We start from the raw sequence: 47159 nt of genomic DNA on the forward strand, positions 1-47159 counted from the left end.
GGACAGTACTGGGGCCAGCAAAGAAAAGTGACCCGGTCGCTTCGCGACCGGAAGCGCCGCAGGCAATACCACAACAAACGAGACGCCCAGCTGAGGCGAGACGCCAATCAGGAAAGGTGCTGTGTCCTTCGGACGCATATTTAGATTGAATTCCTCGCCCCTCAAAGCCGAGCACATCCATGTGCTCTTCCCGCGTGCCGTCCTTCGCCGGAACGACAAAGAGGCAAGATTTGCTTTTTCCGCAAGCGGTCACTTAAGCATGAGGCACAGGAATGCGCACCATCCACACGTCATGCGAATGCAGCGCGATCGGCTGACGGTCATGCAACGTCACCGCCTTCCCCGTCCATAAATCTTCGCCCTGCTGCGCCCCATGCAAACCGAGCTTGGCAAGATCAAGATGGAAGGGATGCGTACCCGCATACCGCGTACCGCCAACATTGAACACTGCCACCGCCAGTGCGCCACCTTGCAAGGGACGTGTCCATACCTCCACTTCGCCTTCTGCGTAAGCGCGGGTAGCCTGTTTGCCGAGAGCATCCTGATCGATCGCGATCACATCGCGATGCGTGAGGATATCCCGCACTTCCGGTGACATATGCGCAAGGTCGTTGCCAGCAAGCAGCGGCGCGGCGAGCATGGCCCACCAACTGAAGTGGGAGCGATTTTCCGCAGCGGTGAGCTGACCGTTGCCGACCTCCAACATATCCGGATCGTTCCAATGGCCAGGACGTGAATACGCAGCCAGCCCGGCCTGCTGCGAAGCAAGCGCGTAGATGCGATCCCAATCCGCAGAGATATCGCCCGTGGTACGCCAGAGGTTGCCGCCAACGTGTGGATCAGCCGCCCATTCCCATACCGCATCCATGCCGTACTGGCACAGTGAATAGACGATGGGACGATGCGTGGTGTTCAAGGCATCGCGCATGGTCTGATAGGAAGCTTCCATCATGCGCATTTGCGCTTCAAGATCGTTCGGTGCTTGCTCTTTCATCACATCCCGATAGCTGCACAGATCGTACTTGAGATAGTCCACGCCCCATTCGGCATAGGTCTGTGCATCCTGCTTCTCGTGACCGAGCGATCCGGCGTAGCCAGCGCAGGTCTTGGGACCCGGTGAACTGTAGATACCGAGCTTGAGGCCTTTGGCATGCACATAATCGGCCAATGCCTTCATATCGGGGAAACGCGCATTGGGATGAATCACGCCCTTGGCATCGCGTTCACCCTGCCAGCCATCGTCGATATTCACGTAAACATAGCCAGCATCGCGCATGCCGCTGGCGACCATCGCATCCGCAGCTGCGCGCACGTCGGCCTCGGTAACTTTCTCGGCAAAATAATTCCAGCTGTTCCACCCCATGGGTGGAGTTTTCGCTACAGGCGTTTCGGCGCGCACATTGGCGGCCAGTAAGGCGATCGCTGCTACAGCAATACACGAAAAGCGCATGAATGACCTCGTTGTTGAGTGTTGGCGAGCATTGCATCGTGACGTTGCGATACAAGCAAAGATATGGGACTTCGCTTCGTGATTAACCTCGAACTTCAGACGCACCGTAAGCTTGCTCGTCATCCCAGCGAAAGCTGGGATCCAGTGACTTCCCTGCACTTCAAAGACGATGGATCCCAGCTTTCGCTGGGATGACGACAACGCGAAACGATGATTCGACGCTAATCAAGCGCTGTTTTGCGCGCCAGATATTAAGTTCGCCATGCAGTAAAGCAAGCACTTTTCGCACTAATTATTGCATTGTGCAGACTTGCGCATCCCTCGTCGAAATTTTTGATCAAGACCCGTCTCGCTCGCTTGATCAATGATGTTTTGTCGCGGCGATGTACACGGACGTGCGTCGTCGCGCAGACCATCACTACACACACAACAACGCGTTATTGAAATGCGTTCGCAGATAAAAATGTAGGGGAGAACAATATGTCGAAACATCCGATCGCGGTGGCGGTCCTGGCCGCGCTTTCGCTCATGCTGGCAGCCAATCTGCAAGCACAGACGGCCGCACCACCTCAAGACAGCACTGCGTCGCAAGACAATGGGCAGTCGCCCAGTGACGCAAAAAAAGACAAGACCAAGAATCTGGACACGGTCATCGTCAGCGGATCGTTGATCAACAACGCACAGATCCAGACCGCTACGCCTACTTACACGATCACCGCACAGGACATGAAGGCGCGCGGTTTCAATAGCGTCGCTGAAGTTCTGCAGAACTCGGTCTTCGCCACCGGCACCGTTCCGGGTTCGCAGACGCCGGGATTCAACCAGGGCTCGCAGACATTCAGTTTCTACGGCCTGAATCCCGAGTACACGTTGACCTTGCTGGATGGCAAGCCAATCTCGCAATTCGGCCAGCTTTACGGCGGCGTCAGCGACTTCACCAACATCGGCAACATCCCGATGAGCATCGTCGATCACATCGACATCCTGCCCGGCGGTGGTTCATCGATCTACGGCTCGCAAGCGATCTCGGGCGTGGTCAATATCGTCACCAAGCAGCACATGGACGGCGCCGAGGCAAGCGTGCGCACCGGCAACTACAGCCTGGGCGGTGGTGCCAATCAGCGCTTGTCCGTTTCGTTCGGACATCAGTTTGGCAAACTGGATGTCGTCGGCACAGTTGAGTTCTTCAATCAATCGCCCGCGTGGTATTACCAGCGCGACCTGACCACCGCCGCACCGCGCCCGATCATCGTCGCGGCCATGTGGGATTACGGCACGGGCGGATCTTTGCAGGGCTTTGTGCCTCCACCCAACGGATGCGGCGGACTGAGCAATCTTTTCGCAGGCACCACTACGCAGGTATTTCGCGCTCCGCTCAGCGGCAGCTTCTGCGGCTCGCCCAAGACGTACAGCTACGGCACCTTCATCAATCAGGAACGCAGTTACAGCAGCATGCTGAAATTGCGCTACAACCTCAACGACTATGTGCGTCTGTATGGCGATGTACTGGCGAGCTGGCAGCAGCAGAAATTCACTGCGGGCATCGCCTATAACTGGTGGGGCCCCAATGACCTTCCCGGCGGCTTGATCGAGGACGCTACCACGCACCATGTGTTGTTCCCCGAACGCTTCTTTGCACCGGAAGAAGTGGGCAACAACAACTACAACGGTTTGTTGCGCCAGGACGATCTTATGTACCAGGCGGACTTGGGTGCCAACGGCAAGTTCGGCGATTCAGGCTGGGACTGGGATGTGTATTTCCTGCGCTCCGGCGAGCGCACCACCGATCTCAGCCCGCTGCATCCGGCGGCGGCCGTGGACGGCTTTTTCGAATCCATGCTGGGTCCGGTGGTCGGTGTCGATCCCAACACCGGCTACAACATGTACCACCCCAATTACGGCGCGTTCTTCTCCCCTATCACGCCGGCGCAATACGCAAGCTTCACGATCAACGTCAACGCGCTGTACAACACGTGGATCAACAATCTGCGCGGTACCGTCAGTAACGACAGCCTGTTCCATCTGCCGGGTGGTGATGCAGGCTTCGCCTGGCTGGTGGAAGGCGGCAATCAGGCCTGGTACAACCCGGTGAATCCGCTGGTAGCCAATGGACTGCTCTGGGGCAACACGGGCGTGTCCGGTGGTGGTCAGCGCGATCACTATGCCTCCGCGTTCCAGTTGAACCTGCCGGTGCTTTCCCAGCTCACGTTCGATCTTTCGGGACGTACCGACCGCTACACCGTAAAGGATGGATCGCCCAACACCAAGTTCACGTACAAGATCGGCATCGAATACCGCCCGTTCGATACGTTGCTGGTTCGCGGCAATTACGCCACGGGCTTCATCGCGCCCGATATGTCGTCGATCTTCCTTGGCCCTTCCGGGCAGTACAACAGCGTCACGGATTACTACCTGTGCGCGACGAAAGGCGGCAATCAGAACTGCACGGCCAATTACACCGATGGCGTGAAGATCAATGTGCTGCCCAACAAGAAGCTGCAACCGACCAATTCGACCAGTTGGACGCTGGGAACCGTGTGGGCACCGGTTCACAACCTGAGCTTCAGCGCCGATTTCCTGCACATCGCCATCAACAATGAAATCCAGTTGCAAAGCTCGGACATACTGATGCGGCAGGAAGCCCAATGCCGGTTGGGTCAGCTGCCGTCGGATTCGGCCATCTGCCAGAGCGCCTATGCGCAGATCACCCGCAGCCCGTATACCGGTCAAGCCACCAACCTCAACCTGTATTACATCAATATCGCCAACGAGGTCACCGATTCGGTGACGACAGAAGCCAAGTATGTCTTCGATCCGACCCGCTTGGGTACGTTCGCGGTGCAGTTGGATTACAACGACATGCTCAAGCATCAGTTCCAGGAATATCCAGGGACGACGCCGATCAACCAGCTCACCAATCCGCTGTGGAGCACGGAATTCAAGGATCTGGCGAGCGGCTCGTTGAGCTGGTCATGGCACGACATCTTGCGCAGCACGGTGTACTGGCACCGTTACAGCCCAACACCCAACTATGTTGCATTTACCTATGGCCCCACCTATCCGGGCGCGGGACATTTGCCGCCGTGGATTCTCTACAACTGGAGCATAGGCTACACGCCAGTGAAGAACCTGGATCTGTCGCTGATGATCAACAACGTGTTCAACAAGATGCCGCCGAGTGATCCTGGCTATCGCACGAGCCGCACGTTCCCGTACTTCAATAACTACAACTACAACATTTACGGGAGACAGATCATGCTGCAGGCGGATTACAAGTTCGGCGGGGGTTGATGACGCTTACGTGGGTTGGGGTGTAAACCCCAACATCGCGATCTTGATCAACATAGCAACGTTGGCGTTCGCACCCCAACCTACACCCTCATCGTCGTCCCGGCGAAAGCCGGGACCCAGTGACTTGTACACCACTAGAGTCGCTAGGCACCGGCCTTCGCCGGGGCGACGAGATTATTCACAGTGTCGTTAAGGCCATCACCGCGGCACCACATCCCTGCCAACTCGCTTAATGTGCTGCTCTGCATACATCGCGGCCGCATCAGCGTCGCCACAAACAATCGCCTCATAAATCAGGCGATGTTCGGACGCATAGAGCTGCACGCGCTTGGCTTCGTAAATACCGTCGTCCTTCAGGCGCTTCCATAACGGCTGATCCATGGTGCTAGCGACCACGTCGGCAACTTTCACCAGCAGCGGATCGCCGGTCATCACGGCAAGCTGGCGATGGAACAAGCGGTCGCTATCGTTCCAGCGCGTGCACTGCTCTGGATCGGCGATGTCGGTGATCGATTCCATCTGGGCCAGATAGTGCTCGGCCAGCGCATCCGGCTTGGCGCGCTGCGCTGCGCGTCTGGCGATGGACGGCTCCAGGATATGGCGCAAATCCAGCGTGGATGCAGGACTGACGTCAGCATCTGCCCCGGTTGCACCGGCCATCGTGGCCATGGATAAACATTGCACCGCGTCGCTGCTCACATAGGTGCCGGCATTGCGGCGCGTGATGACCAACCCCTGGTTTTGCAATGCGCCGATAGCCTCGCGTACCGCCGGACGCCCAACGCGAAAACGCGTGGATAGCTCGCGTTCCGACGGCAGGCGTTCGTCCGCAATAAGCCGACCATTGCGGATGTCGGCGCGGATGCGCTCGGCAACTTGCTCATAGATCTGCTTAGGGCGAAACGACTCTTCGAGGATTGCTTGTGCCCTGGCCATACCCTCTCCCCTGGTCATGATTTAGACCAAATTATCGTATTTCTCATATTATTGGTTGAATAGTGTTCCAATAGTGGCCTAGATTGCAACCAATCAAAAACAGGGGGAGCAGGATGAAACCGGACCGTTTCGTCAGCACGGTGGAGATGCACGCCGCCGGCGAGCCTTTCCGCATCGTTACGGGCGGCTGGCCCAGGCCACCAGGCCATACCATCGTGGAACGCCGTGCGTGGATGAAGGCGCATATCGACCACCTGCGCCGCGCGTTGATGCTGGAGCCGCGTGGCCATGCACAAATGTATGGCGGCTACCTCACCGAGCCGGTCAGCAAGCGCGCCGACTTCGGCGTGATCTTCATGCACAACGAAGGCTATAGCGATCATTGCGGTCACGGCGTCATCGCGTTGGCCACGGCGGCCGTCCAACTGGGTTGGGTGGAACGCACCGCGCCGGAAACGCGCATCGGCATCGATGCGCCGTGCGGATTCATCGAGGCCTTCGTCCAGTGGGATGGAGAGCACGCCGGCCAGGTGCGCTTCGTCAACGTGCCCTCTTTTATCTGGCTACGCGATGCGGTGGTGCATACGCCAAACTTCGGTGAAGTGCGCGGCGATATCGCCTTTGGCGGTGCGTTCTATTTTTATGCGTCGGGCCAACCATTCGGGCTGGCGATTCGCGAAGCCGAGGTCGAACGGCTGACCCAATTCGGCGATGAGGTGAAACAAGCTGCCAACGCGGCGTATAAAGTCGTTCACCCGCATATCCCGGAGATCAATCACATCTACGGAACGATCATCGACAACACACCGCGACATGCCGGCTCAAGCCAAGCCAATTGCTGCGTATTTGCCGACCGCGAGGTAGACCGCTCACCCACCGGCTCGGGCACGGCCGGCCGCGTAGCGCAATTGTTCTTGCGCGGTGACATGCAACGGCACGATACGCTGGTCAACGAATCCATCATCGGCACTGTCTTTCGTGGGCGCGTGCTGGAGGAAACCCGACTGGACCGATTCGATGCAGTGATTCCGGAAATCGAAGGCGATGCGCATGTCTGCGGCTTTGCTCAGTGGCTGATCGATGAGCGTGATCCGCTGACTTACGGGTTTCTTGTGCGTTGAAGGGTGAGTTGCCATGAAAGCGTGCGTTCCCTTACTGCCGTCATGCCCGCGAAAGCGGGCATCCATTTTTAAAGATGTATCAGAGCAAGATGGATGCCCGCTTTCGCGGGCATGACGGCCATAGGGTAATGGCGAATTTCATGGCAATCCGCGCATTTGTGCCGACATCGCGCTCTCTCCTGCGGAAATTTCCTCAAGACCCCAATCACAACGACTCCCACACTGGATGAGGCCAGCCTCTGGCTGGCAGTCATGCTGCATGACTCACTACAACATCCATAAATTGGGAGGGTAAACCATGATGCGAACAGCAGTTCTATCGAAAGGACTGGCAGTGGCTTTGTGGGGAATGGCAGGCGCCGGAGTGATGGGAACAGCGTTTGCCGCACAAGCTCAGCCTGTAAGTGATGCAACGCCAAGCAACACAGGCGTTACGCTCGCCAAAAGCGTCGCCATTCAAGCCGGTGATCAGGCGACGTTGATGGGTGCGAACGTCCCGGTTCGGGTGAACGTTGTGTTGAAAATGCACAACCAGACCGAGCTTCAGCAAGTTGCCGAGCAAGTGCGCGCGCACGCAAGAAACCCGCTGACAGACAACGATTTGGCCGCCCGTTATCTGCCAAGCCGTGCTGACGCCACGCGCGTCTACAACTTTCTGCATTCCAATGGCTTCAGCCAGATCTACGTGTCCAAAGACAATATGATCGTAACGGCGTGGGGCACGGCGGCTAATGTGCAGTCGGCGTTCAAAACACACCTGTACGGTTTTCGTCGCGGCAAGCAGGCCGGCATTGCGAATGCCGATCCAGTGAGCATTCCGCAGTCCTTGAGTGACGTGATCAGCGCTGTGCACGGATTGCGCTCGTTCCAGGAACGTGGCGTATCAGGAGCAAAGATTGCCGCCACGACCCAAGGCAACGTCACATGGAAGGGCAAAGGCGCTCCCGGCACCCAGTCGACCGCGGGAGTGGTGGCGTGCCGGGAATGCGTGCACGCCCCAACCGATTTTCCCGCGCTGTACGGCGCCAGCAATCTGGCACCGGCAAACAACCAGGTCGTTGCAGTGATCGGCGTGGGTGATCAGCGCAACACCAATTACCTCTACCAGACCTGGGCCAGTAATTACGGCTTCGGCTTTATTCCCCTCGACGTGATCTATCCAACGGGTTACACCCAAGGGGATTACGAGGCGCAAACGGAAGCCGTGCTCGATGTCGATGCCGTCGCCACCATGACGGGTGGGTTGCAAAAAATCGCGTTCTACTCGGCACCGTCAACGAATCTGGATGACGAACTCGCCGCGGTGACTGCCGCCGTCAACGACAATCGATCGACCATTTCCCTCTCGTTCGCGGCCACCTGTGACTCGGATATCGGCCAGGATCTACGCAACAGCTGGGATCAGGAACTCTGGGCTGCGGTTGCCAAGGGCATCACAGTGTTCTCCATCACTCAGGATTACGGCGGCTACCCGGGATGCTCCAACAATGAAAGCTCGACCGGTTTTCCAGGCAGTTCGCCCTATGTCGTATCGGTAGGGGCCTCCACGCTTTACAACACCGTGGACTCCTACTCCACCTACGATCACGAAACACTGTGGACAGGGAGCGAAAGCGGACCGGCAGCCACGGAGACGCGCCCTTACTACCAGAACGGGGTCGCCAGCATCGTCGGCAGCATGCGCAGCACGCCGGACTTCGTCATGGATGGCGATCCGAATTCGGGGCTGTGGATCGTCACCGGAGGCTATGACAGCAGCGGCACCTATCAAACGCAGTGGGCGGTTTACGGTGGCACCAGCCTGGCCGCACCGCTGCTGGCAGGCACTTATGCAAGGCTGTTGCAGAGTGGCATTCCGCCGTATTTCTGGCAGCAGACCTTCTATGACATCGGTGCAGGCCAGGTGAACCGCACCAGCGGCGACTGCCTCACTTGCTACAACTTCCTGACGGGAGGCAGCAACGGGGCGTATTCGGTCATCCCCGGTCAATTCAACCAAGCTTCCGGCTGGGGTTCGTGGAACGCCGGCGCGCTGGCCACGGGGATGCAGTTCCAACGCTGAAAATACAACGAACCTCTTCCCGTTGAGGGAAGAGGTTCGCCCGGCACGCACCTTAGCTACTTCACGGAATGATCGACCAGCGTTTTCAGATCAGTCACCGAGTACGACACCGACATGCGATAGCCATTGCCGCAGCGCACGGGCGCCAGGTCCGACACTTCCTCGTTCTCACACTCGGGCAACGCCAACTCACCCTTGCCCATCCACGCATCGGCCACTGTGAAGTTATCCATGACCGATTCCACCAACTCATGCACGGCGGGACGCTCCCACTGCCCGGCTGCGAGCCGCGGGAAGTGGCGCAGATTGATGGTAGGACGCGAAGCTAACGCTGACGGATCCGTCACGGCTTTTTCCAGTGCGACGGTACCGCGCGCAATCCGCTGCCCAGCTGCCGATGCGCTCGCACCAAAGCGGCTTCCCGGCACGAGCTTGGGTGATGCAGGACCATTGGCTGCAAATAAGCGAGTCTGGTAAATCGAACCATAACGCTTGGGAAATCCCTGCGCCAAGCCACGTGCAATCGCCGCGTCGTTGTCGACAAAGATGTAAGGACAGAATGCAACGGGCTTGCCGTTGAACTGAGCGTCGACAAGGATGAAAAACTCCCGATACTGGTATCGCGCAGGATCCAGCAACTCATCGTGCTGACCGGTAAATTGCCAATCGATGAAATACGCTTGGGCATGGCCTTCAGCCTTCACATCGACCTGCAGTTCCTCAGGCAAGACAGCCGCCACAGCCTCCGGGCGTGCCCAGAAATCGATAATCATGAAATCGCCGGCATAGTGCCAAGGCGGTGGTGGCGAAACAGTGGAAAGACCGCGCGGCGCAAGGGGAACGAAAAAGTTGCTTTTCATAGGGCCATTCCTGGGGACGGAGGTCAAACACGATTGGAGTGACTATGGCATTCGCTGCTCGATCGATCTTGGACGAATGTGACGGCAAGCGCCGGAAACGGGCTTCACTCCAGATATAGCGGTCAGAGTTCCGGCGCTCCGCACAGGCTTTCCACCACCTCCCAGAGCCGGTCTACTTCGCCATCGGCAATCACCTGATAGGCATTTCTTCCGTCCAGGTTGCGGTGACGCATGCACATCCACCACACGGCGCGTGTCCTGTCGCCCAGGCCCATGATCAGCATGTTGGAGAAGTCGCTCAACCGTTCTTCCAGCATGGAAAAGGCCGCGAAGGCGATTTGCTCGCGCATGGATTGAATCTCCTCCAGCTGAGCGCTCATGTTCTTGAACGCATCTGTGTTTCGCATATGCAAGCCCCCCCTTTTTTCAATCGCGGTCACCGCGCTGTATGGAGTGCAGAAAGGCGATCACCAAATCCGCGCTGCCCCGCATGACCAACTCCCTCGCGGTCATTTCCCCGAGTTCACGGATGCGGACGGACCGGTACCACTCCCCGACCCGGTAAGGATCGCTCTCTATGGCTGAAGCCAATTGCGATATATGGACGAAGGCGATATCGCCCGGCTGATTCAATGGCAAGGCGCCCGTCGTTCGCGCCAACCATGACGCTGCACCGTTTCTCATAGTCATGGCTGTACCCCATAGCGTAAGTAGAGGCTACGTTACGCCGGGCAGCACGCAGCTTTCTTGCATCTTTTTGCGCGCGGATGTGCATTTTCACATTACAAAAACGTCACCTATCCCGCCGAATCCATGGTTGTTCTTTAGAACGCTCACAAAGGCGAGGCCCAAATTACCCTTTCGAGCATTGAAGTCCCACCTTGCCCAGCGCATAGTCCAGGTCAATCGGGAATGCCGCTTTTGCCGCATGTTCCCTCTTGTTTTCGGACTGAATTTCCTCGGGTGAGTTGTTTGGACGCGAAGAAGGAAAAATTCGGGATTCTCATCGTGGATGACCATCCGGTCATGCGGGATGGTCTCCGGGCGGTCATTGAGCAAGAACCCGATATGGAAGTGTTGGGCGAGGCTGCCGATGGCAGAGAGGCGATCGAGCAATTCCAGAAGCTGTTGCCCGATGTCATGTTGATCGATCTGCAAATGCCGGATGTCGATGGCCTCCAGGCCATCACGACCATTCGCAATGCTTTTCCCGATGCAACGATCATCGTGCTCACCACATTCCCTGGCGATGCGCGTGTAGTGCGTGCTTTTACGCTGGGTGCAACCTCCTATCTGCTCAAGACGGCGCGTCGCGATGAAATTATCAAGGCGATTCGGGGCGCACTTGGCGGGCGCCACACCATGGCCCCCGAAGTCGCTCAGGAGATCGCGAGCCATACCGGGCACGAAGGTCTTACGGAACGTGAAATCGGTGTATTGAAGCTGGTGGCCGAAGGCCACAGCAACCGCACCATCGCCAACGCCTTGTGTATTTCGGAAGACACCGTCAAGGCGCGCATGAAAAGCATCATGGGCAAATTGAGTGCGGAGGATCGCACGCACGCAGTCATGATCGCGATCCGTCGCGGCTTCATGGAATCACAGCGTTAACCAAAAATATCCAGACCGGGACGAGTGACACCGCATTGCTCACTCAAAAACCGAAAGAAGACCGAACAAGAACCTTAATTTCACGACAAAATCTGCCATCTCGCCTAATGTCTTCATCGAAAAGACGAATCACACGTTGCATGGTTCAACGGTTTGCTGAGTGAATTGGGTGATGAGTACTTTGGGCGCTGGACGTGTATTGGTAACCATTCCGACAGCGTACGCGGCTGAAGCAATGCTGGATCGCTTCAGCGCCCTGCACGGCGGTCGGAGGGCGTACTGATGAATCTCTTTCCCGTTGCGCACAGCGCAACTGCTCCCGTCAGTTTGGGATGGCTGAAAGATTGGCACGACCTCGATGATCCGGACGGAGCGCTCAGAACGCTGCTGGATACCGCGTGGCATGCAGTAAGCACGATGAATGGGACCGAGGTGCTTTCGGTCACCACCACGCTGCGTCACGCCTTTCTGCAAAAGGATCGCTTCCGCCTCGACTTCCCTGGCGATGAAGTCGATACGCTGCTGGCGATGGGAAGCCTCTGCCAAGACGATATCGACGAAGCCATGTTCCGTGTGCAATCGGTCATGGAGCGAGGCACCGGAGCTCGGTACAAGTCGATCCTTGATGTTGTCAGGAAGTTTTGTCTTTGGCGCTCGCGCGACTTCATGCCCTTCTATGAATTGTCCCGGGGAAAAGCGCCGCGCGATCACGCCATGTCGTTATTGACGGCGATCGCCAACCTCTCTATCGAAGCCGCGGCCGAGGCCGAACAACTACGATTCAAGCTGGCCGAGCGCCTGGCCACAGACGCTTTGCTTCTGTGCAACAAGATAACCACAGCGAATGCGTACGCTTCGCTACTTCCCACGTCGGTGCTGGCTCAATTGCACTATGAGGCCGGCGCCATCGACGAAGCCGATACCCTGCTACGAGGCCGGCTCACCGCCATCGAAGAGAGCGGCGCGATAGAAAGCGCGCTCATTGCCTACATTCTCTCTGCCAAGATCGCTGCGGCAAGGGGAAGCCAGAACATCGCACTGTTGCTCCTGCATCGCGGCGAAGAAGTAGGCATACAGCGTCACTGGCCTCGCCTGGTACTCCGTTGCAAAACGGAAGAAGTCGCCCTTCGTATCCATGAAGAACGCGTCGATCTGGCCGAGGCGGCGTTGCAGCAAGTGAATGCCTTTTTCAACGCGCTCGATGCAAAGACTCGCCCCAGGGACGTCGACGCATGGCTTCTGCAAATAGCTCAGCTTCGACTGCAAATAGCGAACGGACCTGGCATCAGCACGGCCCGGGCACTTGATGATCTACGCAGTGCCGCACTGGATCACAATCACCCTACCCTGGTCGTCAAGCTGACGATTCTTCTGTCGAGTGCCCTTTACTCGATAGGCCAGATAGCTCGCGCCCATGAAGAGTTGCGCGCTGCGTTACACCAGGGCGCCAATGCGGGGTTGTTCCGCAGTTTTCTTGACGACATGCCGCTGATCGAAACACCTCTCAAGCAACTTTGGCGATCGTCCGAAGCCGGCAGGCTTGGCCATCTTGGGCCCTACGTCGGACGACTGCTCACGGCGCCGGAGGTGCATCTTCCGGCCCGGAAGAAATTCAGGACAAACCATCGTCTGGTGGAATCACTAAGCACGCGCGAGGCGATTATCCTACGCTTGATGAGCTTAGGCTTATCCAACAAATCCATCGCTCGCGAACTGCAGATCACACCGGAAACCGTGAAGTCGCATGCCAAGCATATCTTCATCAAACTGTCTTCCAAGAACCGCGCCGAGGCCGTCTCCCGGGCGACCGAGTTGGGGCTTATTTGAAAGCGCGACACGCTCACCCATAGTTGTGGTGGTCGCATGAAGGAGTTCAAACCTTTTCGGCTCGATCCGGCCAATCACCAGCTGTGGCGCGTTTCCGACGAGGGCGGGCTCACCCCCGTCACCATCACCGCGAAGGCGTTCGACGTGCTGCGTTATCTGGTCGAGCATCCGGGACGATTGGTCTCGCACGAGGAACTGCTTGAGGCGCTCTGGTCCGGCGTGGCCGTCCAGCCCGAGGTACTGAAAGGGCATGTATTGGCCATTCGCAACGCACTCGGCGACGAGGCACAACGCCCGCGTTACATAGAAACGCATCGAGGTCGCGGCTACCGCTTTATTGCCGACATAAAGACTCCACAAAAGACGGACAATCAGCTCACGCCGGCCGCTGCACCCGCCCTCATAGGCAGAGCTGCACAGTTGAGTGCGTTACGCGATGCGCTGGTGCAAACGAGCAACGGGCAGCCAAAAATCGTATTCGTGCACGGCGAAGCCGGCATTGGCAAAACGGCATTGGCCGAGGCATTTTGCAATGATATTTCCCATCAACATGTGTCGCTTTCATACGGTCGCTGCATCGAAGGCTTCGGTGGAACCGAACCTTTCTATCCCATCATCGAGGCGCTTTCCCGCCTGATAAAGGGAGCGAACGGCAGCAAGGTACAGGATGCCTTGATCGCCCTGGCACCTTCGTGGGCCAATCAGGTGGCCGGACTCCTGTCTCGCGAAAATCGCGCCCTGTTGCACAAAGTGGCGCACATATCCGCTCGCAGCCGCATGCTGGGCGAGTTCTGCGAATTGCTGGAAGCGCTCGCTGAAGATGAAACCTTCGTGCTGTTGCTGGAGGACCTGCATTGGGCCGACTTCTCCACGCTGGATCTCATTTCTGCATTCGCCAGGCGGAAGTCCTCCGTAAAGCTGCTGCTGCTTGCCACCTATCGATCGGATGAAGTGGCGACGCGTGGACCGGCACTCAAGCAGCTCGTCAACGAACTGCTATTGCACAAGCTGTGCGAATCCATCCATTTAACCGGACTCGACCAGCGGGATATCGCGGAATACGTACAGGCTGACAATTCCGAAGAAAGCCGCTCGTTCGTGCAACTCCTGTTGCATCGATCAAGCGGCAATCCGCTGTTCCTGAGTACGATCCTGGATCACTTGAAAAGCACGCAGTCGATATCCGCCGACCAGGGACGATGGAAGAACGACGTACCGCTTTCCAAGATCCGCTTCGAGATACCGCAGACGATCAGCCACGTCATCGAAGCCAAGATTGCCAGCCTCGATGACGAAACGCAGCGTATCCTGGAAGCCGCCAGTGCAGTCGGAGACGTCTTCAACCCTATCGCGCCTGCAACTGCCGCAGGCCTCAGCGCACGCCGATTCGAGGAAGTATGCGAGGCGCTGTGCCGAACCAGGACGTTTATTCACCGCCATGACATGGACAGGCTGGGAAGCGGCGAAGTAGTCCGGCTCTACCGGTTCAATCACGCCCTGCTGCGCGAAGTGCTGCTGAACCGCCAAGGGCCACTCCGGTTGGCGCAAAGCCACGCATTGATCGGCAAGGAGCTGGAAAAGTCATATCCCAGCGAGCTGCGCGCACACGCCGCGTTTGAACTGGCCGAACAATTTTCCAATGCGCACGAGTGGTCCAAGGGACTTACCTATCTAAAGATCGCCCTGCAGACCGCCAAACGACGCTATGCGCATCAGGATGCACTGGCCATTCTCGGCAAGGCCGATGAGATCGTGCGCCATCTTCCCGATGGGGAACGCGAACTTACCCAGACCGTGCTGCTGGAAGATCGCGCATCGATCTACGCTGCCAACCATGATCCTGAAGCCCTGCAGGCATTCACCGAACTTGCACAGCGGTCCGAACAACTGCGCTTCCCGGATATCCAGGCGCGTGCGGAGCTTGGCCTGGGCTTTACCCTGAGCTGGTGGAATGCGACTGCCTGCATTTCACACCTGGAAAACGCCGCGCGCTTGAGCGATGCACAACCCGAGCCGCAGCTCAAGGCGCGCATCCGGTTGAGCAGCGCCATATGGCGCATCTGGATCGGCGGATGGGATTCCGAACTGGCCAAGGTTTGCGACGAAAACCTGATTCCCTTGAGAAACGGTTCCGACCGTCAGATCACGGCCTGGGGATTGATCGAGTACAGCATGATTTGCTTGATCTCCAGCCGATATCGCGAATGCCTGGAAACCGTCGACGCGAATCTGGAGATCCTGGTACGGCACGCGGCAGACCGGCCGGAATTCAATATCTTTCGCGCCATCTGGATGGCTCACCTCGGCCGGCCATGGGCGTATACGCTGCTGGGTGAATGGGGTCGAGCCCTGAAGGAGTTCGACGCCAGCGAAGCACTCTTTGTCGGCAACGCCAATCGCTATAGCGTTTGCACCTTGGAAACACTGCGTGGATTTCTCTACCTGATGGCCGGCGACTACCAGGCCATCAAGGACATCTGCAGCAAGCTTGGCTCTTATAAAGACAAAGCTGCCCATCAGCCGGCAACGCTGTATACCCCGGTGCTGCCGAATGAAATCCGGCATTGCACGCTGCTCGCGGGGGCGACGGAAATCGGCCTCGGGAATCCCGATGCAGGCATTGAGATTCTGAAAAAGCTCGAATACGACATGCTCGAACAGCCAGTCATCACGGACTGGTATTGGCTATTTGTACTGGAGTGGACGCTTGCCGATGCCTTGTTGCGATCAGGCGACATCGAACAAGCACGCTTGCATGCCGATCGCATGCTCGACCGGTCAGACCGGACCATAGAAGTCACCTGGCGCGCAATGGCCCGTGAGGTGCGATGCCGTGTTGCTATCGAAGAAGGCGATCTCACCCACGCTTCACGCTTGATCAACGACGCCCTGAAGATGATCGACGTGATGGGCGCACCGATGGTTGATTGGCGAATTCATCGGACGGCGGCCAAGGTGCATCGTATGCAAGGCGATAGCACGCGTGCATCCCTTCACGAGCGATTGTTTAACGCGCGGGCGCAGCGCTTGCTCGATGGCCTTCCTTCGGGGCATCGGCTGCAAAAGGCCTTTGCGCGGCTTATGGCATAGGCGAAGCTTTCTATCTATTACTCGTTTCCCCAGTTTTGAGGCTGCCATGAAAGAGTGCGTTCCCTCACGGTCGTCATTCCCGCTTTCGCGGGAATGACGACCACTTGACACCTTTAATCATGGCTAGTGCAGTGGCGCCGCGTGGCTGTTGGTGATGCACCCCAACCTACATCGAAGAGCACCGTCCCCCACGCGGGGGATATTCACCTGCATTCGCACGATCCAACATCGAGCAACGGCTTGAGCCAACGACACGTTACTCAAGCCGCATAAACGTTTCAAAACCGGAATGAACGCGCACGCTCGGTGTGCTGCCCGCCGCCGAAGGCGAATGCCGTGCAACATCGCTGTCACAAGGAATTTATCTACACTTTCGGGTGATTCGATGTATCCCTTTGCGTCAGCAAGTGTACCCTGACGAAGGCTTCGGCCAAGGACGCATGCGCGTAACGTTCCATCCAGGACGACGTTCAATCAAGGACGCTCGACGACCATTGGTTCGGAAAGACGCGCATGTATCACGGTGCATTCGGCGATCGGCTTGGCCGCTCGTTTCGCCTAAACAATCCTCCCGTTCTCCATAGCCAGACAAGGCGCGGCATACGCCTTGCGGTGACGGAACTTCGGATCGACAAAATGGGTTACGGCATGACGTCCCCGATGGGGAACGACGATGCCTACCTTGTCTGTCTTAATCTGCGCAAGCAAAGCACCCATGAGCTTTGGTGCGACGGTCGTTCCGTGTGTTCGACCTCTTATGAAGGCGGCACGATCTACGTCCTGGATTTGCGGCGCGATCCCATCGCGTACATCGGCGATCCGCTGCATTCACTGTACTTCTACCTGCCGCGCCAAGCCGTTGTCGAGGCCAGCGAGGAGCTTGGGAAGAAGAGCATTGTAGATCTCGCCGTTCAGCCCGACGAATGCTTCCTGGATACCATCGTCGGCAGTATCGGACAAACGCTGTTGCCGATATTCAATACGGCTGCTCCCGCGAATCAGGCCTTGGTAGATCATCTGCTGCAAGGCCTGTGCGTGTATATGACATCCACCTACGGCGGTTCTCAAAAACGTCCCGACATTGTGCGGGGTGCGCTGGCACCATGGCAGCAACGCCTTGCCACACAGATTTTGCGCGAACGGCTCATCGACGGCGTTTCCATCAATGAACTGGCGGAAGCGTGCGGCTTGTCTGCAGGCGCACTGGCGCGGGGTTTCAAGAAGAGCATCGGCGTGTCGCCACATCAATGGCTGCTGTCCCGCCGCGTCGATCTGGCGCTTGATCTCATGGCGGATACCGATGTCTCGCTGGCGGAAATCGCCTTCAACGCAGGCTTCTCCGACCAAAGCCATTTCAGCCGTGTGTTTACGCAAAAGATGGGCGTGGCGCCGGGTGCATGGCGAAAGTCGCTGGCAAACAACAGGCGCGTGGAAGCTGCCTGACCGTATTCACGCAAAGGATCTTTCCAGAAAAGGTTATGCAGATGTCCTCATATAAACGAACACGCGAGCGACGTTATTTCCAAGAGGTCTTGGTGTCGTGCCTCTCGCTGGCGATAACGGCATGCAGCGCGTCGCCCTCGCGAAACATCCTCGGGTCCTATTTCCCGACGTGGATGGTGTGCGCGCTCCTCGGCATCGTCTTCGTCGCCGTGGTCCGTAGCGTACTGGTTAAAACCGGCGTCGATGCCTCGCTTCCCGTGCCGGTCATCGTCTACCTGTGCATGTGGACGGCGGCAACACTCGCCATCTGGCTTGTGTGGCTGGGCTGAATGGAGACATCGACCATGCACGACAAAACCGCGCTAGGCCGCATCATTGCCATCGTATCCATCGCTTCTGCATTGGCGCTCATCGTTGTGTCGATGATTGTCGTGGACAAACGTCCAAGGACACATGACGCCTACATCTTCGCTTACAGCGCAGGCATCACGCCGGAAGTCAGCGGGCGGATCGTAGCCATCCATGTTCGCAATGATCAGTTCGTCCACAAAGGGGACGTGTTGCTGCAAATCGATCCGGAACCGTTCGAGCTGAAGCTGAAGCAAGCCAATGCTCAAGTAGCAGCCTTGCAGGCGGAGATCGATCTCACAGGCCGACAAGTGAATGCACAAGGTTCCGGTGCCGAGGCTGCCGCCCGCGAAGTCGACCGCGCGCGTCAACAATTGGCATTAGCCCACAACACGCTCGCACGCATGGAGCCGCTGTTGGCAAAGGGTTTCGTCACCACGCAGCAAATCGACGAAGCGCGCACAAACGAACGCACGGCAGCAGCGCAGCTGGCGGCTGCCACACAGCAGGCGGCGCAAGCCAAGGAAGCGATCGGCGATGTGGAAAGCCTGAAAGCACAACTGCTGGGTGCGCAGGCAGCGCAGGCGCTGGCGGCCCGCGATCTTCGGGAAACCGTTATTCGCGCCTCGGTGGACGGCAAGGTGGTGGGCTTCGATCTCGCACTGGGATCGTTCGCGGTTTCTGGACATCCACTCTTTACGCTGATCGACGATAACAGCTGGTACGCCGTCGCCAATTTCCGCGAAACAGACCTGCGCGGACTGCACGTCGGGGACGCCGCGTCGATCTGGGTCATGGGACACGAAGGCCAACCGTTGCATGGCGTATTGGAAAGCCTGGGCGCGGGTGTGGCACCAGCGGGCCTGGCCGGCCCTGGCCTGCCGCAGGTGGATCGCAATCTGAACTGGGTGGTCGTGGCGCAACGTTTCCCGGTGTGGGTGCATCTGGATCAACCTTCGCAGCCGTTTCTTCGAATCGGTGCAACAGCTTCTGTGCGGGTGAGCCATGCCAACGCCGATTGAACTTCAAGCGCGGGACGGATTCACAGCGCTGCTGCGCCGTGAACTCGCACTCAATGACACCCGCATTCGCTTGATCATCCGCATCACCGGATGTACCGCCATCGTCCTCGCCATCGCGATGACGTTTCAGATTCCACTGCCCGCTTATATCGCCTATCTCGTCTTTCTGGTCAGCCAGGAAGATGCTGCATCGACTCTGATCTCGGCGGTAGGTGGACTGGTTGCGGTCACCTTGGCAGTCGCGGCGTCCATATTGCTTTATGTGTTCGACGCCGCTGCTCCTGCCTTGAGAATTCCGTTGCTGGCCGCCAGCACGCTGGCCGGGATCTTTCTCGCGCGAACCAGCCGACTGGGACCGATCGCCTTTCTGGCCGGTTTTATCTTGGTTCTGTCGCAAACGTTGCTGGATGATGTGCCGAGCACGGAGTACGTAACCCATACCGTGCTGTGGCTGTGGGTAGTCATTGCTGTGCCGGTGGGCGTTGCCGTGCTCGCGCATCTATTGACTGGCGAGAATCCCGTTGCGCTTGCGCGAAAGCGCGCCGCCCAGCTGATGGAACGGGTCGCGGCCTATATCGAAAACCCCTACTCCGCAAACCCATCGCACTTACGCGGCGAGCTGCTGTCGCTCGGCCAGCTCATGAACAAGGCGTTTCTGTGGAACAAGAAGGTCAAGGCGTTTGCGCAGGAAGACAGTCGCATGATCGCCACCCTGTTGGAAGTGCTGCAGATCGCTCGATACCACCCTTCGAGTGCTCCCCTTGCTTCAAGGCGTTCTTTGGCTATATCCCTCCGTCAAAGCCGACGCCTCTTTTTACAACGCCGCGGCATCACGGTCGATGTTGCAAACAGCGAATCCGAGTCGACATCTGCTGAGCTTGATCCTTCGCAGGCCGCCCTTCGTGGCGCACTCAACGAGTTGCGTGACGAAGCGTCTGGCAAGGCCCCAGCCGTATCGGCTACAGCTTCTCCCCAACAAGCTGTTACAAACACGCTGGAACAGCGTGCGCATATGCGCTTTGCATTCAAAGTGATGTGTGCGGTATTGGCCTCCTACGCAACGTACACACTGCTTGATTGGCCGGGCATTCGCACCGCGATTACCACGTGTTTCTTCGTCTCGCTGACCACGGTTGGCGAAAGCGTCCACAAGCTCACCCTGCGACTATCCGGCGCAATCATTGGCGGCGTTATCGCAGGACTCTGCATTGTTTTTGTACTGCCCTCGCTCACCGATATCGGCCAGCTGTGCCTGCTTATCGCTGCGGTATCGGCGTTCTGTGCATGGATTTCCACCAGCAGCGAGACGATCGCTTATGGCGGCATGCAAATAGCGTTCGCCTTCTTCCTGGGTGTACTGCAAGGCTACGGCCCAACGGAAGATCTCACGGTGCTGCGTGATCGCGTGGTCGGCATCGTGATCGGCAATATCTGGATCACCATTTTCTTCACGACGCTCTGGCCGATCAGTGCACTGGACCAGGCGCGCACCAAATGGACTTCCGCGATTGGCGCGCTAGGTGCGCTGCTCGTCACCAAAGACGCAACCGCTATCGGTTCGATGAAAGCAGATATCTGCAAGAAGATCGCGGAAGGATCCGTATTGAAAGCACGGGGTATGTTCGAATGGCGAACGACTGATCGCCTGGCATCCGAAGCCCGCTATGTTGAGCAACTTGCATCGGCGGTTTTTGTCGTGCTTCGGCTTAAGGAAAACGCCACGTCGCCTATTCATGACGAGGAAGCAGACCGGCTCGCATCGCAGCGGTTGATGGCGCTTTCAAAGGGCACTCGCTCCGATACATATGTAGGGGATGTTGGTCGTACACCGTCCACGCTGCTGGACCAGGCTCGGCAACAACTTAATGAGGAGATCGATCATGCATCGCGCACGATCTGAGTCGCCTCTTGCTGTGTGCTTTCCGCTAGTTCTCGCGACCACGCTGTTCGCGCCTTGGGGCATGGCGAATGCACAATCGGTCTCCTGGGTGGGCGCTTCCGCGCAGGATGCAACAACTGTCGCCACACGCGCTGATGCGCCCGTGCTCGAGAACCGCGTATATGCGCTACCGGAGCTTCTCACCCTTGCGCTGGACATCAATCCCAAGACGCGCGAAGTCGAGCAGGAAGCCGTACAAGCGAACTTGGCCATCAAACTTGCCAAGAGCCAGTATTCACCGCAGCTCGATGTCAAGGCATTGGGCGGCATACAGCGCACGCCGCTGGCTATCCCACCCAACGTTTCGGCCAAAGGCTACTTCGTTTCTTCCACGCGGGAAGTCTTCCCAAGCCTGGAACTGAAATGGTTGTTGTTCGATTTCGGCCGCCGCAAGGGGCAAGTCGAGGAAGCCAGGCACAATGCTTCTGCTGCCCAGTCAGGCTTGCTCGGCGCGCAGGAAAAACTGGTGTTCGACGTATCAGAAGCCTATTTCGAAGCGACGTCCGCGCAAGGACAAGTGCACGCAGCGCAAAAGGCGCTGGATGCCGCTATGTTGACCGAACAGGCCGTCGTCGATCAGAAAAAACATGGCCGCGCCACCGTGGTGCAGCTTGCCGAAGCGCAACGACAGACGGCAGCGATGCGCCTGGCGCTGACAAAAGCCACCGGCACGGCGGATACGGCATTCGCAACTTTGGTCGCCACGATCGGGCTACCGCCGGAAACGCATTTTGAGATCACGCCTCCCGCAGACGCGCCAGCAACGGAAACACTCGCACCGATTCGCGCGTTGATCGATGAAGCCTTGCAATCCCGCCCGGACGTGTTGGCCGCCACGGACAAAGTGGCGGCATCCGACGCCAAGATCGAGACGGCACGCGCGGCGTATCGACCGACGATCAGCATGTCAGCGCAGGTGTTCCAGAACATCGGGAAGATCAGCAGTGACGGAGGTCCGTACTCGTCCATCGATCGAACCGGCAACGCACTGTTCGTGTCGTTCGAGTGGCCGCTGTTCGATGGTGGTGCACGCGCCACCAATGTTTCGCTGGCTGTCTCACAAAAAACGGCTGCCGAAGATGCCTTGGCGGAAACCAAAGACAACGCTTCCCAGCAGATAGTGCAGGCCTACAACAATTTGAAGACCAGCCTGGACAATCGCAATCAGGCGCTGGCTTATGTGCACGCTTCCGAACTCGCCTATCAAGCCGCACTCGACTCGTATCGGCGGGGCCTTGCAAGCATCACCGAATTGACCAGCAACGAAGCTGTGCTCGCCCAAGCCGAAGCCAGTCAAGAAGACGCCGAGGCAAGCGTAGGCATCGCGCGCGCGGCGCTGGACCTTGCCATGGGACGACGGCCTTCCTCGCACTAGCTTCAACCGAACCGGCCTTCCCCACCACGCCACCATGCGGAGTACGCCATGAGTAAGAAAGTTGCGGAAATTCTCGTTGAAGTTCTCGAACAGGCCGGCGTAAAACGCTGCTACGGCATCGTGGGCGATACGCTCAATCTGTTTGCGGAACACCTGGAACGCAGCTCGATCGACTGGGTGCATGTTAGGCATGAGGAAGCCGGCGCTTTTGCCGCAGGCGCAGAAGCACTGCTCACCAACAATCTGACCGCGTGCGCGGGCAGCTGTGGACCGGGCAGTTTGCACTTCATCAACGGGCTGTACGAAGCCAATCGCAATCGTGCACCGCTCGTGCTCATCGCCAGCCAAGTGATGATGAACGACTTGGGATTCGAATTCATCCAGGAAGTCGACTTCAAAACTGTCTTCAAGGAATGCTCGGTATTCTGCGACATGATCCTGACGCCCGACCAGGCCAGGAAGAAAGCGGTGATGGCCTGCCAAGCCGCGTTGGCGAAGCAGGGCGTTGCGGTGTTGATCGTGCCGGTGGACATCTCTCATGGCGAAGTGCATGAGGATTTCCCGTATCAGGTTCACCACAGCAAGCCTACCATCACTCCGAATTTCGAAGAGATCGACGAGATCGCCAAGATCCTCAACGCCAGCAGAAAGATCACCATCTACGCCGGCTCCGGCTGCGAAAATGCGTTGGAAGAAATCCGTGCGGTAGCGGAAATACTGAAGGCGCCTGTCGCCCACACATCCCGCGCCAAATGCTTCCTGGAACCCGACAATCCCTTCAACGTGGGCATGACCGGCATTCTGGGTAGCGAGGCCGGTTACAACGCCATTCTCGATTGCGACACACTGCTGTTGCTGGGCGCCGATTTTGCGTGGCGCCAGTTCTATCCCGACAAGGCGAAGATCGTCCAGATCGACATCGATCCTACTCACCTCGGGCGACGCCATCACATTACGTTCGGCGCGGTCGGCGATATCAAACCCACGCTGCGCGCACTGCTTCCAAGCCTGGAAGAAAACGACGATGCGTCGTTCCAGGAGGAATACGTCGAACGATTCCACGAGGCCATGGCATCGTGGAAGAGCCACTTGGTTCCCGGCCACAACGACACCATTCCAGGTTCGTACCTGACTTCCCTGATCAACAAATACGCCGAAGAAGATGCACTTATCTCCGGCGACGACGGCACCCCCATCGTATGGGCGATTCGCCATATCACTGCAAACGGCAAACGCCGCATCTTCGGCAGCCTTTTGCATGGAACCATGGCGACGGCACTTCCCAACGCACTGGGCCTGAAGAAGGCAGCACCTGAGCGCCAAGTGATCGCCATGTGTGGCGATGGCGGCCTCTCCATGCTCTTCGGCGAATTGCTCACCGTCATCCAGGAAGACCTGCCGATCAAGATCGTCGTGTTCGACAACAACAAACTGGGATTCGTCGAAATCGAGCAAAAATCGGAAGGCATGCTCGAAACCTTCACGCACTTGAAGAACCCGGACTTCGGCAAGGTGGCCGAAGCCATCGGCATCTGGGGAAAGACCGTGCGCAAGGCTTCGGAGATCGAAGCGGCCGTGCAAGAGTGGCTGGCTCAGCCAGGACCGGCGCTGCTCAATGTTCCGGTGAGCCCGCTCGAACTGGTCAAGCCGCCTTTTGTCGAGCTCAAGCCGGTCGTCGGCATGGCGCTGTATTCGGCGCGGGCCATCCTGCATGGGCGCGGCGCGGATGTGCTGGAACTGGTGCGCGAAAACATTTGACGTGCCTACGCACGGTATCCATTACCGACCGTGGGCAAGAAAAGTCGGACAAAACCACGTAGCTTTGGACTTCCAAATCACATGAAGTCAGTTTCATAACACACTAAATATGAGCCAAAAATGTGCGCATCCTGCGCAAGGATGCGCATCATTTCAATCGTCACGAATGTGAACAGATTGCCATGCGAATGAATGTCACTTGACAGACCACCGGACATGGTGAATTTTCCGTCAAGAAAACGGCTTTTTCGCCGGTAACCCGTCATGACTCCAGCCCAGCATCCGCCTTCCCATCCTCGCGATCTGCTCGGCGCCTTGGCGACCACGGTTACCCACGCGCATACGCTGGAAGACCTCGTTCGTCCTCTCCTGCAGCTATTGCAGCGGTTCACGGGCCTGGAAAGTACCTACCTCACGACCGTGGATGAACGGGCTGGCGTTCAACACGTGATGTTCGCGCTCAACACCCAGCACATGCATATTCCCGAAGGTTTGTCGGTGCCATGGGATGGGACATTGTGCAAACGCGCGCTCGAAGAAGGGCGCGCTTACACGGACGACGTAGCTAATTGCTGGGGCGATTGCGAAGCCGCACGCGCACTGGACATTGCCACTTACGTCAGCGCGCCAGTCCGCATCGGGCATGGTGAACTGTTCGGCACGCTCTGCGCTGCCAGCGAAGTGCGTAAGCCCATGATGAACGGCGCAGAAGACATTTTGCAGTTATTCGCCCAGCTGATCAGCCAACAGGTTGAACGCGAAAAGCTGCTTGTCGATCTGCACCACGCCAACAGCTCACTGGCGGTCACCGCGCTTACGGACGTGATAACGCAACTGCCCAATCGCCGAGCCCTGATGCAAGACATGCAACGACGCCTCGCTGAGGATTCGGCTGAGCACACAGTGATCGTGGGCTTTATCGATATGGATGATTTCAAGGCGATCAATGATGAATACGGCCATGACGTAGGCGACCGTTTCCTGGAAGCCATGGGCCGGCGCTTGCTCGGCGTTTTGCGCAACGGCGACTTTGCGGCACGTCTCGGCGGCGATGAGTTCGTGGTGGTGGCAACCGTCAAGCGTGAAACTGCAGACGCAGCAGCAGTCACATTAAGAAAGCGGTGGAGGAGCGCCACGCGTGGATGGTTTGCCCTCGGCGCCGTCGAGTTCCACTACAACGGCCCCAGCATTGGCATTGCCATTGCCGAGCCCGGATGCTGCGACGCTCAGACACTTTTAAACCAGGCCGACGCGGCGATGTACATGTCCAAGCGCGCACGCAAGGCAAAAAAAGAAAACAAGCCTTGGCAATCGAATCCACGTCGTGCTTGATCAATGTGAGACTCGACACTTACTTGACAAATCCCTAGGGAAATCCCTAGTCCAGGGAAATCCCTAGCTCGGGATAACCCCAGTTTGCGGGCGTGGATTTCGGCCGTTAAATCCTTAGTCGAAAAATTATTCGAGTGAGGTGTGTCATGCGTATCGACGCCGGCGGCAGTGTCAGCAATTACGTTCCACCCCAACCTGCTCCGCAGACCTATACGGCACAAGCAAGTGACTCGGTCACAAGCGTTGCGCAGAAATATCAGGTTACGCCGGAAGAGTTGGCGCGGGCCAATAGCATCAGCGTCACTACTGGGCTTCATGCAAACCAGGTACTCACCTTGCCGCCGAACGCCGTGCAACCCGCCAAGGATGATTCGGCACCCAAGCCTCAAACGCCGGCCCAAAAAACCGATGCGGCAATTGCCGCTTATAACGCTGCGGTCACAGCGCGCAACAATACAATGCAGAGTTTGCCGCACAGCGCCGGCTTGCGACAGGAGCTAAGCAGCACGATCACCGCGGCAAACACCGCTGTCGATCAAGCGAAGACGGCCATGGATCAGGCGATCAGCGATGAAATCAGTGGCCAGATCACCAGCCGTAATGCAGGAGTGCCGCCAGACTTTCGCACGCCGACTGATCAGTTAATTACGGAGTTTGGCCAAAACATCTTGCAACGCCATCAGGGCGATACGGCGGTGCAATCGGACATCTCCGCATCCATCAACGACTATCGCGTCAAATCAACCGCTGACGCGTTGATCCCGAGTTTCACGGGCGACTGGAGTGCCGCCGACAAGCTGAAGCAGATCACCTTGCAAGGCCAGTCACCCGAGGTCATCAACGCGGTCCTGGCCAACCCGCAAGTACAGAGCTGGATCAACCAGGCCGCGCAAGATATCGGCCAGCCCTACAACGGCACCAAGCCGGAAGACGCATACTGGAGTATCGACAAGGCGACGCAAGCGGCCGGGAATCTTCAATCCGCCACAGATGGCATGCCACCCGAATTGGCAACCGCTGTAACACAAGCGAGCATGCCAACGATCCAGAAGATTGCGCAATTGCAATTGACTGGCGCGGGTTGCCTGGTCCCCTTTGACACTGTGCAAAGCGTGCTCGCCAATCTCGGCAGCAGCGATCAGGCCAATGCAGTGATCCAGCAGACGGCGGAGGCTTATGCGAGCAATCCTGGCGCAGTTGGCTCCCTGACCCGCGGCGACGGTGACCAATTGGAAAGCAGCATTCTCGCCAGTCCGGGTTATGGCTCGGCTGGCAATCCGAACTTCGCGATTGCGTTTGGCAACGCGCTGCAGGAACGCGGCCGCACCCAGGAAGCCAATGCTGCATTCGACGCAGGTGCGAAGGGTGTACAGGATTACCTCGCCAACAACGGTGGCAGTCCGCTCAAAGCGTACGAAGCCGCACACAGTGCAGCCGACGAGAAGGACCAGAAACTCGCCCAACTGCTGGCTCAATCCGGGCCGTTGACCTACGACCAGAAACAAGCCTTCATCAAGGCGTATCGCAACGATCCGGACAACGCGGACGCCTATAAAGCGGATGCCGAGGCAGCAAAGACGCTCGCCACCTACATGCAGAACAATCAGGCAAGCCTGGTGTTTGCAGCCGGCCACAACCAGGATGCGGCGAAACAGCTCTACACCATGATGCAAGACGTGTCGCAATCGGGCCAAGGCAAGACCGCGCTGCAATTCGCCGGCTATGTGCAAAACGATGCCGCGGCTTCGAAAGCCTTCAGCAAGTTCTCTGACTACCAAAGCACATTTCTCCCCGACGCGGTGAAATCCGCCCAGGGAGAATTGCTTATCGAAGACAACGGTGACACCAAGATGGCTGGTAGCGATCTGCTCAAGCTGGCCGATCCGGTGTTCAAGGGTCGCAATGGATGGAATCAGGTCAAGGAAGGCTTTGAGGCATTGTCCAATGGCGACACCAAAGCCTTCGACGCCGCTAAATTCGCCGAGGGTTACAAGGAAATGGGCGTAGGTGGCAAAGTGTGGGCGGCCGCTGGAATAACCGTCGACAGTCTCAACGGCGCCAATGCCGACCAAGTCAGTGAAATGATCAACGCATTTTCCATGGCTGGCGGTGACGTCTCCGAGGTGGGTACAGGCGTACTGCAAGTGATGGCTGATGCAGGCAGGTTCGGTGCCTTCAACGCTTCGGCTGAAGCCATGGCCAAGTTGGGCGCGAAGTTTGTGCCTGGCCTGGCGGTCGTCGCCAGCACGTCGGCCTTCGCTGCAGATTTCAATGCTGCCAAGAACAATCCCAATAGTGCGATCGGCGCTTTCTCTGCGCTCGCGATGGCCGGCGACGTGATTTCGGTCATGGGCAGCTTCATGGAAAACTTCCCGATCACATCGGTGGCCGGCGAGGTCGTGACAGGTATCGGCACGTTGATTTCCGCCCCATTCGAATTGGTGGCCCACGTACTTGAGGGCAACAAGGAGCAGCACGAATTCCAGGAAGAACAAGTGAAGTACCTGGAAGCTGCCGGCATCGAGAAAGACACGGCAGAGACGCTTGCGAAGGATGGCAGCGCGCTCAGCACTTTCACCCAACAGTTAGGCCTCGATACGAATCCGTCAAAAGACGGCCTTAATCAGGCGGAAGAAATACTGATGACGCATCCGGAGGTCTTCAACCAAGGCACGAATTACACGCAGGGCATCACTGACCTGGTCAAAGCCTGCCAGATCAAACCCGCCGACGTGAACGACTTCCTGACGGCGTTAGCGAAGGACGATCCGAACTACGTCACGACGTTCTACAACCAGCGCACGATGGCCAGCAATCCCGCCACGCCGCTCACCAACGCCGCCCAACTGGTAGATCGGATTGGCAGCGGTGGTTTTGCCAACGCCAAGGCATTCGTGCAAAGCCACGCGCCCGATGTATTCAGTGCTGACGGCAATGCTCGCCGCGAAGCCGACTACGGCTATGAGCTACTAACCTCACAGCAGCCGGATCAGGTTGGCAATCTGTTGAAAGGCAATCACGACGCTGCCTATCAGGCCGAAATTATCAACATCATGAAGAACAACGGCACGCTCAGCACCTGGATACAGCAAGTGGGAAGCGGCGGATATGGCTATAACGGCTGGTCGCAAGCTGCGGTTAGTGCTGTGCAAAATGCGCAGAGTGCAGGTGTGTTGTCTGCCGGTCAGGCGCAGCAATATATAGGGGAGCTTGGTTGATATATGCCCCCTCCCCTACGTGTAGTAGGGGAGGGTTGGGGTGGGGTGAAGCAACCCCATCGTAACGTTTGGCTATTCCTCATCGTCATTCCGGCGCACGAAGGCCGGAATGACGATGAGGTTTGATCAAACACTATGGCGAGATTGTCTCCCTCAAGCCTCTGCAAGCAGGGGGAAACAAAAGCTCAGCTACCCCCACCGCCCGCATTCCACATATACCGTGGCGGCTGGCGACTCTGAAACTCGGCAAAATCCATACGCTTCGGGTAACGCACCGTGCCTGATGGACGCAAATCGCTGCGAGCACCATGCCAATAGCGGCAGCGGCGACTGCGAAGCCGGCGGCGGCGCCGCATCGCTGCAATCGCTGCACGCCGGCGGCGCCCCTGCTCGCGCTGCTCGTCGGTCTGCTCCACGTCCTCTGCGTTGCGCGGGCTAACACGCACCTCCTCCAAGCCAGCGCCAGTTCGCCGCGAGGTAACACGGTCTTCTTGCCCGATCGGATCGATACGCCGCATACGATCGGCCGCCAACGAAAATTCCATGCTGCGCCCTGCCCCAAGATCAATCACCTTGGTGGTGCGCATCGTGGCCACCAGCGCTGCAATGGCCTGCGGATCGATAAAGGATGGCCCCTGCGGTGAAGCCGTCGTGGCAGCGGAACTATCCGACTGCGCCAACAAAAGCGCCATGAGTTGCAACGTAAAAGGACGATTATCGGCGGGCACCACCGTCGTGTTTTGGGTGACGACTGGCGGAACAAATTCCGTGCTGCGCGGAGGCACCACCCATGTCACCTGTACGGTCGGCCGGCTTCCATCGACCAACATGAGAGGCGGCGGTGGATTTAAAGGAGGATTACGTCCTCGACCCTGCTGGGTCTGAATGAAAGGTCTTTCGACCGGCGCGAAACTCAAGGGGCTTTCAGCAACGCTCCGCCCGTAGCCCGATGCAATAAGCGTGACGTTGCGGGGATCGATGTTGGACGCCTGCATCTCCGGTGCTGTTGCTGGCACGGGTGCCGGCACCGTTGTGGGTGCCGGCGTCGGCGTCGGCGTCAATATCAAGGTTGATGCCTGCGCCGAACTCGATGTCAGCGACAGCACGGACACGGACGTGATGGCGGCAGGCACATCGCGCGACTCGCTTACACCCGTCGCGAGCAAATGCGGGTCAACACTCACACGCCAACGATCTGTAGCCTCCTCGCTGCCTTGAGAAGCGAGTGGCGAATCCTGCTTCGGCGTGTTGTACATGTCCAAAGCCGCAGGCATCGACCGGAGCAATGGCGGCGCCATGTGCATGCCATCGTGGACCAGATGATCGAGATAACCCCCATGTGGAATGCTTGTCGTTGGCGATATACCCTGCGATGACGATGACGGCGATGACCCATAACTTCGGCCAAGCCCAGGATCCAAACTGCGCATGATCTGGTTGATGTGGCCTTCGGGAAGACCGATCACCTGGCTGACCGTGAGCGGAGTATCCGCTTGCAGACCAGGGTTCACCGCAAGAATCGAATCAACGGGAACGTTCAGCGTGCTTGCCAGATCGGTCACCGTATTGCCCATGGAGAGCGGAAACAGAATCGTCACGCCGCTATCGTTCGACCCAAGCCCGGGCAGACCCAACGGATTGCCGCTGATGATCGCCTGCAATAGAGAATCAGACATGGCCGACCCAATCAGGCGAGCAACGTGGGCGTGATTTCCAACGCGCCGAGCCTGCTTTGTGCGAAGCGCTCGATCAGCTGCGGCGCACCTTCGACCAAGCTGTGATAGGCCGCGCTGGAGCGAGTATCGGCGCGCAGCTTCCAGCCATCGCTGGTGCGGCTCAACCATAGCTCCGTGCCTGGCAACAGACCATCCTTCAACGTGATCATGATTTCGCGCGACTGCGCTGCGCTGTGGCTGCTTGCGTCGGGCACCAGCAGTTGCTTCACATGCCGCTCGATCAGCTCCGCCAAGGCTGGCGCCATGGCTGCCGAAGCGGCTGCAGGCTGCTCGGCGCTCTGCACTATCGCTTGTTGCGCCAGGTGCAAGGTTTGCATCCCCATGTTCGCCGCACCCTGCCCGTCGCCTCGATCATCATCTTGCTGCTCGCTGTTGTCGTCGCCCTTGCGTGGCGAAAGCAGGCTGAGCAACGGATCACCTTTTTCGTTCAACTGGCGTTGCAGCAAATCGCGCAAAGCCTGTTCCTGGTCCGGCGAAAATGCATGGGGTTCGACATCGGCAGTCTCGATATCAACAGCGCTCTCTTCGCCGAGGCTGCTATCCGGGGAACCATCCGGCACATCTTGTCGCTTGCCATTCATCAAGGTGCGGAAGCGATTTACGTTTTCAGGATTGCCGGCTTGCGGGGTTTCGGCATGCGCCTCGCGCGTAGCGCGCCGCGTAGACAAGGCCGACGAATGGGATGATGGCGAAGTGGGCGGTTGTGTATGCATAGCGACCTCAGCGTAACGTTGGATGACGCAGCATGAGCTCTTCCAGGCTGTGCTCCTCGCGCAACGCCTGCTGGCTTTGCGCCTGGCGCAGCCACTCCTGTTTCATTTCCCCCAAAGCGTCGAGTTTGCTGTGCGCGCGTCGCCAGTCAGCGGCAGCCTGCTCCAAAGCTTCGGCCGCGGTTGCGCATTCACGCGAGCGCGCATCCATCTCAGCCCGCAGTTGCCTGACAACCTGATCCAGCAAAGCAAGATGACGCTCATGCCGGTTCAGTGCCGCCCCCGTGGGCGATCCCTTATCAAGCAACTCTCGCCACGACGACGCGGCGAAATTTTCCCGATGCTGCAGGGATTGATCCCATCTTTCCGTTGCTTCGATGCGGCGACGCTCGGCGGCGGCCCACCGTTCGCGACAAGCTTTCATCTCTGTTTCCAGCTTGCGCAAACGGATCTCTCTCACCGAGCGCAACGGCTCGAGCGGAAATTTGCTCACACTCGCGCTCATGTGCAGACTCCGATCAGTCGGTTGCGTGTAGCGGCGAACTCGGCAGGCTCGTGGGTATCCTGCCGAAGCAATTGATTGATGGCTTCGATACGCGCGATGGCAGTATCCGCATCGGCATCGCCGCCTACCTTGTACTCGCCCAGTTGCAGCAGCATCTCGATCTCGCGGTACTTGGCCAGGTATCGACGCAGCAAGCCGGCCGCACGTTGATGGGTGGTCGGTGTCACCCGTGGCATCAAACGGCTGGCGCTGGCGAGCACGTCGATGGCCGGATAATGATTGGCCTGGGCCAGGCGGCGCGAAAGATAAATGTGGCCATCCAGGATCGAGCGAACCTCTTCGGCGATCGGATCACTGCCGTCCTCGTCTTCCATCAGCACGGTATAGAACGCGGTGATCGAACCTTTGTCATTGGTGCCCGCACGCTCGAACAGGCGTGGCAATGCGGAGAAGACGGATGGCGTGAAGCCGCGCCGCGCAGGCGGCTCGCCCATCGCCAGGCCAACGTCACGCAGAGCGCGTGCAAAGCGCGTGACTGAATCCATCATCAGCAACACGTGCATGCCGCAGTCGCGGAAATACTCGGCAACGGCCGTGCCTAGCCAAGCCACGCGACTGCGCTCCAATGCCGGGCGATCCGAGGTCGCAACCACCAACACGCTGCGTTTCAATCCTTCTTCGCCAAGGCTGTCGTGCAGGAACTCACCCACTTCGCGACCGCGCTCGCCGACCAGCACAATCACGTTGACATCTGACTGCGCGTTGCGCGCGAGCATGCCTAGCAACGTACTCTTGCCACCGCCAGCTACCGCAAAGATGCCGGTACGCTGGCCACGACCAATCGTCAGCGTGGCGTCGATGGCGCGCACACCGGTTGGCAACGGCTCGTCGATCGCTTGCCGTGCGAACGGGTTCGGCGAAGCTGCATAGAGCGGCACCTGCTCAATGTCCACCAATGGACCTAATCCGTCCAAAGGTTGGCCATGCGCATCGATGACACGGCCGAGCAGGCTCTTGCCGGCAGGCGCGGTCGCCTGCTTGCCCGTAGCGGTCACGGTCGTTGCCGTGGAGATGCCTTCCAGCGGACCGAGCGGCGTAAGCAGCGTCTGCTGCTGGGATACACCGACGACTTCAGCCGGCATGCTGAAGCCGGTGTCGTGCTGCTCCAACAGGCACAGTTCGCCAATCGCTGCGCGCACGCCAGTTGCCCGTACCAACGTGCCATAGGCCTCTGCGACGCGACCCACGTGCTGCAACGTATCGCGCCTGCTCAGCGCACGCAGCAGTGGATCGTCGCTGCCGGCCGACGGCAGGTCGTTAGACGCCTGTGCGTTCACGCCTCCCTCCGGTGGTTTTCTCTGCTGCGGCCAGGATCACCCTCGCCTGCTCAAGCTGTTCGTTGAAACCCGCACGCACGATGCCGCCTGCGGACTCGATGATGCAGTCGAAACGATCCAAGCCTGGATCACCGATGATTTCAATGTCCGGCGCAGCGGCAGCACCCAATGCGGCCACCTCGCTGCGCGCCTGAGCGACGATATCGGGATGAATGCGCACCAGCAGATGGGGTTCGAACACCAGCTTTTGCATGGCTTCGGCAACCAGCGAGGCAACGATTCGCTCCGCACCGATAGCCGGTGCGATGTGTTTCACCACGCCGATGGCGATGTCGCCTGCGCGCTTGCGCAGCTCCGCAGTGGCGGCTGCGCGCGCATCGATAAGCGCTTGCAATGCCTTGGCGCATTCTTGCAAACCGGCCTCGCGCCCTTCTATCAACCCTTCCCGCCGCGCTTGCGCAAAAATCTGTTCGCGCTCGATCTCGGCCTGGCGCAGCAATGCGTTGGCCTGTTCGATAATGCTTTGTGCTTCGCTAAGCGGGGTCCAGGCAGCCGCTGGAATCACGCCGGCTTTGACGTGCATCTGAAAGCGATCGCGATCAACAACCAGTGCGTTCATTCGATGGGCCCCTCCGCAGTCATGAGCTCGGTCGACGAATCGACGTCCAGCGCTTTCTGCTCAGCCAGAAGCATCGGTACGGTTGATGCGGGCAACCAACAGCTTCCCTTGCAGGAACCCGCGGACACTTCCGCATAAGCAAGCGCCAGTCGCGCTGCCAGGCTTTCATGCCGACGCTCGGCATAGCCGATGAACTCGATTTTCCCACGCTCAAGCACGGCGGTACTTAGCGCATGGGCATCACTGCCGCAGCGCTTCAGCACGGCCTCGCCCATATTGCGAATCGCTTCTGGCGCCGATTCCGATTCCGGCCATGGATTCGCACTCTGCGCATAGCGCCAGTTTTCGATGCCCAGCGCGTTGCGCACAAACAGCACGGCATTTCGTTCGACAATCATGCGCAATGCGGGGCCGAGGGCGATCGCACCCAATGTCTGGCTAAACGCCTGTATGCGTGATTGCGGCCATTGCAGCCATGGCTCGTCTTGCCAGCACTGCCAACGCTCATGATCCGGCGCGAATACGCCCGGCACATATCGCACCGCTGCTCTTGCCAGATGACGTCGACCCGCGTTGGAAGACAGTGCCTGTTTCAGCAGCGGCTCTGGCAGATCTCCGAAACGCACCGGATGCAGGCCATCGAGCAACGCTCGCGCCTGTTGCTGGCGCACGCTGTAATCAACGTTCATGAGACACGCTCGACCGAGCCAGTGAACGCGGCCGGCTGCCCAATAGCGCACCACGATTGCGCCACAGCAACGCGCAGGCAAGCAGAAGTACCAGCACTGCAAAACCGATCAGTGCCAGCGAAGTCATGTCGCCGCGCAAAACGCCCGTGGTCACGGCACCGGCTGGAAGCTCGGTGGGTGAGCGCTGGAAGAATTGCACGGTGACGCGGCTGGGGTCGGTCAGGCCGTCGGTGCCGTTCATCACGGCAGCCTTGATGTCCGGCGCACGGCTTTCGATACCGGCATTGGGACGCGCAATGATCACGACCGACGCAGAACCGCTCGGCGGCTTGTCATCGATCGGGCTCTTGTCGGGAATCGACAAATACACATAGGCATCCACCACGCCGTCGAACTGCCGCAAGGTATGACCAAGCTGCTGTTCGCGGGCGTAGATGAAACGTTGCTTATCTTCCAGCGGTGAGGAAACGAAACCGTCCTTCTTGAAGATCTGGCTGATGTTGTCGATGCTCTGGTGCGGCAAACCCGCATCGCGCAGCACGGCCACCGCAGCAGGCATGTCATGGCGATCCAACACAACTTGCCAACCGTCGCCGCGTTCGGTGGGACGTTTGTCTGCATCGATGCTGTGATTGAGCAACGCGGCCACCACCTCGTTGGCCTGCTGTTCGTCGAGCTTGTTGTACAAAACCTCGCGCGAACAGCCGACCAGCAGCCCCAATGCAAGCATCAGGGCTGCTACTCGCCACCTCTTTTCAATCGTCCATTTAGGCATCACGCCAACCTCAGGACTGCTGGCGGAACAATTGCTGCACGCCATCCGAACTGCGATTGGCGACGTTCGAGGTCAGCTCCGCCTGGAACACCATTTCCTGGCAACGCATCGTCATGTCGATGATCTGGCTTGGCGCCAGATCGCGACCGCTGCTGCGCATGGTGTCCGCCAGCTTGCCAAGCTGAGCAGTACGACCGTTGAGCGAATCGAACTGGTTCAACACCGCCTTGACCGCTGCTGACAGCTCCTGCGGCACGGGTGCCACCTGCTCTGTCTGCGCAACATTCGCCGGTGCCGCGTCGGCGAGGGTTTGGCGGAACTTCGCGATGTCGTCGACATGTGCCGGCGCGGCTGCGGGGGATTGTGTCGCAGCAAAGTCGGCCACGTTGACCATTTGAGTCGGAAGCACGTTCATGGAGGAATCTCCCAATGGCTAACTGCTTATCCCTGCTTCTGGCCCAGCGTGTTCAACGCCTGGCCTACGGCATTGGTCGAGGTCGATGCGCTGGTCGAGATGAACTGCATCTTCAGGCTCTCCGCCGTCAGTTGCGTCAGCACGGAAGGATTGTCCGAACCGCTGGTGGCACCGTTCTGGCCATCGGCGCTGGCATCGGAGCCATTGTTGATCTGGTCCGACAATGCGGTGACTTTGTTGGCCTGCTGATCGAGCGCATTGCCCCATGCCTTGGCCATGGCTTCGAACCAGCTGTTGGATTGATCAGTGCTGACCGTCTGGCCTGCCGAGGCAGCGCCGTTTGAGATCATGGTGTTGGCGAACTGACTGCTACCGCTTGTGTTGATCGTGTTGTTGCTCATTATCGTCTCCTGCCTGGTGAAGGGGGGCCTCACTGATGGGCGGGCTCCGTGGTTATCGAGCCGGCCTGATGCAGCCGGTTCGACGATGCTTGCCACTCAACGACGATTCGGCACGGGAGCCTCCGCCGTTGCGCTGGGTTGTGCTGCGGGTTGCGCCACCACGCCCGGGGGAAGGCCAGGTGCGCTGCTGCTTGATGCTGCCGGTATCAAATGCGCCATGGCGACCGAATCCATGTCGCCCAGTGGATGCGGCGTGACGTATTTATCGTCCTTGTTGAGCTGCATATAGGTGTTGTCCGGCATGCGGACCAAAATGTTGTCGTCGCTGGTGACACCGACCAGGATGCCGCCTTGCGGCAATGCGCTGCCCGGGTAGTAGCGCGACTCGTCGCGGGTCACCACGTAGCTGTTGGCACCACTGCTGACGTGACGGATGAGCTTGCCTTCATCCAGTTTGGGTGGCTCGGGCTTGTGCTCGTCGTAATTACGCAGCGCCAGGCTGAGACCGACGTCATTATTGAGGCCTTGCATATCAGTCGAACCAAGCACATCGCGCTTGACGCGTTCGGTGCTGTCCGCATCACCAAAGTGGCCATCGACCTCGATCAGTCCTTCATCCAGCAAGCGCGTTTCCACCGTGTAGCCATGCATGGCGAAAATATCTTTCACCTGCTTGGCGACACTCGGCCAATCGCGCACTTCCAGTTCCGTAGTCAGACCCGTCTCGGAAAGCTTCTGCTTGAGCTGGGGCAACTGAGCAACATTACCCACGACGCCACGCACGATCAGCCGATTGCCGTCGTCAACGATCGCCACGACATGCTGCAACGACATCTGCCGCAGGATGCCTCGCGTCTGCTCCAACTGCTCGCCGACGGTGCGCAGATGAACCGGTGTAGGGTGTTTCACCTTCCAGCTTCCCACCAGAATGAGCACAGCGAACATCAGCAACAAACCGACGATCGCCAAAACACCGCGCCGTCGACTGGCCAGCTGTTTGCTCGCCAGAGCGGCTTCGGCATGATCGGCGGAATCGGCAAGACTCAGCCAGCGCTCGCTCCAGTGCGGCCCCACGGCAAACTGCACCTTGCCAAGACGCACCATGGCGAAGTGTTCGAGCGTGATGTTCTCTCCCTCGGCAATTTGCCTTTCTTGCGCCTCGACATCACCGTTCAGCGCGCGCAGTAGCACCTGATCACCCACCACGGTGAGCACGCAGTGATGATCTTGAATATCCGCATCGCCAAGAATCAGATCGCAATCGTCCGCCTGACCGATCATCAGAATGCCGCGCTCAGGCAACCGGAATTCCGCTCCTGCGTGTACACCGCTGAAGACACGCAGGCGCAGCTGCACGCGCGGAGACGGCCGCTCCGCGTTATGAGTTCGATTGACGACTTGGCTGCTCATGGTTTGAGGATGCTCGTTCGATCAACGAATACTTGGCACCGTACTTGGGATTGGGGCTGCCTTTACCGGGGGCTGCGGTGGAATCGGTGACGCAGAAGGTTGCGGCTGGGAGGCGGGAGCCGGATTGTCAAAACGCAACAATCCCCGCTGCTTTGCCTGCTGGTCATCGATCTGTTGCTGCGACTCGATGGTGACTTTCGGTGTGCTCGGCGTCTGCTGGCCAGTGATCTGGTTGAGCGCGATGAGGCGTGGCGTGATCAGGAACAAGCGCTCGGTGTGCGCCCTCTGCTTCTGCACCGTCTTGAACAGATAACCCAGCACCGGGATATTGCCGAGCACCGGGATCTTCTGATCGCTGTTAACGCCCTTATCCTGGATCAGGCCACCAAGCAGAAGGCCCTGGCCGTCCTCGATCACCGCCTGCGTATTCACGGCGTTGTTGGCGACGATAGGGTACGACACGTTCTGCGAATCCGCGGCCGAGAATGTGATGCTGCCATCGTCGATCTGCACCATCATGCGGATCTTTAGCACACCATTCTCTGAAACCAGATGCGGCGTCACGCGCAGGGTGGTGCCGGCCACGACGTTGTACAAATCGGAGTTGTAAGCGCCCGATACCGGCACGTAAACGGTCTGGTTGCTCTGGATCACCGCCTCGGTGTCGTTCATGGTGATCACTTGCGGGCGCGTCACCACATGCGTGATGTTGTCCGTCTCCAGCGCATCCACATTCGCAATGAAATGTGCCGGGTCACCCAGGATGGCGCCGATCTGTCCACCGCCACCGAACAGGCTGGCCAGTGCGGACAAAGCGGAACCGTTTTTCCCACCTAGCAGTGCGCCGGCCAGCGCCGCCTTGGACTGGTCTGCATTGAGCGTAGAGCTGTTGTTGGTGGTGAACCCGGTAGTGATACCTCGGTTTCGATAGAACCAGTTGACGCCGAGCGAACGTGCCCTCTCCTTGTCCACATCGATGATGGTCGCCTCGATCTCGACCATCTGTGGCGCAACGTCGAGGTTGCGGATCAGCTCGTCATACATCGGCATGCGATCGGCGGTATCGCGCACAATGATCGCGTTGCGAAAGGTGTCAGCAACGATGCGACTGTCGCCCTCGCCGTGTACGGCCTGCACGTTATTCTGCGGCTGCGGCGTGGAGGCTGAATCATCCGACGCAGTGCCGTTGTCCTCGTTGTTCTGCACCGGCACCGTGTAGTTGCCCAGCGGCGGCGGTGGCTGCTGGCCCATGCCGGCCAGGCCCTGGCCGCGCAGGCCTTGTTGACGCGCGGAGACCAACCGCTCACGTACACCACCGAATTGATCGCCGCCCGGAGCACCCACCAACTGACGCAGCACCGTCGCCACGCCAGGAATGGTGACCTGGCGATTGCCGATCATCATCGTCGTATCCGACGCCCAGGCGTATTTCAGCGGATAGAACTTGAAGCGAGTGCTCGCATTCTGACCAAGACCGGAGATGGTCTGCGCCATCTGCTTCACCTGGTCAGTGAATCGCTTGGTGCCGGTGATCATCACCAGGCCTGTGCTCGGCTCCAGCCGCCAGACATTGCCGCTGGCGGCGTCGGCCCAGTTCACGCTGGCCATGGCAGCCAGGAATTGCTGCTCCACCGGCAGCGGCACGCTGGTGTAATCCGTCTCCCGTTCGGTGTTGAGATATACGTAGACGGCCGAACCATCCCAGTACGCCAGCAGTCCGTTGCTATCGGCAATCTTGCGCCACACCTGTGCATAGCTGCCTTTGAAATTGCCATTGAGCGTGCCGGAACGTGCCGCCACCTGCTGGCTCATGACCACTTCCAAACCCTGGTCATGGAAGAAATCCGGCAGAAACTCGTGCAGCGTCTTGTCGCTCTGAATTTCGACCATGCCTTTCTTGAACGGGATCGATGCCGCTTGCGTCAGTGTCGCGCACAGCATCAAACCCACGAGCAGCAGCGAACCTCCGATCCGTCGGCCGAGTCCCGCACGCCATCCACCCCTGCTTTTCTTCCGCATCATGAATTGTTTTCACACTCCGTTGAAAGTTCGCAGCATCAAACAGCGAGTTGTCCAACCGGCACCAGCCGCAGATCAGGCACCAGTTCCTGGTAAGAAAGCACGGGAATATCGGCGTACTCCGCCTCGGTAAGCTTGCGCAGGTGGCGTCGCACATCGGTCGAACTCAGCATCACCATCGAGCCGCCGTGGTCGCCGCGGCTGTAGTCGCCGATTTGCACCAGCAATCGCGCCGCAAGATCCGGTTCGACTGCCAACTGCGTGCCCGCCGGACCGTTATGCACGGAACGTCGCAAACGCTCCTCCAATTCAGGTCGCGCCACCAGCACGCGCAATACATGATCATCGTCGGCGTAGCGGTAGCTGATATGGCGGCGCAACGACACACGCACGTATTCGGCCACCAGCACGATGTCTTTCTCGCGACTGGCCGCATCGGTAATCGCCTCGAACACGTCGCGCAACTGACGGATCGGCACACGCTCCTCGACCAGCCGCTTGAGTACGTCCGCGACACGCTGTGGCGACACTACGCGCAGCATCTCGCGCACCAGGTCGGGGTAGTCGCGGCTCAAACCGTTGGACAGATTGGACGTCTCCTGGATACCGACGAAAAGCGACAGATGCCGCTCCAGCGCGAGGCGGATGTGCTCGCGCAGCACCTGCGGTGGTTCGAGCACGCGCGCGCCATGATGACTGTCGCGCGCCACCCATCGGCCGGGAAATCCGGTAACGCCCTCGGTCGCCACTGCGCCGTCGCTTTGACTTTGCGCCGGCAACGCAGCACGCCCAGGTAAAAACACCGATTCCGACTTCAGGATGCCGGAACCGATGCGCACCCCGTACGCATAGAGTGCATAACCGTGATCAGGAAGGTTCAGCCCCGCTCGCAACGCGGGCTTCGGCAACGGCACGCCATATTCCTCGCGCAGGCTGCCAACCACCTGCCGGAACAGATTGCGCACCTGATTACTGCCCAGTGCCTGCAACGCCGACATATTCACTTCAAGCAGTAATGCTGGCGGCGGCATCAGTGCGTCGGTGTCGGCCACATCCGGCGGTAGCAGTTCGGCCTGGCTTTCCGGCACCTTGAACACCTTGCGTAGAAAGCCGACGCGTTCACGCATGCGCCATGACGCAACCCCCACCAAGATCACACCAATCGGAAGGAATACGACGATCGGAAAACCCGGCACCAGCATCATGCCCAGCGCGATGCAGCCAACGATCATCATTACGCGGGGTTCACCCGATATCTGTCTGGCGATGATCGCGCCGAGATTGCGGTCTTCTTCATCACCGGCGGTGCGCGTTACGATCAAGCCGGCGGATATCGATGCAAGCAAGGCGGGAATCTGGGCCACCAGGCCATCGCCGATGGTAAGCACGCTATATGTATGCACGGCATCGTCCATGCTCATGCCATGCATCATCACGCCCACGCCGAGACCGCCCAGCAAGTTGATCACGATGATCACCATGCCGGCGATCGCATCGCCCTTGACGAATTTCATCGCGCCGTCGAGCGATCCATGCAGCTGGCTTTCCACTTCCAGCAAGCGCCGGCGTCGACGCGCCTCGTCCTTCTCCAGCAGGCCCGAGCGCAAGTCCGAATCGATCGACAGCTGCTTGCCGGGCATGGCGTCGAGCGAGAAGCGCGCCGCCACTTCGGCAACGCGCTCGGCACCCTTGGCGACGACGATGAATTGCACCACCGTGATGATCAAGAACACCACCAAGCCGACAATCAAATTGCCGCCGACCACCATGTTGCCGAACGTATCGATGATGTGGCCGCCATCCGCATTAAGAAGAATCGATCGCGTGATCGCAATCGACAACGCCAGGCGAAACAGCGTGGTCAGCAGAAGCACGCTGGGAAAACTGGAAAACGCCACCGGCGCCGGGATATAGATAGCGACGAGCAGCAAGCCCACGCCAATAAGCATGTTCAAGGCGACCAGTGCGTCGATGGCGACCATGGGCAGCGGCAGGATCATCAAACCGATGATCGCCACGACCCCGGCCACTAGAACCAGGTCGCTATAGCTGCGCGAACCACCCGTATTCGAGCCAAGTCGCGAAAGGATCGACTCGAAGGCCATTAGCTGGGAACCCTCGGATCCCTGACGATCCCTTTGACATGACGTGCGCACCCCGCTCGCCAATATGGCGGCGCGCTGGTGTCGCTACGAAATGAACCATGGATGGCCAGCACGTACGGCTCCGACAAGCAAGAAAGCATAAATAGAGCGGCATTCGCCACTCGAATCCTTGCCGTTGCCAACGCTCCAAAACAGCGATACGCATGGCCGATGCCCCCTGTCGGCAATCGGTTCTGAGCGAACGTACCAGCGTTTCCAAAAATCGAAACCTGGGGGAGACCCTAGGTTTTGCATTAATGAAGATGAAGAGAAAATGTCGGTGACACATTCTTCTTAAAATTGCCTAGCGCATCGCAATTCAAGCGTGAGGATTGTCGCGTTTGAAATCATCACAAAAAATTCATCATGGTGGTGTCGTCGTGTCCATCGCACGTAATTCGGCCAATAGCTCGATCTTGCTCGGTGTCACACCGAGCATAAATCTGCGCCCCTGTGCATCGAGCACCACAACGCGCTCACGCGCGCCCACAGCCACCGCCTGGACCACTTTCATGGGACCGTTGCCGCTAAGCGCCCTGCCGCGTCGTAGCCACCACAGCATGGCAAGTAACGCGGCTGTCACAGCAATCAACGGCACTAACAGGCCTAATAACGGGCTTAATGATGACCCGCCGCCTTCTGGAGCATTCGCAGCAAATGCTGCACTTGGCCAAAGTAGGACAACAAGCACATTGCATATCAATTTCTTCATGGCACTATCCGCTCCCCGATGAAGACAGCTCGATGTTTCGTCTTCACGAAACATATCACGCTGTTTGAATATCTCGCCGATGTGTGTCGCCGAAGGTTGTGATGCGTAACCTTCCTTTGGTATGGCGAAACTGAAAAAAATTGGTACCTGATACTCCCCGCCTACCCGGCTTAGTCTTTTGTTCATCCAGTGGTGACTTCATCTCGCTAGTCTTCCGGGCGTGGGGATACAAGCTGTGTTGGATCTTGCTGCATACGTCAAGTAGCTACATCACTTCGGTACGACCGGAGCGATCACCGGGTTATTCAAGGACAGGCGGCTATGCCAGTAGCGCGAATCGACCGCAAAACAAGCCACACGGAGCATGCAGCTGACCTAGGAGAACACGGATATGCGCTGATCGATGCGCTGCCATGGCCGTGCATTGTATTTGGCCACGAAGCTGACACAGCGCTTACGTGCAACGCCGCATTCCGTGCCGAGTTTCCCAAACTCGCTGCCACGCCAACGCGAGATGCTTTTGAAACTGCGTTTGAGAAAGCGGGCGAACAGGGGCGCGCGCGCATCTACTACGCACCGGACACACGTCGTTGGTATCGCGTGGAACATAGCGAACTTGCGCTTGGCGATCACACCGATGCGTTGTTTCTTACGAACATGAGTGATTGCATCGAGGTACTTCGCCGGCACCGCGAACAGCACGAGCAACTGCTTTCCACATCGCGCATGATGAGCGTAGGTGAAATGGCCACCACGCTGGCGCACGAACTCAATCAACCGCTTTCGGCCGCCATCAATTACCTTGCGAGCTGCGAGCAAATGACCGGCGACGAACCGGAACATACCCGCCTTCGTCAAGGCATTCACTTGGCGAAACGTCAAACCGAACGCGCTGCGCAGATCATCGGAAGCATCCGGGAATTCGTCCGCAGCCGCGAACCGCATCGGCAGAATCTGAGCGCGCGCACACTGATCCAAGGCGTTATCGAACTATTGCGCCTGGAGGCCGAGCAGTATCAGGTGCTGATCGTCAGCACGGTGCCGGACGATCTTCCGCCCATTTTTGCTGATCACGTAATGATCGAGCAGGTGCTGCTGAACCTCATAAAGAACGCGATCGAGGCTATGCACGGGACGCCACCTTCGCGTCGGCGCATCCAGTTGACCGCGCGACTCGATTGCGACGACATGGTGGAAATACGCGTCATCGATCAAGGCTGCGGCATCGATGAGAACGGCATGCGCAAGCTTTTCACGCCGATGTACACCACCAAGCCCGATGGCCTGGGTATCGGCCTGGCGATCTGCCGCTCGATCATCGAATACCACGAAGGCCGCTTGTTTGCCGAACCCAACCCCGACAATGGGCAAGGCTCCGCGCTGGTATTCACCGTGCCGCGAGGGTTGGCTTGATGACCACCGCGCTCGACACGCGTGTCTACGTTGTGGATGACCATCAGGAGTTTCGTCAGTCCTGCGTCTGGATTCTTGAGCAAGCCAACTTTCAGGTGCGCGATTTCGCGAGCGCCCTGGCTCTGCTGAAAGAATTTTCGCGAGAGACGCCGCCGGCACGAAGTTGCATCGTCAGCGATATCCGCATGCCGGGCATGACCGGCCTTGAGTTGCAAAGTGAACTGTCGCATCGCGGTGTGTCGATACCGCTGATTTTTGTCACCGGTCACGGGGATGTCCCTTTGGCGGTGGATGCCATGCGTCACGGCGCTGCCAACTTCATCGAAAAGCCGTTTGATGCGCCGCTATTGATCGACGCCATCCATACTGCGCTGGCCAATCACGCACCGCAGACGGCGTCTCCCGCACTGACCAAACTCACACGCCGCGAACGGCAGGTGCTGGACGGCATCATGAGCGGCAAGCTCAATAAGGTCATTGCCGACGAACTGAGCATCAGCCCGAAGACCGTCGAGCTGCATCGCTCCAACTTGATGGCCAAGCTGGGAGCTCACAACGTGGTCGAGCTTACCCGCGTAGTGCTGGGTCAAAACTAGATGCTGCGCGAAACGACGCTCCTGATGGATCACGCTCCCATCCCTGGCGATACCAGCGAGGCGTTGCGCGAAGCTGCCCGTGCGTTATTGGCGCGCGGCAACACGCTGCTGCAGAGTGTTCATGGCACGCTGGAATTACGTGCCGGCGTTGGTCATCAGGGCCACGCCGCCGCCCTTCCCTGCGTCGCTCTCGACAGTGCGCAAGGTCGACTGCGGGTTGCGCTGGAACGCGAGCAGGTGGCGAGCCCACTAGGCGACGCGCATTGGCAAGACTATGCGGGAGAAGCGCGCTTGCTCGCCTGGTCGTTGGCGCACGAGTTGATGCTCAACGCGCTCGGTCACGTGTTTGGCGGCGGCTTTGTGGCCACCGGTTTCCTGCCTGCCTGCACGGATGTGGAATGCCTGTGGTTGGTGCTGAGCTGGCGTGACGAAAATGATCAGTGGCTGCAAGGCTGGCTTGGGCTCGGTCCGACCGAAGCCCGCCAGCTGACTGCATCTGCCGATTGGAAGCGCGATCCAGCGAAACTCGCCATGCTCGGCGATGCGGCAATGCTCACGCTCGACCTGGCACTGCAAGGCGCCGCGCTGGATTCGGCGACCGTTTCAGAGTTGGCGTTGGGTGATGTGTTGCTCGTCAGTGATGGCGCGGATTGCAACGCGCGCTTGCAGCCGGATCAGGACACTTCCCGTCGCATGTTTGGCCTTCCCAGTGGTTGGGCTGTGCAACGACGGCAGGGGCAATGGACGATCGCTGCCAAGCCGCTGTTGTCGACAGCTGTCGATGCCCATCGCCCCCAATTCCGGCTGACCCAGCTCAGCCTCAGTCCCGAAGAAGCCGGTGCATTGCAGCCCGGTAGCGTGCTGAGTTACGACACAGCACTGCTCGGCAACACGGTCGACATTGTCCTTGGCGGACATCGCTTTGGCGATGGCGTACTGGTTGCATTGGGCGAATGGCTGGGCGTGCGCATTACGCATAAGGACCCCATGTATAACAAGGGCTCTACTCGTGGATTTCAGTAGTTTTTCGCCCGCACTCATCATTACTGTCGTTGTCGCACTGGCGTTGGCGCCGTTCGTGGCCGTGATGGTCACTTCGTTCACCAAGATCGTGGTGGTGCTGAGCCTGTTGCGCAACGCGCTGGGGCTGCAACAGGTGCCGCCTAATGTCGTGCTCAACGGTTTGGCCATCATTCTCTCGGTCTACGTGATGAACCCAGTCATCACAGACACCTATCGCAGCGTGCAGTCGCAGATAAGCACACAAGCGCCTGGGCCGATGAACCTGGACAAGCTGGGCATGATGGTGCAAGTAGGCAAGGAACCGCTTCGCCAGTTCCTGATCAAGCATAGTCACCAGGTCGAACGCGATTTTTTTCTGCAAAGCGCGAAGCGGTTGCTTCCACCGGATCGGCAGAGCGACCTGACTTCCAACGACTATCTGGTGATCATGCCCGCGTTCACCGTCAGTGAGTTGACCGAAGCATTCCAGATCGGCTTTTTGCTGTTTCTGCCATTCCTGGTGATCGATCTGGTGGTGTCCAACATCTTGTTGGCGATGGGCATGATGATGCTGTCGCCCACCATGGTTTCACTGCCCTTCAAGCTGTTGCTATTCATCTTGCTCAGCGGCTGGGCGAAGTTGATCCATGGTCTTGTGCTCACCTATCAGTAAGACCTTAAACAGGCTTTAAGAGGCGGCGCATGTACGATCAAGAAATTCAGCTTGCACGCGAGGCACTATGGCTGGTGCTGGCGTTGTCTGCACCGCCTATTTTTGCCGCGGCCATTGCGGGTCTCATCGTCGCCTTTCTGCAGGCGGCCACCCAGATACAGGAGCAAACGTTTCCCTATGCAGTGAAGTTCATGGTGGTGGTGCTCGCCCTGCTGGGGACGGCAGCGATGCTTGGCGGCACGCTGTTCAAATTTGCCGATCGCCTGTTCACCGATTTTCCCGGCATGCTGCGCTGACGGCACCACGGATGGCTCCCTTTTCGATTGACTATCTCGGCAATCAGCTCAATGGGATCGCGCTGACCTTGCCGCGCATCGTCGCGGCCTTTCTGGTGCTGCCGCTGATGACATCGGATACGGTGCCGGCCTTGGTGCGCAACAGCTTCTATGTGAGCCTTGCGATCCTGGTTTATCCGCTGGCAGCTGCAGCCAGCCCGAGCACCTCAATCATGACGGGCGCCACCTGGGTGCTGGTGCTGGGCAAAGAGGTATTCATCGGTCTGCTGATCGGCTTTTGTTTCGGCACGGTGTTCTGGGCTTTGGGCGCGGCCGGCAGCGTGATCGACACCAAGGTCGGCTCATCGATGTCGATGGAGATGGATCCGATTGCCGGCCAGCAGACCACCATTACCGGTGCATTCCTGATGCAGTTGGCCACCTGGCTGTTCATGGTCAGTGGCGCGTTCATGGTGTTTCTCGACCTGTTGATGTCGAGCTATACGATCTGGCCTGTGGCAAGTCTGCTGCCGCCATTGCGCCCTGGCGGGATGGAATTCTTCGTCGGGCAATTCAACTATCTGATGACCGCCGTATTGGTGTTTTCGGCCCCTGCGCTGGTGGTGATGTCGCTGGTCGATATCGCCTTGGGCTTGGTTAATCGTTACGCGCAACAACTGAATGTGTTTTCGTTGGCGATGCCGATCAAGTCGTGGCTGTCGAGCTGGGTGTTGTTGTTGGCGCTTGGCGCGATGATCGAGGTGGTCATGCGGAAGTTGTATGAGAATCGCAGTTTGTTGGTGATGCTGAAGCAGATTTTATAGCTATGAAAGTACCTGATTAGCGTCTCGCCTCAGCTGGGCATGTCGTTTGTTGTGACATTGCCTGCGGCGCTTTCGGAGCTTTCGGTCCCTAAAGGGCCCGAGTCACTTTTCTTTGCGGGCCCAAAGAAAAGTAACGGCGGAGTCAATCTAGAAGTGCATCATCAATCTTCTGCGCCAGATCATCGCGACCGAGCGCCCGCATAAACATCTCAGCCGGACAG

At 58.5% G+C, this 47159-nt stretch carries 39 protein-coding genes; 20 read left to right on the plus strand and 19 right to left on the minus strand.

Annotated features, from left to right (window positions below; all coding sequences use genetic code 11):
* A partial coding sequence (locus tag QQJ86_RS12705) for a hypothetical protein (protein ID WP_284321325.1) occupies positions 1 to 181 on the minus strand: 181 nt, incomplete at its 3' end.
* A gap of 72 nt (positions 182 to 253) precedes the next feature.
* Positions 254 to 1450, minus strand: a complete 1197-nt coding sequence (locus tag QQJ86_RS12710; protein WP_284321326.1) for a glycoside hydrolase family 27 protein — start codon at positions 1448 to 1450, stop codon at positions 254 to 256.
* 480 nt (positions 1451 to 1930) lie between these two features.
* Here QQJ86_RS12710 and QQJ86_RS12715 point away from each other — a divergent pair, with 480 nt between their 5' ends.
* Positions 1931 to 4741: a TonB-dependent receptor plug domain-containing protein gene (locus tag QQJ86_RS12715; RefSeq protein ID WP_284321327.1), complete on the plus strand. Its 2811-nt coding sequence runs from the start codon at positions 1931 to 1933 to the stop codon at positions 4739 to 4741.
* 198 nt (positions 4742 to 4939) lie between these two features.
* On the opposite strand, the gene QQJ86_RS12720 is transcribed toward QQJ86_RS12715, so the two are convergent.
* Positions 4940 to 5677 (minus strand): FadR/GntR family transcriptional regulator, encoded by a 738-nt coding sequence (locus QQJ86_RS12720; protein ID WP_284321328.1) that lies wholly within the window; start codon positions 5675 to 5677, stop codon positions 4940 to 4942.
* 113 nt (positions 5678 to 5790) lie between these two features.
* Between QQJ86_RS12720 and lhpH the strand changes: the two genes are divergently transcribed.
* Together lhpH and QQJ86_RS12730 are read left to right on the plus strand one after the other, a co-directional pair.
* A complete protein-coding gene (gene lhpH, locus QQJ86_RS12725; protein ID WP_284321329.1) occupies positions 5791 to 6798 on the plus strand; it encodes a trans-3-hydroxy-L-proline dehydratase in 1008 nt (335 codons plus the stop codon).
* A gap of 298 nt (positions 6799 to 7096) precedes the next feature.
* A complete protein-coding gene (locus QQJ86_RS12730) occupies positions 7097 to 8860 on the plus strand; it encodes a S53 family peptidase (RefSeq protein WP_284321330.1) in 1764 nt (587 codons plus the stop codon).
* A gap of 56 nt (positions 8861 to 8916) precedes the next feature.
* Here the strand turns inward: QQJ86_RS12730 and QQJ86_RS12735 are convergent, their stop codons facing one another.
* From QQJ86_RS12735 to QQJ86_RS12745, 3 genes are all read right to left on the minus strand, one after another.
* Positions 8917 to 9720 carry an acetoacetate decarboxylase family protein gene (locus QQJ86_RS12735; protein ID WP_284321331.1) on the minus strand — a complete coding sequence of 268 codons (804 nt, stop codon included), beginning with the start codon at positions 9718 to 9720 and terminating at the stop codon, positions 8917 to 8919.
* Between the two features lie 122 nt (positions 9721 to 9842).
* Positions 9843 to 10070 carry a DUF2384 domain-containing protein gene (locus tag QQJ86_RS12740; RefSeq protein ID WP_284321332.1) on the minus strand — a complete coding sequence of 76 codons (228 nt, stop codon included), beginning with the start codon at positions 10068 to 10070 and terminating at the stop codon, positions 9843 to 9845.
* A 76-nt stretch (positions 10071 to 10146) separates the two neighbouring features.
* On the minus strand, positions 10147 to 10410 hold the full coding sequence (locus QQJ86_RS12745; RefSeq protein ID WP_284321333.1) for a hypothetical protein: 264 nt from the start codon (positions 10408 to 10410) through the stop codon (positions 10147 to 10149).
* A gap of 309 nt (positions 10411 to 10719) precedes the next feature.
* Here QQJ86_RS12745 and QQJ86_RS12750 point away from each other — a divergent pair, with 309 nt between their 5' ends.
* From QQJ86_RS12750 to QQJ86_RS12800, 11 genes are all read left to right on the plus strand, one after another.
* Positions 10720 to 11331, plus strand: coding sequence for a response regulator transcription factor (locus QQJ86_RS12750; protein ID WP_284321363.1), 612 nt, complete (start codon positions 10720 to 10722; stop codon positions 11329 to 11331).
* A 282-nt stretch (positions 11332 to 11613) separates the two neighbouring features.
* The gene (locus QQJ86_RS12755; protein ID WP_284321334.1) at positions 11614 to 13158 is read left to right on the plus strand and encodes a LuxR C-terminal-related transcriptional regulator; all 1545 of its coding nucleotides are present in this window, start codon (positions 11614 to 11616) and stop codon (positions 13156 to 13158) included.
* Positions 13159 to 13194: 36 nt separating this feature from the next.
* Positions 13195 to 16248: an ATP-binding protein gene (locus QQJ86_RS12760; protein ID WP_284321335.1), complete on the plus strand. Its 3054-nt coding sequence runs from the start codon at positions 13195 to 13197 to the stop codon at positions 16246 to 16248.
* 648 nt (positions 16249 to 16896) lie between these two features.
* Entirely contained in the window at positions 16897 to 17691 is a 795-nt protein-coding gene (locus QQJ86_RS12765) for a helix-turn-helix domain-containing protein (protein WP_284321336.1), read from the plus strand.
* Positions 17646 to 18020, plus strand: coding sequence for a YtcA family lipoprotein (locus QQJ86_RS12770; protein WP_284321337.1), 375 nt, complete (start codon positions 17646 to 17648; stop codon positions 18018 to 18020). The genes QQJ86_RS12765 and QQJ86_RS12770 overlap by 46 nt, the downstream gene beginning before the upstream one ends.
* A 15-nt stretch (positions 18021 to 18035) precedes the next feature.
* Positions 18036 to 19061, plus strand: a complete 1026-nt coding sequence (locus tag QQJ86_RS12775) for an HlyD family efflux transporter periplasmic adaptor subunit (protein ID WP_284321338.1) — start codon at positions 18036 to 18038, stop codon at positions 19059 to 19061.
* Positions 19045 to 20961, plus strand: coding sequence for an FUSC family protein (locus QQJ86_RS12780; RefSeq protein ID WP_284321339.1), 1917 nt, complete (start codon positions 19045 to 19047; stop codon positions 20959 to 20961). Before QQJ86_RS12775 ends, QQJ86_RS12780 begins: the two co-directional genes overlap by 17 nt.
* Entirely contained in the window at positions 20942 to 22375 is a 1434-nt protein-coding gene (locus QQJ86_RS12785; protein ID WP_284321340.1) for a TolC family protein, read from the plus strand. Before QQJ86_RS12780 ends, QQJ86_RS12785 begins: the two co-directional genes overlap by 20 nt.
* A 48-nt stretch (positions 22376 to 22423) precedes the next feature.
* On the plus strand, positions 22424 to 24133 hold the full coding sequence (locus tag QQJ86_RS12790; protein ID WP_284321341.1) for a thiamine pyrophosphate-dependent enzyme: 1710 nt from the start codon (positions 22424 to 22426) through the stop codon (positions 24131 to 24133).
* A gap of 264 nt (positions 24134 to 24397) precedes the next feature.
* Positions 24398 to 25465 carry a GGDEF domain-containing protein gene (locus QQJ86_RS12795; protein ID WP_284321342.1) on the plus strand — a complete coding sequence of 356 codons (1068 nt, stop codon included), beginning with the start codon at positions 24398 to 24400 and terminating at the stop codon, positions 25463 to 25465.
* Between the two features lie 146 nt (positions 25466 to 25611).
* Positions 25612 to 28683 carry a LysM peptidoglycan-binding domain-containing protein gene (locus tag QQJ86_RS12800; RefSeq protein ID WP_284321343.1) on the plus strand — a complete coding sequence of 1024 codons (3072 nt, stop codon included), beginning with the start codon at positions 25612 to 25614 and terminating at the stop codon, positions 28681 to 28683.
* Between the two features lie 185 nt (positions 28684 to 28868).
* On the opposite strand, the gene QQJ86_RS12805 is transcribed toward QQJ86_RS12800, so the two are convergent.
* The 13 genes from QQJ86_RS12805 to QQJ86_RS12865 form a co-directional block, all read right to left on the minus strand.
* Positions 28869 to 30359 carry a hypothetical protein gene (locus QQJ86_RS12805; RefSeq protein WP_284321344.1) on the minus strand — a complete coding sequence of 497 codons (1491 nt, stop codon included), beginning with the start codon at positions 30357 to 30359 and terminating at the stop codon, positions 28869 to 28871.
* Between the two features lie 11 nt (positions 30360 to 30370).
* Positions 30371 to 31132: a type III secretion HpaP family protein gene (locus QQJ86_RS12810; protein ID WP_284321345.1), complete on the minus strand. Its 762-nt coding sequence runs from the start codon at positions 31130 to 31132 to the stop codon at positions 30371 to 30373.
* A 7-nt stretch (positions 31133 to 31139) separates the two neighbouring features.
* Positions 31140 to 31634, minus strand: a complete 495-nt coding sequence (locus tag QQJ86_RS12815; protein WP_284321346.1) for a hypothetical protein — start codon at positions 31632 to 31634, stop codon at positions 31140 to 31142.
* Complete coding sequence (locus tag QQJ86_RS12820) at positions 31631 to 32971, minus strand: FliI/YscN family ATPase (RefSeq protein ID WP_284321347.1); 1341 nt, start codon at positions 32969 to 32971, stop codon at positions 31631 to 31633. Before QQJ86_RS12820 ends, QQJ86_RS12815 begins: the two co-directional genes overlap by 4 nt.
* Positions 32952 to 33590, minus strand: a complete 639-nt coding sequence (locus QQJ86_RS12825) for a FliH/SctL family protein (RefSeq protein ID WP_284321348.1) — start codon at positions 33588 to 33590, stop codon at positions 32952 to 32954. Before QQJ86_RS12825 ends, QQJ86_RS12820 begins: the two co-directional genes overlap by 20 nt.
* Complete coding sequence (locus QQJ86_RS12830) at positions 33587 to 34279, minus strand: hypothetical protein (RefSeq protein ID WP_284321349.1); 693 nt, start codon at positions 34277 to 34279, stop codon at positions 33587 to 33589. The genes QQJ86_RS12825 and QQJ86_RS12830 overlap by 4 nt, the downstream gene beginning before the upstream one ends.
* Positions 34269 to 35009 (minus strand): type III secretion system inner membrane ring lipoprotein SctJ, encoded by a 741-nt coding sequence (gene sctJ / locus QQJ86_RS12835; RefSeq protein WP_284321350.1) that lies wholly within the window; start codon positions 35007 to 35009, stop codon positions 34269 to 34271. The genes QQJ86_RS12830 and sctJ overlap by 11 nt, the downstream gene beginning before the upstream one ends.
* 55 nt (positions 35010 to 35064) lie before the next feature.
* Positions 35065 to 35469, minus strand: coding sequence for a hypothetical protein (locus QQJ86_RS12840; RefSeq protein WP_284321351.1), 405 nt, complete (start codon positions 35467 to 35469; stop codon positions 35065 to 35067).
* Positions 35470 to 35495: 26 nt separating this feature from the next.
* A complete protein-coding gene (locus tag QQJ86_RS12845; protein ID WP_284321352.1) occupies positions 35496 to 35870 on the minus strand; it encodes a hypothetical protein in 375 nt (124 codons plus the stop codon).
* Positions 35871 to 35966: 96 nt separating this feature from the next.
* The gene (locus tag QQJ86_RS12850; protein WP_284321353.1) at positions 35967 to 37280 is read right to left on the minus strand and encodes an FHA domain-containing protein; all 1314 of its coding nucleotides are present in this window, start codon (positions 37278 to 37280) and stop codon (positions 35967 to 35969) included.
* A 21-nt stretch (positions 37281 to 37301) separates the two neighbouring features.
* Positions 37302 to 39302, minus strand: coding sequence for a type III secretion system outer membrane ring subunit SctC (sctC, locus tag QQJ86_RS12855; protein WP_284321354.1), 2001 nt, complete (start codon positions 39300 to 39302; stop codon positions 37302 to 37304).
* 35 nt (positions 39303 to 39337) lie between these two features.
* The gene (gene sctV, locus QQJ86_RS12860; RefSeq protein ID WP_284321355.1) at positions 39338 to 41404 is read right to left on the minus strand and encodes a type III secretion system export apparatus subunit SctV; all 2067 of its coding nucleotides are present in this window, start codon (positions 41402 to 41404) and stop codon (positions 39338 to 39340) included.
* A gap of 403 nt (positions 41405 to 41807) precedes the next feature.
* Entirely contained in the window at positions 41808 to 42341 is a 534-nt protein-coding gene (locus tag QQJ86_RS12865) for a FliO/MopB family protein (RefSeq protein ID WP_284321356.1), read from the minus strand.
* A gap of 135 nt (positions 42342 to 42476) precedes the next feature.
* Here QQJ86_RS12865 and QQJ86_RS12870 point away from each other — a divergent pair, with 135 nt between their 5' ends.
* The 6 genes from QQJ86_RS12870 to sctT are packed head-to-tail and all read left to right on the plus strand — an operon-like array spanning position 42477 to position 46938.
* Complete coding sequence (locus QQJ86_RS12870) at positions 42477 to 43568, plus strand: sensor histidine kinase (protein ID WP_284321357.1); 1092 nt, start codon at positions 42477 to 42479, stop codon at positions 43566 to 43568.
* Positions 43568 to 44164: a response regulator transcription factor gene (locus QQJ86_RS12875; RefSeq protein ID WP_284321358.1), complete on the plus strand. Its 597-nt coding sequence runs from the start codon at positions 43568 to 43570 to the stop codon at positions 44162 to 44164. Before QQJ86_RS12870 ends, QQJ86_RS12875 begins: the two co-directional genes overlap by 1 nt.
* A 24-nt stretch (positions 44165 to 44188) precedes the next feature.
* Positions 44189 to 45187 carry a FliM/FliN family flagellar motor switch protein gene (locus QQJ86_RS12880; protein ID WP_284321359.1) on the plus strand — a complete coding sequence of 333 codons (999 nt, stop codon included), beginning with the start codon at positions 44189 to 44191 and terminating at the stop codon, positions 45185 to 45187.
* Positions 45174 to 45839, plus strand: coding sequence for a type III secretion system export apparatus subunit SctR (gene sctR / locus QQJ86_RS12885; RefSeq protein ID WP_284321360.1), 666 nt, complete (start codon positions 45174 to 45176; stop codon positions 45837 to 45839). Before QQJ86_RS12880 ends, sctR begins: the two co-directional genes overlap by 14 nt.
* Positions 45840 to 45868: 29 nt before the next feature.
* A complete protein-coding gene (gene sctS, locus QQJ86_RS12890; RefSeq protein ID WP_284321361.1) occupies positions 45869 to 46135 on the plus strand; it encodes a type III secretion system export apparatus subunit SctS in 267 nt (88 codons plus the stop codon).
* A gap of 11 nt (positions 46136 to 46146) precedes the next feature.
* On the plus strand, positions 46147 to 46938 hold the full coding sequence (gene sctT, locus QQJ86_RS12895) for a type III secretion system export apparatus subunit SctT (protein WP_284321362.1): 792 nt from the start codon (positions 46147 to 46149) through the stop codon (positions 46936 to 46938).
* The last annotated feature ends 221 nt before the right edge of the window (positions 46939 to 47159 follow it).

It is taken from the genome of Dyella acidisoli, assembly GCF_030160295.1.
In the GTDB taxonomy this organism is placed as follows: Bacteria; Pseudomonadota; Gammaproteobacteria; order Xanthomonadales; family Rhodanobacteraceae; genus Dyella_B; species Dyella_B acidisoli.

Excerpts from the sequence above, each read along its gene's own strand:
- QQJ86_RS12710 (WP_284321326.1), bottom strand. The coding sequence starts at position 1,450 with ATGCGCTTTTCGTGTATTGCTGTAGCAGCGATCGCCTTACTGGCCGCC.
- QQJ86_RS12715 (WP_284321327.1), top strand. The coding sequence starts at position 1,931 with ATGTCGAAACATCCGATCGCGGTGGCGGTCCTGGCCGCGCTTTCGCTC.
- QQJ86_RS12720 (WP_284321328.1), bottom strand. The coding sequence starts at position 5,677 with ATGGCCAGGGCACAAGCAATCCTCGAAGAGTCGTTTCGCCCTAAGCAG.
- lhpH (WP_284321329.1), top strand. The coding sequence starts at position 5,791 with ATGAAACCGGACCGTTTCGTCAGCACGGTGGAGATGCACGCCGCCGGC.
- QQJ86_RS12730 (WP_284321330.1), top strand. The coding sequence starts at position 7,097 with ATGATGCGAACAGCAGTTCTATCGAAAGGACTGGCAGTGGCTTTGTGG.
- QQJ86_RS12735 (WP_284321331.1), bottom strand. The coding sequence starts at position 9,720 with ATGAAAAGCAACTTTTTCGTTCCCCTTGCGCCGCGCGGTCTTTCCACT.
- QQJ86_RS12740 (WP_284321332.1), bottom strand. The coding sequence starts at position 10,070 with ATGCGCGAGCAAATCGCCTTCGCGGCCTTTTCCATGCTGGAAGAACGG.
- QQJ86_RS12745 (WP_284321333.1), bottom strand. The coding sequence starts at position 10,410 with ATGACTATGAGAAACGGTGCAGCGTCATGGTTGGCGCGAACGACGGGC.
- QQJ86_RS12755 (WP_284321334.1), top strand. The coding sequence starts at position 11,614 with ATGAATCTCTTTCCCGTTGCGCACAGCGCAACTGCTCCCGTCAGTTTG.
- QQJ86_RS12760 (WP_284321335.1), top strand. The coding sequence starts at position 13,195 with ATGAAGGAGTTCAAACCTTTTCGGCTCGATCCGGCCAATCACCAGCTG.
- QQJ86_RS12765 (WP_284321336.1), top strand. The coding sequence starts at position 16,897 with ATGACGTCCCCGATGGGGAACGACGATGCCTACCTTGTCTGTCTTAAT.
- QQJ86_RS12770 (WP_284321337.1), top strand. The coding sequence starts at position 17,646 with ATGGCGAAAGTCGCTGGCAAACAACAGGCGCGTGGAAGCTGCCTGACC.
- QQJ86_RS12775 (WP_284321338.1), top strand. The coding sequence starts at position 18,036 with ATGCACGACAAAACCGCGCTAGGCCGCATCATTGCCATCGTATCCATC.
- QQJ86_RS12780 (WP_284321339.1), top strand. The coding sequence starts at position 19,045 with ATGCCAACGCCGATTGAACTTCAAGCGCGGGACGGATTCACAGCGCTG.
- QQJ86_RS12785 (WP_284321340.1), top strand. The coding sequence starts at position 20,942 with ATGCATCGCGCACGATCTGAGTCGCCTCTTGCTGTGTGCTTTCCGCTA.
- QQJ86_RS12790 (WP_284321341.1), top strand. The coding sequence starts at position 22,424 with ATGAGTAAGAAAGTTGCGGAAATTCTCGTTGAAGTTCTCGAACAGGCC.
- QQJ86_RS12795 (WP_284321342.1), top strand. The coding sequence starts at position 24,398 with ATGACTCCAGCCCAGCATCCGCCTTCCCATCCTCGCGATCTGCTCGGC.
- QQJ86_RS12800 (WP_284321343.1), top strand. The coding sequence starts at position 25,612 with ATGCGTATCGACGCCGGCGGCAGTGTCAGCAATTACGTTCCACCCCAA.
- QQJ86_RS12805 (WP_284321344.1), bottom strand. The coding sequence starts at position 30,359 with ATGTCTGATTCTCTATTGCAGGCGATCATCAGCGGCAATCCGTTGGGT.
- QQJ86_RS12810 (WP_284321345.1), bottom strand. The coding sequence starts at position 31,132 with ATGCATACACAACCGCCCACTTCGCCATCATCCCATTCGTCGGCCTTG.
- QQJ86_RS12815 (WP_284321346.1), bottom strand. The coding sequence starts at position 31,634 with ATGAGCGCGAGTGTGAGCAAATTTCCGCTCGAGCCGTTGCGCTCGGTG.
- QQJ86_RS12825 (WP_284321348.1), bottom strand. The coding sequence starts at position 33,590 with ATGAACGCACTGGTTGTTGATCGCGATCGCTTTCAGATGCACGTCAAA.
- QQJ86_RS12830 (WP_284321349.1), bottom strand. The coding sequence starts at position 34,279 with ATGAACGTTGATTACAGCGTGCGCCAGCAACAGGCGCGAGCGTTGCTC.
- sctJ (WP_284321350.1), bottom strand. The coding sequence starts at position 35,009 with ATGCTTGCATTGGGGCTGCTGGTCGGCTGTTCGCGCGAGGTTTTGTAC.
- QQJ86_RS12840 (WP_284321351.1), bottom strand. The coding sequence starts at position 35,469 with ATGAACGTGCTTCCGACTCAAATGGTCAACGTGGCCGACTTTGCTGCG.
- QQJ86_RS12845 (WP_284321352.1), bottom strand. The coding sequence starts at position 35,870 with ATGAGCAACAACACGATCAACACAAGCGGTAGCAGTCAGTTCGCCAAC.
- QQJ86_RS12850 (WP_284321353.1), bottom strand. The coding sequence starts at position 37,280 with ATGAGCAGCCAAGTCGTCAATCGAACTCATAACGCGGAGCGGCCGTCT.
- sctC (WP_284321354.1), bottom strand. The coding sequence starts at position 39,302 with ATGATGCGGAAGAAAAGCAGGGGTGGATGGCGTGCGGGACTCGGCCGA.
- sctV (WP_284321355.1), bottom strand. The coding sequence starts at position 41,404 with ATGGCCTTCGAGTCGATCCTTTCGCGACTTGGCTCGAATACGGGTGGT.
- QQJ86_RS12865 (WP_284321356.1), bottom strand. The coding sequence starts at position 42,341 with ATGAACAAAAGACTAAGCCGGGTAGGCGGGGAGTATCAGGTACCAATT.
- QQJ86_RS12870 (WP_284321357.1), top strand. The coding sequence starts at position 42,477 with ATGCCAGTAGCGCGAATCGACCGCAAAACAAGCCACACGGAGCATGCA.
- QQJ86_RS12875 (WP_284321358.1), top strand. The coding sequence starts at position 43,568 with ATGACCACCGCGCTCGACACGCGTGTCTACGTTGTGGATGACCATCAG.
- QQJ86_RS12880 (WP_284321359.1), top strand. The coding sequence starts at position 44,189 with ATGGATCACGCTCCCATCCCTGGCGATACCAGCGAGGCGTTGCGCGAA.
- sctS (WP_284321361.1), top strand. The coding sequence starts at position 45,869 with ATGTACGATCAAGAAATTCAGCTTGCACGCGAGGCACTATGGCTGGTG.
- sctT (WP_284321362.1), top strand. The coding sequence starts at position 46,147 with ATGGCTCCCTTTTCGATTGACTATCTCGGCAATCAGCTCAATGGGATC.